We start from the raw sequence: 57,671 nt of genomic DNA, 5'->3' as shown, positions 1-57,671 counted from the left end.
CGTCGTTAAAGCATGCGGATCGCTTAAGCTCGCCAACTGAACGAAGGTACTCTCACTCGGAACGATCACACCGCCATTTTTCAACCCTAAAAATCCGATAAAAAAACCGATCCCTGCGGTCATGGCACGAATCATCGATACAGGGATGGTCTTCGATAAATACATCGCGCCTTTCGTCACCGAAGTTAAGAAAAAGACGATTCCCGCGATACATACGGCTGCTAAGGCTTGCTGCCAAGTAAGACCAAAGGCAAACACTAAGGTAAATACAAAAAACGCGTTGTCCCCCATGCCTGGTGCTAGAATTAACGGTGATTTGGCCCAGAACGCCATCAGCATACATCCGACAAGGGCAGCGAACACCGTCGCGATCGTCGCCGCTTCATACGGCATCCCCGCAATGCTTAGAATGGCTCCGTTGACGGCAATAATATAGGCTATCGTAATAAAAGAAGTCAGACCCGCCAACATTTCCGTACGGATGTTGGTTTCGTTGTCCCGAATCTGGAACAGATTCTTGATTGGTGTACTCAATTCCCTTCGTCCCCCATCCATTTATTCCCTACATATTACTTACTGCCAAAGATGTTACAATAGTTCTGATCTCACCATGAAAGGATCTGTATGCATGATAGATATAACTCAAATCCCGCTGTTCTCTGAGATTCCAACGGATGAGTTAGCCCGTATCGCACCGTTGCTCAAAGAACGCCACTATAAAAAGAACCATGTCTTCATGTTCGAGAATGACCAAAGCGATGAAATTTTCATTCTTCGTACAGGTAAGGTCAAAATATACCGTATTCAAGATGGCAAGGAAGTTGTGCTCAGCTTTCAGTTCCCTGGCGAAATTATCGGTGAAGCCGAAGCCATTACCGGTGACAATCATCGCATTGCATCCGTTGAGGCTTTGGAACCTGTTATCGCTTGGCAAATCAATAAACAAGATTTCCTGCAAATCATTGATCAATATCCATCTGTCCTGCGAAAAGCTTATGAAATTATGTTCCAACGTGTCCGTGTATTGAACCGGACGATTCGCTATATGACCTTCTGTGATGTGCGGACCAAGGTCGCGAACTTAATTATGGACCTGTATTATAATTTCGGGCAAGAAGATGGCATCGCTTACAAAATTGATATAAAGATCAATCACGCGCTGCTCGGCAATATGGTCGGGATTACGCGGGAATCCATCTCCAAAACACTCAGTGATTTTCAGAATGAAGGTTTGATTGATATTCGTCAGAAAATCATTTATGTGATGAATCTAAAACAGCTGGAACAGATGTGTCAAGAAACAGAAGAAGTGCCTGCCCTTCGTAAATGGTAATCCTAATGGTTTCTTCGTAATCGCTTCTACGTAATCGCTTGCAGTCTTACTATATCAAAAGACGCGTAAGGGAGTCAGTTAGGCCCATAACGTTTATTTTGTGAACTGGATCATAAAGTTAGGCTAACCCGTTAGCGGAGTAACGATACATGAGGAAAAGAGAGATAAACAGCAAGAGGCCAGCATGTGACGATGCTGGCTTCAGAGTGCCGATAACGTCCAGAGGACTTTTCGGCACTCTATTTTTTGGGGGTGATCTCGTTTCGTAAATGAAAAATCAATTTAAAACGATCTATAACAATGATGAAGATGAATGAAGTTTGCGATGTTGTTTAAAATCCAGTACAGGTGGGGAAAACGTGTTTGTGGTGGTGCTATATTGGATATATCCACTAACTTCGCTGTCTTCAGTACGATTTCGCACTCTATACTGGATAAATCCAATAGAATGTGCTGAAAATGCCGCTAAAATGCTGAATTTCCCCCTCTATATTGGAAATGTCCAGTATAGGTGCCCGTTTTAGTGCTGGTAGTGAAGCTTTGTTGGATAAATCCAGGATAGGTCTGCAAAAAAGGACTGGTGATGTAGATTTGTTAGAAATCCATTTTAGGTAAGCCAATTCGTGTTGGTGGCAAAGCTATATTAGAGCGCGAAAAAGGAACGCGCCGTGTGGGTCGTTGCCTCGGCAACCTCGTCGGCAGATTTATTCATGCACGTAGCGACGGTTCTTAGGATATGCGGCAAGAACATCGGTTCATTGCGGCCATCCAAGGGTTTGCGTTTGAGATCCCGCGGCGTTAGAAAAGGCGCATCCGTCTCGATCATTAACCGGTCTAATGGGATGATTCGGACCAAATCACGCAGATGCTTCCCCCGGCGCTCATCGCAGATCCAACCGGTAATGCCAATATATAATCCCATATCCAAATAGGCGTACAGTTCTTGCGCTGTTCCTGTGAAACAATGTACGACGGCTTTGTCAAAGGAATTACGATACTCTTTCAATATTCCGACAAATTCACGATGTGCATCACGCTCATGCAGGAATAACGGCATTTGCAGCTCGGCTGCCAGTTGAATCTGCGCTTCGAACCATTGACGCTGTACATCCCGGGGCGAGAAATCTCGATTGAAATCAAGACCGCATTCCCCGATAGCCACCACTTCTGTACGCTGCGCCAAGGCTCTCAGCTTCGGGATCGTATCTGCATTACAGCTCTTCGCATCATGCGGATGCACACCTGCCGTAGCATACAGCTTGGCAGGATACCGACTCGCATAATCCGCTGCCTCCTTGCTGCTTCGTAGACTGGTCCCCGTTAAAATTAATGGAGATACCCCTTCCTCTTCCGCTCTTGCAACAACTTGTTCTCGATCCAGTTGGAACGAACGATGTAATAAATTTACGCCAATATCTATCATGGTTTACTCCTTCCACACTTCCGTTAATGCAGCCCGAAACAATGCGTCAAGCTGTTCATCGAACACGCCTTCGGCGGCTTTCATTTCAGTGGCTGTCTTTTCAAAATAACCAATTTTCTCCTCTAAATAAGCGTTTATCGGATGTATCTGCGGCTCATAATCCAACTCATCCCCTGCTTTTTTGCGAGACAAAAGATCTTGAATGACGGTTCGCAATTCAGCCTCTGCCGGGATCAGTGTATCGACTAACACTTCAAACTCCATCGGAGGCATCTCGTTATATCTTTCAATCCATTCACATGTCAGAACAGGTCGCAGCACATAGAAATACTTCTTAATCTTTACTTGCTCGCTTTGCAAATATTCCCGGAAGTTTCCTTTGGCCATGTTCAGATAATGATACATGCACGATTTCGGCGAAAAGGTGAGCGGTGAGATCGCCCGGATCTGTTCCGTGATCGAATACTTCTCTTCATATAGAATAGGCGAGTACAACCATTCCAATAATGGCGGATTGGACTTGCGGAACAAGTTCAACGCCTTCTTCAAATCCCACCCGTTGATATCCAACAAATCGCTGATAGGACGCTCAATCACATCCCTCCGCTCCTTAATCGATAAATACCAATCTACAGGCCGGATATATATAAATCGTACGTCATAGTCGCTATCTTTGGACGGAAACCCCCATGCACGGCTCCCTGACTCACAGGCATACAAAATACGTACGCCTTCCTGCGCCTCGATCTTTCGAAGCTCTTCTTGAATGATCACGCGGTAATCCAACATTCTACCCCCTCCTCTACCAGCAACAAATGAATGCAAAAAGACCATGGACGTCATCGCCCATGGCCGAAATGGAATAATATCATCCTTCATACGCTAACCTGCTTATTCAGCAACTGCGTAAATCGAATTCCACCTCAAGCGAACATGTCGGAACGATGCGACCTTTATTCTTTTGGTTAAGATTCATCTGAACGTTTAGCATCAACATCGAACCTCCTTCAGTTCATTGGTTAGTGAAATCATACACGGGTATCCATTATATGTCAAACATTACATGCTCAAATCATCAGCAGCTCTCGAATATCTTCCTCGGTAAGCGACGTCGTCGCGCCTTCACCAGTCTGGATCACTTGATCGATAAGATCTTTTTTCTTCTGCTGCAGCTCATACATTTTCTCTTCAACTGTCCCTTGCGTGATTAACCGGATCACCTGCACGACATTCTTCTGTCCCATCCGATGCGCCCGATCCGCCGCTTGCTGTTCGACAGCAGGGTTCCACCACAGATCATACAAAATAACTGTATCTGCCCCCGTTAAATTTAGGCCTGTCCCGCCAGCTTTTAACGATATCAAGAAAATATCATGCTCCCCTTCATTAAATCGGGAACACATCTCTAGCCGTTCTTCCACAGGGGTATCACCAGCGAGATAGAAACACGGCAGCCCCATCCGAGCAAGCATGCTGCGAATGATCTCCAACATTCCCGTGAATTGTGAGAATATCAGCATTCGCTTGCCGCTGCTCATACACTCCTCGATAATCTCGAATAACTGCTCCATCTTACTCGACGAACCTTCGTAATCTTCGACGAAGAGGGCCGGATGACAGCATAATTGCCGCAACCGCGTTAACCCGGCGAGGATTTTCATCCGACTCTTCGGAAATCCTTCCTCCACCAGTTCCTTCGTTGCTTGCTTCCGCAATTTCTCTAGGTAAGCCGCATACAGCTTCTTCTGTTCGGGATATAATTCTGTCGTCTGAAGCGTCTCGATTTTCTCCGGAAGTTCTGTAAGGACATCCCTTTTCATTCTTCGTAAAATAAACGGACGCACCATCTTCGCAACCTGCTCCCGATGAAGCTCGTGAAATACTTTCTTGCTTGTGAACAGCTCCGGGAATATCGCATCAAAAATGGACCATAACTCCTCAAGCGAGTTTTCAATAGGCGTTCCTGTCAAGGCAAAACGTCGCTCTGCTCTGAGCTGTTTTACCGATTGCGATGTTTGCGAAGCATGATTCTTGAATGCTTGGGCCTCATCCAAGAATAAAGCTCCGAACGTCAGCTGTTCATAATGTTCAATATCTCTTCGGAGCAAGGGATAGGATGTAATCAAGACATCCGGTTTACGTCGATAGTTAGGTGAATTCGGAAATAAAGCTTCAATTCGCTCCGCACGCTCCTGCTTATCTCCTATGACGACGGATACCTTGAGTTCAGGTGCGAATTTACGGCATTCTCGCTCCCAGTTAAATACGAGCGAAGCAGGACATACGATCAATGTCGGCATCCGTTCCATTTCGTCCTTTTGCTGCTCAGATAAGATAAAGGTAATACTCTGCAGCGTCTTCCCGAGCCCCATATCATCCGCCAGAATCCCACCAAATCGGTAATGCGCGAGCGTCTTCATCCATTGGAAGCCATGCTGTTGATAGTCCCGTAAAATCGGGGCAAGCGTTGCGGGAACGTCGAATTCCAACTCCTCGGGATGCTTCAGATGCTCCATGAGCTGTCGGAACTCTTTGCCGAACTTAATCCCTTTCAAGTGCTCACCCTGATCTTCTAATTGAAGCCCTCTGAGTACCGGCACCGCGATTTGCGGACCTTTCACTTCCGATTTCTTAACGCCCAACTGTGTTAACAACATCCCGAATTCTTGAAATTCCTCTTGCTCTAAAGATACGAAAGCGCCGGTCGATAGACGGTAATACTTTTTCTTCTCCATAATCGCATGAACCAATTGTTGAATTTCTTGGCGATCCAACCCTTCCATGCTGAATCCCACTTCCAGCCATGTGCCATCCCCTTTCATATTCACCGAAGCTTTGGGGCCTGAACTTGCTTGGCTTGGCGTATACATCACTTCTTGGATGGCAGCCGTTGCATACACTTCAGCATGTCGTTCCAACTGAGGCAGCACATGATATAAGAAGTTATAGATATCTTCTTCATGTTCGAATAGATAACGATCGCGGTGGGGCCTCGATGCGATGGTATTCATCAACGCTTCGATCAATGCTTCCTTCTCGGAGTCGCGTATCAGAATCACGTCGATATCCTTCGCAGATTTCGCACCTTCCGGTGTCTGCGGGATCACGATATTACCGTACCCATACTCAACACGAACAAGTAGATGCTCCTGAAGATTGCGATCCAAATAAACCTTCGTTTTGAGTGGATGCATGGTCAGTCGGTCCTGAATTTCTTGCGTGATACGCACTTGTCCAATTTGCTGCAAGGAAGGAAGAACCCGTTCCATAAAAGGCTCCATTTGCTCTTGTGAAATCAAGAGATGAGGCACGTTATGGAAGATTCTGTTCATATCTGCGATGCGCTTCTCTTCCTTGCCTTGCAATCGGCACAATTGTCCTTCGATTACGCAATATCCATAATGATCGAGGATCATAAGATCTTCAAATCCATAGATATCGAGCTGATATCCGTCCTCACGCGCCTCTTGAAATTGAAAGATGAGCGGTATTCGCTCCTCTTCATCTCTTAGGGTCAAAGGACCGCAGTTCCGATCATTTTGAAAAAATTGCGTGTCGACCTGTACTAGCTTCTTCAGGAGTCGATCCCATTGTGCAGGCGGAATGAGAAGTTCTCGTTCATGATTAAAAGACGTATATGCTGAAGGCGATCCCCATGATTCAAGAACGATCCATTCATTTCGGTAAATATTGAGTAAGATATCGATGACTTCTTGATCCTCAGGTCGAAACCCATGCAGCTCAGGATCATAGGTGAACATCTTCGTGAATTCGTGCGGCTCACCCTCGTCCACATGCTGTAGAAATGCTTTCATTTTCTGCACCACATAAACTTTCTTCGGACCCATTCGCATTTCTAGTGTAAGAACCGATGGCCGAAGATAATCGGAAACGGCTCGGCAGATAAACTCGACTTGAAGATGTTCTTTCTGTCCCGCAATGGGCTGATATCCCGTCTGATCACGAGCCATCTCGCCTTGAAACAACGCAAGGAACGCATCCGTCTGACGATACTTCTCTTCTCTTGCCCGAGACTGAAGCATTTGCAGCTGGATTTGTCGCGCCTCCTCGATGTCTGCGTCAGCACTTCCAAGGGTTGCCTTATCAAGTACATCGGACTTTACAGGTTGTTGAGAAGTATTTGCTAGCTTCCGCTCGACATCCATAATCTCACACAATACACCCGCAATATGTTCACAATTCGTATAGTAGTTCTGGAACGAAGCGCATGTACAAGATGCCTCCACTTCACCGAACGGATCCTTTGACACCTTGACGTTATATTTCTTATTCCCCTTAACGACAGCATTATACTCCATCGTATTCGGATGATAGGTTAAGTCTTGAATACGATCTGCTTGGTAGAGTTCCTCTCCCTTTTTGTAAGCTGCAGATCCGCATAATTCCATAATATCTCGACTTGTTATAGGTTTTCGATTCAATGACATGATTATCTTTCCTCACCTAATCCACATTCTTGGCGTTTCCTTATCATGATTTTATCATATCACAAGAACGTTTGTTCCTCCAAGCAGACATCTTGTCCCAGCTATATCTTCTATATAATAGGAAAGTAATTTTTCAAGCCGATTCTTTCTGCAGCCTTTCAACAAATGGAACATCCGCAGGAGCAAAGTGAAACGCACCTAATTCTTCGCGCCTCACCCAACGGAATTCATCGTGGTCTACGAGTTGTATGGCACCGCTGATATATAACGCTTTATGCGCAATCAGGCGAATTTGAACCGCTCCATAATCAAATTCATTGGCACCATACCATGCTCCCGCTCTGACCTCAATGTTCATCTCTTCCCTTAATTCCCGCTCAATACATGATTCTACCGATTCATTCTCTTCAAGCTTTCCACCAGGAAATTCCCATAATCCTGCTTGAGATTTACCGGATCTGCGTCGAGCAATGAGGATTTCACCTGCAGTATTCTCAATAATGGCCGCTCCGACCTCGATCATCTTTTTAACCCACTTTCGCTTCATCTATATCAATTACATCATTCACTACAGGACGGTTGGATTCCTTCATATCAGAAATTTTAGCACCTGTGTGAAAAGTCACTGACAAATATTTCACCCGTTGAAAACCTATTGACGTTTTAGATCAGAAGGATTATACTATCTAAATATTTGATAGTGTGTTATTTTAGTTCTAAAAAGTATGCATTGCAAATAAGCTAAAGCATATTGGAATGGACCTCTGCATGACTCTGATCCCCAATAGGCTGTTGCTGAAGGAGGAGGAGCTGCTCATGCCAGTTATTAACCGAGATTTATTAGAAATCTCCACGATGTTCAAGACTTTATTAAAGACCATGACGCAAGAATGGAACCGAAGAAGCGTCTACAATTTAACGTATCCTCAATTCAAGATGCTGTTCAAATTGGATCACCATGGTCCCCAACGCGTATCCCAATTAGCCGAAGCGTTATGCATTACCGCGGGTGCGGTAACGGGAGCGGCAGATCGCCTGTTATCTGAAGGGTATATCGAGCGGACCCGGGATGAGGATGACCGCCGCGTCGTCTACATTCAAATCACAGATCAAGGCAAATCTATTGTAGAGAAGGTGTTAGATTCACAAAAAGAAACGATCACGATGTTCTTCGATCGCTTGCCGGATGAAGATATAAAGCACCTCAAACGCATTCTTTCAACGGTGCTTTTGGAGATAGATCACAATAATGAAAAGATAGAGGTGTAGAGAGTCATCATGGAGCATTTATCCATTAAACGTAAAATCACGATTATGATCGCGATTATGGCAGCTATGTTCTTTGCCGCAATCAATCAGACAATCGTTAGTACAGCGATGCCAAGAATTATCTCAATTCTCGATGGCATGGACTTGTACACTTGGACGATCAATATTTATCTGTTAACGTCCACCATCGCAACCGTATTGGTCGGTAAATTATCCGATATTTATGGTCGTAAACCATTTATGCTTGCCGGTATTTTATTCTTTATGGTCGGGGCCTTCTTAACAGGAACGTCATCCGACGTGTATCAGTTCATTACGTATCGCGGTATTCAAGGGATTGGTGCCGGGGTTATTATGGCTACTGCCTTTACGGCGGTCGGTGACTTGTTCCCACCTCGTGAACGTGGTAAATGGACGGGATTAATGACAGCTGTCTTTGGTTTCTCCAGTGTTATCGGGCCTACGCTCGGTGGTTACTTGGTCGATCACATGGATTGGCACTGGTTGTTCTGGATCTTCTTACCATTAGGTGTTGTAGCATTCTTTATGATCATGTTCTTGTTCCCTAAAGTGGATAAGAAACAATCCGAGTCCATTGACTATCTTGGTTCCTTGTTCCTTACGCTTTCTCTTGTTCCTTTATTGCTTGCATTCTCTTGGGCAGGAACAGAGTACAAATGGGGTTCACCGCAAATCTTAGGTTTGCTCGCAGCAACGGTCATCTGCGCCATTATTTTTATTTTCGTCGAGAAACATGCCAAAAGTCCGGTACTTCCATTGTCCTTATTTAAAAACCGGATTGTAACAGTATCGAATGTCATTGGTTTCATTATGAACTTCGGCATGATGGGTGCATTGATTTACTTATCCTTCTTCGTTCAAGGCGTATTGTCCATCTCGCCAACTTATGCAGGTTATGTAACGATGCCCATGTCCATCTTCATGGTGATCATGGCAGCCGTTACAGGTCAATTGATTTCGAAGACGGGTAAATACAAACGTTTTGCCGTCATCGGTATTCCAATCATGATTATCGGGATGATCATCATGGTATTCATGGATAACGTAACTCTCGCTGTTATAAGTATGATTGTCTTCGGTATCGGCCTTGGTCTAGGGATGCCGGTATTCTCGCTTGCAACGCAAAATGCGGTATCGCATAAAGAGCTTGGGGTTGCCACCGCATCTTCGCAATTGTTCCGTAACTTAGGAGGTACAATCGGGATTGCTGTCATGGGTTCTGTCATGTCCACCCGTTTGGCTCATAATCTCAAATCTTCCATGCAAGATGCTGCAGCTCAAGGTATCGACATGACAAAGATGGATCCGAACGTGGCCAAACAACTTGCGCCATTCGCGAATCCACAAATGCTGATGAATAAGCCTGTCATCGATTCCACCATGGCAAGCTTGCCAGCGGACGTTCAACCTATTTTCACGAAAATGTTGGATATGGTTCGCGATGCATTAGCTACAACATTATCCAGCGTATTCTTAACGGGTACGATTGTACTTGTGATTGCCTTAGTATTAGTTTTCTTCTTAAAAGAAATTCCACTTCGCACATCGAATGCTGCTCCTGCTCCAACAACGGATGCAGACGGTAATCCGATCACGGATGACAGCAACAATGCTCCTACAGCGCAGTTCGCTGGTGAAGGCGCGAAATAAGTATTACGACAACTAAAAAAAGCGGTCCAAGGGATTAACCTTGGGCCGCTTCTTTATGTTCCAGGAACAATTCCTTCACAGACTCGATATCAAGTCCATCCTCCGCAAAAGCTCGACGAATTAAATCGGGTACAATAAATTCATCGTATTTCCCCAAATAAGGTGCCTCATCCGGCGTTAGCAAGGATATGGGATCTTCGCAAGCCATCGATTCTAGGCGAATCTGCTCCATCAATGTCTCCGCATCGACCTTCCCTGCAACCACCATATAATAGGGCTCCATCGGTACGACCGAACGCAGATAGAGTCTCTCGCTTAGCTTATTCTTGATCAATAGCTCCAGCGTTCGGAATTGCTTCGAACCTACCCAGGGCAGAATGAAGAAGGAATCGCCGCCAGCGGGAATGATCATCTGCTTCAGCAACCCGCTTTCCCTTGCCAATCGGCGCGCACGTTCCAAGCGATTCACCGCATTGGCTGCTAGATAGGGATAGATCGTATATTCCTCAAGAATCTCTCGCATTTTCTTCACGACCATCGTATGCACATCGCCGCCTGAACCAAGCCATAACGTATCCACTTTGCCTAAGGCTGGCTTCACGTATACTGCCTTATGCTTCGTATCGACCTCTACCACTTTCCACAACAACCCAGCCAAGGAGAAGCAATACCCCGGCGGCGGTACCGTCGTGATCGAGCCAATTTCCTCCGAGCCGTTATACACAACATGTTCTTCATCATCCTTGAATACGGCGTAGAAACGGAAGTTATTCACGACCTTCTCTCCGGCCAACCCAATGATCAGGGACCCTTCTTCGGTTCGTTCGATATGATCCGTCTGGATGAGATAATTCAGGAACTGCTTGAACTCCTCCGGCTCCATTTGGCGGAATGGTGGTAACGTCAATACCGTACGAGCCAACTCAACCGGCTCCGCTTCCCCCATGGCCTTCAAGGTACTCATCGTCTGGTGATAGAGCACACCGATTGGCTTCTTACGCAGGCTTAACGGCTCGACCCATTTGTCTCGAACATAAAGCTCGATGATGGCTATTGCGCGGAGCAGCATCCATGGCATGCGGGCTGGCAATTGTGCTTCTTCATCCTCTTCTTCCGAACAGACGAACATCATTTCCGAAGGAGTATCGTCTCGCCGACCCGAACGCCCTAATCGTTGAACGAAGCTTGAACAGCTGTGCGGGGCACCTAGTTGAACAACCCTCTCCAGCTCACCCAAATCAATACCCAGTTCCAGCGTTACGGTAGCTGCTGTAACCGCAGGACCATGGCCGGTCCGCAGTGCAGCCTCAGCCTCTTCTCGCAGCATGGCCGAGATGCTGCCGTGATGGACGTAGAAGACGTCCCGTTCTTGACGCCGTGCGGCGACGCGCCGAAGCTCCAGTGTCGTTAGTTCCGCATCAGATCGGCTATTCGTGAATACCAACGCTTTCTTCAGTCGCGTATGATCATATACAAAATCATAATATGCTTTCTGCGCATTGGCTAAGTGTTCACTCTGTTCCTCTGTTCGTGCGCTAGGAAATGAGAAATGCTCGACATTCAGCCGCAGCTTGCGTCCGCCTTGAGGCGCCACCACTTCAACCGAGTCTAGGGATCCAGCGCCAAGATAATCGGATGCTGTAGCGTAATCGCTTAACGTTGCAGAAAGTCCGATCCGTCGCGGTCGGCAGCCTGCCATTCGCTCGATTCGAGCGATCTGGCTCAGAACCTGTAATCCGCGATCCGCCCCCATAAAGGCATGAATTTCGTCGATAATAACATATCTCAGATCTTGAAATAGCGCCGGGATCGCATTCGGTTTATTCATAAGTAAGCCTTCCAACGATTCCGGCGTGATTTGTAATACCCCCGAAGGGTTTTTCACCAGCTTCGTCTTCTCCGATTGCGGAACATCCCCATGCCAATGCCAGACCGGAATATGAGCTTCACGCAACAAATCATTCAACCGTTCAAATTGATCATTAATCAGGGCCTTTAACGGTCCAATGTACAAGATGCCGACGGATTTAGAAGGTTGATGGTGAAGTTCTGTCAGCGCTGGGAAAAAAGCAGCTTCCGTCTTCCCGGACGCCGTTCCCGATGCGATCAGCAAATGGTTGGGCGTATCGAAAAGAATCCGACATGCTTCCACCTGAGCTTCGCGAAGCTTGTCCCATTTTCTTTTATAGATAAATTCTTGAATAAACGGCGCTAGTCGATAGAACGGATGGCTCATAGCTCAAACTCCGCAAGGAAGTCACCCAGTTCGTCATCGGGATTCGACGCCGCGGGCTGAACGACGCGCTCGCCAAGAAGAGTATCAAAGTCCGTTCCCGGGTGTTGGTGCAGGGTATGCATCATATCCATGAAATCACGGATAATCTCGCGGGTCGTAAGTAGCTCGTCCGCTCCAAGCATCCCCACGGCTTTCTGCAAGAAAGCAACCAGCTGCGTATCCGTGAGCGTTGCTTCATACCCGTAATGCAATGCGTGAATTAGCCTCAATCGCTGCAAGAGGACTAGAATTTCTTCGTACGATAGCATATCCAGCTTGATAATCGGTCCATTGTAATTCCGTAAGGCTTCTACGTAATATCGTCCTGTCACCAGTCTGGATCGCAATGCTTCATAGCTGAACAAACCTCTTCGTTCATCTTCCACAAATTGCGGCGTTCCGCCCATGAAGATGCCGAGATATTCCGCTTTCCCTTGCATCGTGTCATTGAACATCGTCAACAGCTTCTCATAATTGCTCTGCCGTGAGATGCTATTTGTAATTTTATAGAGATTGACGCCTTCGTCGATGAAGAGCAATAACCCTTTGTACCCAATCTTAGCTGCGAACTCCGCCCATAACTTCATATATTCATACCAGTTATCATCATCTACGATCACGCCGACATGCAAGTCTTTCTTCGCTTCTGTCTTCGTCGGATATTCGCCTCGCAGCCAGCGTAAAGCGGACTGCTTTAATTCGTCATCCGCTAGCTTATAACCGTTCCAATACGCCGCTAGAATTTTCGCAAAATCAAACCCGTGCACCATGTTCTGCATTTCGTTCGTCACGGCGACAATCCTTTGTTCAACCTCCAGATGAAGCGCAGGATCCGTTGGGCTAAGTCCCAACTCCGTCATCGCAGCTTGTTGAAGGGCGGCAATCCAACGCTGCAGCATGGTCTCTAATGCGCCCCCATCCGGACGGGTACGGGTTGAGAGATTCATCATTAACTCCCGGTATGTTGCGAGTCCTTGTCCTTTCGTGCCGACGAGCCGCCGCTCTGGTGACAAATCACCATCGGCAACGATAAACCCGCGGTCCATCGCATAATTGCGAATCATCTGGAGCAGGAAGCTCTTCCCGCTTCCGTAACGGCCTGCAATAATTTTAAAAGCAGCCCCGCCTTCCGCAATGTTATCCAAATCGGATAATATCGCTTCAATTTCTTGCTTCCGGCCAACGGCAACATGCTCAAGTCCAATACGCGGCACGACACCTGCCGTTAACGAGTTCACCAATGCGGTGGTAATGCGTTTGGGGATTTTCAACTCAGTCATAGGGAATCACCTCAACATCTGTTCTATAAGGGGGATATATTCTTCAACAATCGTCTCGCCATCAATCAGCAAATCACCGATGACTTCCATCGCAACATCATTAATATGGTCGAGGAGCAGCTCTGGCATCGTCCCCTGCGCATTCGCCAAGGCCATCACTTCCGAATAACCTGATCCTTCGACTAACGCGGCTAAGGCCTTAAGGTGCAAGGATTCTAGCTGTGCAGCCAGCTGTGCCCACTCTCCTTGCGGCTCCTCGTTATTCACGGCCACAGGTTCGTCATCTGCGACTTGCTCGACTTGCTCCACCACTGCATCATGAGGCATTAGTTCCTCTTCGAGAAGCAAAGCTTCCTCCACGGTTAATAGCTCACGGACGATATCGGAGTCTTGTTGCAGCTGTGTCAGTCGATCTGGATCGATCACGACCGCTTCACGTGCACGCTGCATAGCAGCCGTCTTATGGTATTCCCGTTCAATAAACCGCTGTATTAAAGACTCCATCTCCGCTTCCACCTGGATCGATCTTAATTTGCCTTTGAAGCCATGCAATCCGCGGAGGATGTTCTCGCTTAGACGAATCAGCTGAGTCATTAATTCCCTCAACGGCTTATATTCGCTGACTCGGACAGCACTAACCGATATCGTCCTGCCATAAAGCGATGTATCGTATACGCTGCTGCCGAACAAATATCGTTCCCGCCGCTCCGCTTCTCCGGGATGGAACATCTCGATGAGTCGCTTGCCATGTTTCTTGGAGACATAGCCATCCACGAGAGAGACGACTCTCGGAACATAGAGCGGAAGCAACTCCTTCCCGCCTGCCTCATAGAACTTACTTTGCTGCACATTGTAATTCGACAGTTTCTCTAGCATGTCCCAGGTCAATTCAACAGGCATGGCTGTGAAGCCCCGCATCAGCTCAAGATCCAATAATTCTCCGACGAGCCCATGCGGTGATACTTCCATAATTTCTTGAAAGGAAATATCAAGCTGATGGACCAAGACGAAATCCGACACCCAGTCCACCATATAGAAATTGAGTTTTGCATACGTATTTTGATACGCTGTCCACAAATCCATAAGATAACGGTAACCTTGCATGGGCTCTTGCCATCCGACGCCTTGAAGCAATTCATAGGTATGCAAGAAGATATACGACAAATCCGTCTCGGGATATCGTCCACTCCGAACTTCCGTGCGCCAGTAGAAATACCAGAATTCCTGCTGGGCATTCATGTTGCTGTATGTTGGCCAATACGTCATGAACGGTACAAAAGACGCATAGGTCTCTGTACGGTGCTCCAACTCCCGGGCCTGCATCAAGAAGCGCTGCTCTGCCGTGCTAACTTTCGTGATCAGCTTCATCTCTACCGTAGGAATCGATTTCTCATGTGCCTGCACATCATCACGAGAAGGGATCACCATCCCTTGCTCTTCCCCACGATCTAGTTCAACTTCCGTAAATTTAACCTCTTTATGATTAGTCATCGAATAACCTCTTCGAAAAAAATACGAACTATAGTTCTATTATAACATTACAATACCTATTTAAAGCGACAATTTGGTGGAAATCAACCAAAATGAAGAAGAACGACATCCTATGCTCGTACATCTTACATATCCTGATACCCTCAAGTATTTCTTTTCGAAGAAATGTAATCTTCCCTCTCTTCGCCGTCACATCTCTTAGGCGATTCAACATATACTAAATTATATGAACAAGAGGAGCTGAAATCATGCGGAGCAATGCGAGGAAAGTAGCGATTGTCGGAGTCGGTTCAGTCGGTTCAAGCTGTGCGTATTCGTTGATGAATCAATCGGTCTGCGATGAAATCATGCTCATCGGCCGGACACCTGACCGGGCTTACGCGCAAGCATTAGATCTTTCGCATGGGATGGATTTTGTACATGCACGTACGAAGGTGTATACGGGAACCTACGAGCAATGCAGCGATATGGATATCATTATTTTATGTGCGGGAGCTTATCCGAAGGAGAGTCATAATCGATTGGACGAATTAAGCTCTGCGGTAAGCATCTATGAGGAAATGATCGGTAAAATCATGAAAAGCGGCTTTCGCGGTGTATTCCTGACCGCATCCAATCCCGTCGATGTCGTCACCTACATGGTATGGCAAATCTCAGGTCTGCCAAGACATCAAGTGATTGGTACCGGGACTTCCATAGATTCTGCCCGGCTCAAAACATTGCTGTCCGAATATATCCCTGTAGATCCCCGAAGTATTCAAGGCTATGTCCTCGGCGAACATGGTGAATCTCAGTTCCCGGCTTGGTCGCATGTGACGGTCGGCGGCAAGCCCCTCCTCGATATTTTGACGCAGCATCCGGAGCGGTTCCAACATTTGAACCTGGATCGTGTGGCGCAGCAAACGAAAAATGCAGGATGGGAAATCTTCCAGCGAAAAGGTTCGACACACTATGGCATCGGTAACGCCTTAGCCTATATTACCCGTTCGATTCTGAACGATGATCATCGTATTATTGCCGTCTCCGCCATTCTAGATCAGGAATATGGGCAGCAGAGGATGTGTGCAGGAGTCCCCGCCATCATCACGAGACAAGGCATTCAAGAAATTGTCGAATTGAAACTCACGGCACAAGAGCAGGAGCAATTCGATTATTCTTGTTCGGTCATCGGGACAGCCATTCGTCAGCTTGCCTAGCTCGTGATTCCTTCCATGCTTTTACGTCATAGATTCGACAACTGCTCCCCTTTTCACGCGAATCAAGTGTGTTATAATAAACGGGATCTACAACATAGAAGACCATGCTAATGGCATGGGAGAGGTTCGCGAACTCCCTCTATAAAAAACTAATGGCGCCCGGCGTCTCTTGCGCAAGGGCTTGTTTTTTGCGGTGAAAGTTCAAGAAACTCTCCATCTTCGATAAATCTTAGAAGATTGAGAGGTTTTTTTATGCTTAAAAATGAAAAAGCAGTCGTCGTGTTCAGTGGAGGTCAAGACAGTACGACCTGTCTATTCTGGGCATTACAGCAATTCCGCGAGGTGGAAGCCGTCACCTTCGACTATGGACAACGGCATCGGCTGGAAATTGACTGTGCCAAAGACATTGCCGCCGAACTAAAAGTCCAACTTACTGTCCTGGACATGAGCTTGCTTGGTCAATTAACCCAAAATGCGCTGACGCGCAGCGATATTCCGATTGTTCATGAAGAAGGAGAACTTCCAAGCACATTCGTGGAAGGGCGCAATCACTTGTTCTTAAGCTTCGCGGCCGTTCTGGCCAAAGGTGTCTCCGCTCGACATCTTGTCACTGGCGTGTGTGAGACAGACTTCAGCGGTTATCCCGATTGCCGAGATTCCTTCGTGAAATCACTGAACGTCACCTTGAATCTAGCCATGGACTACAATTTCGTCATCCATACACCGCTCATGTGGATCGACAAAGCAGAAACATGGAAATTAGCCGATGAACTAGGCGCTTTCGAGTTTGTACGGGAACGCACACTGACCTGCTATAACGGCGTGATTGGCGACGGATGTGGCGAATGTCCAGCCTGCAAGCTTCGAAGAGCTGGGATGGAGAGCTATCTTCAGTCGCGTCAGGAGGCGCTGCAGCCATGAATCGAACGCCAGGTCCTTTCCGCATCGTAGAACACCTTCAGAAATTCGGGGACGATATCACCAAGGAACAGTTGAGATATCATAACCGTCGTGTGCTCGTTAGCAAAGAATTCACGTTCGACGCGGCGCATCATTTGCATGCCTATGAAGGGAAATGCAAAAATCTGCACGGTCACACGTATAAAGTTGTCTTCGGAATTAGCGGATTGCCTGATCAGATCGGAATCACCGTTGATTTTGGTACGATTAAAGAAATTTGGAAGCATGAAATTGAAATCTTCCTTGACCATCGTTATTTAAATGAGACGCTGCCTCCGATGAATACGACGGCCGAAAATATGGTCGTATGGCTCTTCGAAAAGATGGAGCTCGCGCTTCAGTCGGCGCCTTATCAATCGACCTTGATTGAAGCACGGACAGAATTTGTACGACTTTATGAGACAGGAACCAGCTACGCTGAAGTTCGACGGGAGTGGATGTATGATGCGTGATGCATCTCAGCGGGAGATTCCCGTCCTCGAAATCTTCGGTCCGACCGTCCAGGGCGAAGGCATGGTCATCGGTCAGAAGACCATGTTCGTTCGTACCGCAGGGTGCGATTACCACTGCGACTGGTGCGACTCGGCCTTTACCTGGGATGGCAGCGGCAAAGATGCCATCCGCCACATGCATGCAGATGAGATCTGGAATGAGCTGCACGATATCGGAGGGAACCGATTCTCGCATGTCACGCTATCCGGAGGCAACCCAGCTCTCCTCCCTTCCCTAGGCCAGCTTGTTGACCTGCTCCATCGCCAAGGAATGACCCTTGCGGTTGAAACCCAAGGCTCGCGTTGGCAAGATTGGCTTGCGCGGGTCGAACAGGTCACGCTCTCACCCAAGCCTCCTAGCTCTGGGATGTCAACGGATTGGAGCAGGCTGGACGACATCGTAGAGAAACTATCGAAACGACCTGTAGAATATGCGATGAGCCTAAAGGTCGTTATTTTTGATCTGACAGACTTAAATTATGCGAAGGAAGTGCATAGCCGCTACCCCCGCATTCCACTATACCTTCAGGTTGGCAATCCCGATGTTCAGCGGATGGATATCGCGAATCATGCCAGCGACTTACTCTTACGTTACGAACAACTCATTGAGCTGGTGATGGCGTCATCCGAATTAAAGGACGTACGCGTCCTCCCCCAGCTTCACAGTCTGGTATGGGGCAACAAACGAGGGGTATAGACCCCTCTCAGCGTGTCAATAAAGTCCAGAGGACTTTTCGGTACCATATTTTTGGGTTAGATCTCGTTTCGTAGAAGAAAAATCAATTTAAAACGATCTATAACAATGATGAAGGTGAATGAAATTAGCTATGTTGTTTAAAATCCTCCAGTACAGGTGGGGAAAAAGTGTTTGTGGTGGTGCTATATTGGATAAATCCACTAACTTCGCCGTTTTCAGTACGATTTCGCACTCTATACTGGATAAATCCAATAGAATGTGCTGAAAATGCCTCTAAAATGCTGATTTCCCCCCTCTATATTGGAAACGTCCAGTATAGGTGTGCGTTTTAGTGCTGGTAGTGAAACTATGTTGGATAAATCCAGGATAGGTCCGCGAAAAAGGACTGATGGTGTAGCTTTGTTGGAAAATCCATTTTATGTACGCGAATTCGTGTTGGTGGCAAAGCTATATTAGATTATCCTATAACTTTAACGGATTGGCATATATTTAAGCGTCGATATTTCCGATAAAAAAGGATGAAAACCGCAATGGTTCACAATTCGTGGCTCTCATAGGATATGTCCTGTACCGCCACCGAATATTCTTTTTCGAATACAAAAACAAAGAAGCCTCCTCACGAGTTCATCGTGGGAGGCTTCGATTTCGTCAAGCTATTCAAGCGAAACGACCCTTATGGGTTCTTAGGTATTCGAGAGAAACAACCCTTATGGTTTCTTATGTATGGGAAAACCTTACCGCATATAACGAACCTCATATTCACAATGTTCATCCCCGCTTACATTGCACTTCACTTCTCGTACAGCTACCTTATCTTTGGATATTTTATGAAGAGCCCCTTCTAATATGGCCCCTTCCAAATCGCAGACCATCTTCCCTTCCATCACGGGAAGCCCCTTGCAGAAACACTCCTCAACAACGATCCGAAGCTTATGCTCATCCTGATATACAATTTTCGGAATCCCAATCTGCAGCTCTTCGAACAGTGCCAAGATATCCTCTAATGTGGATACGGGCAGCGACTCTCCGATTTTGCGGCCGATGGTGACGGTCGTTCCCTTACCGCCCATAGGCAGTGCTTGATGCAAGCCGATCAACCGAATGGTTCGGAACAGCTCCAATGGCACCTGGTTCCCCAGCTTCTCCCGACCGATTAACTTCATGTCCTCGTAAGTAAATGCTTCTTTCATGCCCACTGCGCCTCTTTTCGTTACTATATTGGATAATGGCTACAGTCTAACATATCACGATAACAAGAGAGTGATCTTGCACACATTTTATGAATAACAGTGATTGCAATCACTATGTCCTTATCATTCCTAGGGTATGCTTTCATATAAAATTGGAGGTGTAGCCCATTGACAGGTGCAGAATTACTCATTGAACTATTACTTGAACACGATGTTGATACGATTTTTGGTTATCCTGGCGGTGCTGTGCTTCCCATTTATGACGCACTGTACGATAGCCCGTCGATCCGGCATGTCCTTGTCAGACATGAACAAGCTGCCGTTCACGCTGCAGACGGATATGCACGCGTATCAGGTAAACCGGGAGTTTCGCTTGTTACCAGCGGGCCAGGTGCGACGAATGCCATAACAGGGATCGCCAATGCCTATATGGATTCCGTGCCTATGGTTGTTCTAACAGGCCAAGTGCCAACACAAATGATCGGCCTGGACAGCTTTCAGGAGGTCGATATCTTCGGCATGACCATGTCGATTACCAAGCATAATTTCATGGTTCTGAATATCGATGACTTACCGCGAATTATCAGCAGTGCCTTCCATATCGCCATGACTGGACGTCCGGGGCCTGTTCTCGTTGATCTCCCGAAGGACGTCATGACTGCTCAAACGGGGTATACATATGCCCCAACGAGATCACTCCTCACTCCTCAACTGTTGAAAAAATATTCCTGCCACACAGATATTCCCGTAGAACAATTGAAGCTGATATCTGACAAATTGACGATGGCGAAGCGCCCGGTCGTTGTGATCGGTGGTGGATGCATGGCAGGTGAAACTCCGAAATTATTGCTGCAGCTTATGAACAGAGCCCAACTGCCTGTCGTATCAACACTTATGGGACTTGGCGCATTCCCGTCACAACATCCACTTCATCTAGGCATGCTGGGGATGCATGGTACCGTCGCCGCTAACCGGGCCGTTCAACAGGCAGACGTGCTGCTATGCCTCGGGGTCCGCTTTAGCGACAGAGTAGCCGGAAACCGGCAGGCTTTCTCCTCCCGCTCTTATAAGATTCAAGTGGACATCGAAGAAGCGGAATTGAATAAAAACATCGATATTGACCTTGCGGTGCATGGAACGACAGAAGCTGTACTCAAAGGGCTTTTAGAACACAATTTGTCAGGATCATGGAAGGATTGGAATAACGAGATCTCCCACTTGTCCAAACGGGTTCCTGCCCTGCCGGCAGTAGAGAACAGCAGGCTCCAGCCGCAAGATGTGATTCGATTCATCCATAAGCAATGCGCGGAGAACGCCATTATCGCCACAGATGTGGGCCAACATCAAATCTGGACCGCGCATAACTATCCTTTCTCACAACCACGTACCTTTGTTACTTCAGGCGGTCTGGGTACAATGGGCTTCGGTCTACCGGCTGCGATCGGAGCTGCGATTGCTTGTCCCGGCCGTGAAGTTGTATGTATTAGCGGGGATGGAAGTATACAAATGAATATTCAAGAATTGATGACCGCAGTTGATCAGAATCTGAACATTAAAATCGTCATATTAACCAATGGATATTTAGGGATGGTTAGGCAATGGCAGCAGTTATTCCACAACAAGCGATATTCGTCTGTTAAAATTTCATCGCCTGCGTTCCCGGAATTGGCGAGGACCTTTGGAGCTTCCGGCTACCACGCGGATAACCTGTCGGAAGCGGAACAAGTGATTGCTCAAGCATGGAAAAAGGAGGGTGTTGTCGTCATGGAGTTTGATATTGCGGAAGAGATGAATGTGTATCCGATCATTCCGCCTGGGGCAAGCCCGTCTGAGGTCATTGAGGACTAAATTGCTATAGGTTTTATTTTCATTTTTCAGGAGGATTTGTGTAATGGAAAAGACTAAAGTTAACTATGAAAAAATGTATTATGGCTTCCCAGTCATTCTTATTAGCTTCTATGACAGAAACGGAGTACCCCATGTAACTACGATATCATCTTCATATACGCTAAAAAATATGGTTGTTCTCGGCTTCAACACCAAAGGGTTTGCAGTTAATGAAATCAAGCATGTAAAAGATTTTGTGATTAATATACCCGATCGTTCCCTTGTACAGGAAATCGATTTCTGCGGATCCAAATCCGGTTATGAATGCAGCAAGTTTGAGGGGGTTAAGCTGACACCGGTGAAATCGTTGCTGGTCAATGCCCCCGTCATTCAGGAATGCCCGATAACTATTGAATGTACGCTGACGGATGTGATAGAGCGAGATTTATATCAGGGGATTACCAATGTATTAGCTGCTGTCCAAGGAAGATATGTTGCCAACGAATATTTGGATCAAGAAGGCAGATTGCAACCTTCCATGCTCAATAACATTCTGTATATAGGAGATGGCGTGAAACGCGGATATAGATATATGGAAGAGTGTTAAGCATACATACTTGATACAAGAAAAACCTGGCCGATGGCCAGGTCCTTGCTTATACCCATACGTTTCCCGCATGGGGGAGGGATGGGTATGGGGTTCCAACCGCTGTTGAAATCGTGTTGTTTGAATTTATTTATGCGGTAATAACACGATTTCAAAGGCGGACGCTTTCGCTTTTCCACCCCATACCCATTCCCTTTTCTGTTCTACTTTGTACGGTCTTCTACTTCTTTTTTTCCTAACCGATCGCTGAGCAATGTGCACAAAAAAGGACTGCCCCTAACCTTCGTAAGGTTAAAGGACAGCCCATGTTCGGTTAGCGGGAAATCAACCACCGATACAACACGTTAGCATGATTATGAACAGAATCTTTGGCGGCGTAAACCAGCGTAACCGCCCTATCAAGCGATAGTTCACATATTTGATCGGCGAGCGTACTCTTGTTGGAGTCTTCCTCTAGTTCACGAATATAGCATTCGCTAAAAGTCTCGAACCGGTCCGGCTGGTGGCAGAACCACTTGCGCAGCTCGGGGCTTGGAGCGATCTCTTTCATCCACTCGTCGATGGCGGCTTGCTGTTTAGATACCCCACGCGGCCACAATCTGTCGATCAGAATGCGGTAACCGTCTTCGGGTGTAGGCGGTTCATAAATACGCATCAATCGAATATTGGAACGGGACATGTTATACCGTCTTCAAAAACTCGACAATCGTCAATAAACCTTTATCAAAGTTCTCCAAATTAAAGTGCTCATCCGGTGCATGCAGGTTCTCGTCCGGTAGACCGAAGCCCATCATGACGACGGGTGCGCCAAGTACACGCGAGAAGGTTTCCACGATCGGAATCGAACCGCCGTCTTTCGTGAACAGGGCACGTGTTCCATACACGCTTGCATACGCGTCAGCTGCCACTTGAAGCACACGATCCGTTGGATCGATATTGAATGCACGGGCCTTTTCGCCATCCGTGATTTTCAAGGTTGCTCCGGTTGGTACATGGCTGTTCAAATGTACTTTAATTTTATCCAAAATGTCTTGCGGATCTTGATCGCCAACCAATCGGCAAGTAATCTTCGCAAGCGCTTCCTTCGGAATGACCGTCTTCGTGCCTTCGCCTTGGAATCCGCCGTATACCCCGTTCAATTCAAGCGTTGGGCGAGCTCCTGTACGTTCCACGAACGAATAACCTTCTTCACCGTATAAAGTCTCAAGACCCAGCTTATTCGTCAAAGCTTGCTCATCCATGTTCTGCTTCGCAAATTCCTCACGCATCATCGATGACAGCTCAGGTACGCCTTGGTAGAAGCCTTCTACAGCCACACGTCCTTGCTTGTCATGAAGCGTAGCCAACAATTCGACGATTGCATGCAGTGCATTCGGTACACCGCCGCCGAACGTTCCGGAATGTAGATCCGTATTGGCCGTATTGATCTCAATTTCAAGCGAGCATAGACCGCGAAGACCTGTACTGATTGCCGGTTTCCCTGGCTCTAATAATGAGGTATCCGAGATGATGATCGCATCTGTCGCCAGCTTATCCTTATTCGCATCCAAGAATGGCGGAAGGCTTGCACTGGAAATTTCCTCTTCCCCTTCGATACAGAATTTAATGTTCACGGGAAGCTCTTTCTCTTCTCTAAGAATCGCTTCGACGGCTTTGACATGTAGGAACAATTGTCCTTTATCGTCTGTCGCGCCGCGGGCATAAAGTTTACCCTCCCGAATGTCCGGCTCGAACGGCGGTGTGGTCCATAGGTTCAACGGGTCGACCGGCTGTACGTCATAATGCCCATAGACCAGAATCGTCGGTTTCCCTGGCGCATGCAAATAATCTGCCGTAATAATCGGATGCCCGTTCGTCTGATGAACTTCCACATGCTCAAGCCCTGCGCTTTTCAGCTTCTCTTCCAACCAAGACGCTGCTTTATTCACATCTGCTTTGTGCGCGGACAAGGCAGAAATACTAGGAATGGATAACCATTCTTTCAATTCGTTCAAATGCTGTTCTCTGTTATTTTGGAAAAAAGTCTCATAACTCATCGGTGGTAAATGCCTCCTCTATATATGTATAACGCTATTGTACACTTTTTTTGAGGAATTACGAAAAAATACAACAAACACCCCGTCAGTAACCAAAGGATCGTATATCCTTCTTGCTGGCAACTGACAGGGTGCGCATGCTTATATCCAATTTGTATATTTGTGACGATTAATTCGCAACGGCCTTCACGTACGTGCCGGCATCCTCTTGAATGGCAATCGCCTCACTTGTATCGATGTCTAGAATTTTATATAACTTCGTTCCCGCCGGATAAGACGTCGAGAAGTTGTCTGGCGTCTCTCGTTCTTCATTCATCGATTGATATTCGATTTCGCCGATTTCAAGTTCAATATCCGTTACATTTTCAGTCGTTATTCGATAGATGTGATGATTCCATTTGATGAGCGGGAACGGGATCGAATGAGCTGTTTTTTGTTCAGATATGAGTGGTGTCGCTGTTGTTGAATCGCTTTTCGTATTCGAACAAGCGCAACATATCACGACTAGAATTAGAATCATCAGCTTTCGCATGAAACATCACCTCTATTTTCCAAACGTAATTCATGTTCGCAATGTTTCAAGGTTCGAGCGATATCTTACGATTCATCTCTATTATGGAAGAAGAGATTCGTTCAACGCCTGCTGACTTGAAATATTATGAAAGCTTCCTCCCGTGCTTACGTATACACCATCGTCACCATTGATCGGACGGTAGGTATTCTCATCCACTTGGCGCAAAAATAATAATACAACCTGCTCATTCTGGAGCAGCGTAGAACTGTCTGAAATTGCCTTCATATTCCCGAAAGTTCCTCCCATTTGGGATACAACAATCCGATCACCCGGCTGTGTCAAATCGCCTTTCACGACATCGAGAATGTCTACATTCGTCTCGGTCACATACGTGCTAATATCATTAATTTGAAAAGGCGTCATGTTGCGATCGGACACTTTCGCATAGACAACAAGATCAGCCGCTTCTCTCAATTCTTGTTCATTGGCGTAATAGACAGCCCATGACGGATGCATATACACAATGTTTGGGTCCGTCGTCAACTCCGACTCGCTCGGATCGGTCTGCTCATTCTTGAGCAAGGCTGGATAGAGACCATTTACGACGGAAATATCCGATGAAGATGGGGATAGAGACCTTGCCAACGTACCGTTACTATTGAACGTATACGGGTGCATAATAGAACTCGTTTCGACTACGGATGTATGATTCAGTCCCAATGAATGTCCTACTTCATGACCGGTGACCCCGGCTTTGATGCTGCTCGTATATTTGCTCTGCGCGGTATAATATGTATTCAGATTTAAGGTTGCTTGCGTGATTTTACCGTTCAGTACATTATATGTCGTCAGACCATCCCAATCGACCTTCGAATTATTCACATCGACCGTATAATAGGTAGAATTCACCCCGATGGCAGTCGAAATATTGTAATTCGTAGCATTCTTCCATTTGGATGCCCCGCTTTGCCAAGCCGAGATATCTGCACCCGTGGAAATATACATCGTCTGCGTACGGCTAGACCATTTACCGAACGACGTTGTCGCCGCAAATACCGGCGTACTGGTCACGAATAGCGATATACTAGTAACCACAACCACAGCGGCAATCCCGAAGAAATTCTTATTCTTCCAATCCATTTCATCATCCTCCTACGTTTTGAAGTACAATCTATCATTCTACAATTTCTTCCATAAATCCTCTTTTGTTGTAAAAATATTACTATATTTGATAGGCATGGCTTATTCTTATTTAGGCGCGACAAAAAAGCTGACACGCCTGTGGTTGATACCACGGTGCCAGCCTTTTCATTATTTTCCATTCTACCTATTCAACGCATCCAACAACTTATTCATCATCACCGCAGCTTCTGCTCTAGTCGCATGGCTATTAGCGCGGAAGCTCTGATCCTCGTAACCTTGGATAATTCCCGATTGGACGAGGGAATTCACCGATGCATGCGTCCAGCTTGGAATTTGCGATACGTCTTTGAATTGGCTTGTCGCATCGCCAGCCGACTGCGAATCTAAATGCAATGCTTGGTTCAGCATCACCGCGATCTCCGCTCTTGTAATCACTTGATCCGGCTTAAAGCTGACTTGCCCATTCTCCTTGTACCCGCTAATCCACCCTGCTTCCACAAGGGCAGCGATATCTGACTTCGCCCAGGTTGGAATTTCGTCCGTATCGTTAAATACTAGAGCATTTCCACTGGCTTGAAGCCCAAGGGCTTTTGCAAAAATGCTTGCAAACTGCGCTCTCGTCACTTGGTCGTTCGGATGGAACAAATGATCTTCGTAACCACGGATCGCTTGCATTCCCGTGAGACGATCGATAGACGTTTTCGCCCAATGTCCATTCATATCCGCGAATACAATCGGTTCATAACCGAATACGGCAAAGGTCTCTAGCTTCTTCCGATCCACAGTAATCGTACCATCCGCGTTCAGGGATCCTCCGACATATATCCAGCTATGAATCGCTGCATTGTAATAATACACAGCCGGTTTCTGTCCCGTTGCAAGCTTATCCGCATCATAATGTAGCGTTAATGTCATTGGTTTAGATAAGGTTGGGTTCGACGTGCTTGTCAACGCAATTATTGGGCTCAAGACGGTTTGTGCTCCTGTCGATGGCGCTTGTTCTTCATTCAGAACAGCAATATTCATCTTGCCGTCTGCTGTAACCGCTCCTTGTGGAATCACCCACTGTACGACATTCGGGATACTGCCTTTTGCACCTACGGCAGCAGATACATCCACTTGCGCAGATGGCAATGGCTGCGTTACTTCCGGTGTCGGCGCTGTTGGGATCGTGCCTCCAGTGCTTGAACCATCACCTGTCGGCGGTTTCGTGCCGCCTGTTTGGGATACAACATGAATCGTACGTTGCACCTCTACAGCCTGATTTCCAGCGGCATCCGCTGCATGATAATGCAAAACATAAGTGCCGGCTACAGACGTATTCACATCGCCCGTTACCGTGACTTCTCCAGGAACGCCTACCGCATCCGTCACCTTAGCACCTGGCTCGCGATACGTGTCCCCTACCGTAAGCGTCATGGAAGGAGATCCTACGAGGCTAATGACGGGCAATGTTTTATCTATTTTCACCACAAGCGGCAATACCGTCTGATTACCCAAATCGTCCGTTGCCCGGAATAGAAGCGAATGCTCCCCTTCTTGTGCAAACTCGAGTGCTTCATGACTTGCATACGGCTGATAATTTTCTCCGCCGTCCAAAGACAGCTCAATCACAGCAGATGTACTTGGAGCATACACGTCTGCGTACACGCTTGCTGTCACGGTTTGATTCGTCCATGAACTGTTCGGATATGGCAATCCGTCAGCGGTCATCATGGCATTACGTAACTGCACCGTTGAAGGATCAACCCCTTGTACCAATGCAAAAAAAGTCTTGGTTCGTTTCGCCTCTCCGCGCATGATCGTAGCTGTAAGAGTCACCAAGCTATTATTCGCAGGCTGCGCAACCCATTTTCCGTCGTTCGTGATGATTGTTGGTTCTGAACTTGTCCAGTCAATACGCGTTCCACGCTCACCGATGATCGGCAATGAGATGTCGGCAGTCACGTTGCTTAAATCGCCTAAATCCAGAGCTTGAAGCGTATCTTGAACAGCTTGCTCATCGTCAGGGGCTACCGTAACAAATACTGGATTTGAATAGAACCACAAATCATGATAGTTGCGATCGTTAATGGCATTAAAACGCGTGTTATCATCCGCTTGATTCGTGATCGGGTCAAGCAGCGGATTGCCGTCTTGCGTCTCCCCTTCCACGTTCATGCCTAAGTTCGTGCCGCGCAAGCGGAAATACTGATTTTTATCAACGGATTTGAGATCATATTGAATGACGTTATAGCCTTCGCTATCTACCGTCCAATCCTTGCTTGTAAAGGTTGCAATCACCTTGGTGGAATCGTTCGTATCTTTATTGTACGCCTCGGTTCCAGGCTCCGCCTTTTCCGAAACATCCCCTGCAATCAAATCCACGTGATCGACCTGAGGCGCTGCGTTCGCAGAAGTGCCGCTGTCCACGGGGGACTCATAGTTGTTCTTCGCTGGACTCTTGAAGCGAATGGTAAGCTGAAGATCATCCCCTTCGGTTACTTTCAAATCGCCGCCCATGTCTTCCTTCACACCGTTACTCGCTACGTTGAAATCCAAGGCATTAATCAAATCGCCATAGACGGAGAACGATTTACCGGAACGCATGCCATTCAAGATGGATTGCATATCTCGGCCTTCGGTCCACGTATAGTTCTTGGAATATTCACCTGGCCAGTATCCGCTTGAATATGGACCTCTTATTTTGAAGTGAAAATCTGAATTCGCAAAGTTCCAGAACCGACGGCCATCGCCTAACAAGGCATCCCATACACCGCCAACTTTGGCAACCATGTAGTCTGTCCCACCATAGGATCTGTTTTTGTAATTCGTGTTCTCTGTAGGGTTGGCAGTGTTATATGCGGTATTATAGCCGCCGCGATCAGGTTCCATCTGTCCGCCGATCATGCCTTCCATCCCGAATACGATGTCTGGCGCTGCATTATTTAAGTCGCGGATGTCCGCAATCGTGTATTTGCCTACGATCCGCGAAGGATGATTCAGTATCATATAACTTGTCTCGGCATATCTGTCTTTGAGCCATTGCACCGCAGTCAATGCGTCCGCATGCGTTGTATAAGCACGCTTTCCCTGTTGATCCCACACCGCAACGTCTGCCGGATCGAACCAAGTTTTGTCCCGATTCGTGAACAAATATTCGAATTGATTCGCTGCTTTTAGCGTTGCTTCTGAGTTCGGTTCATTACCCAAGATACCAACGGACACGTGTTCATGTGAAGGCATGTCCCATTCAAAGCCGGAGAAAATCGTCTTTCCCGCATATTTCCCTTGGGCTTGTAATTGTTTAATTTTCGGAACTTCATATTCCATGGCGCCCTTGGAGAAAGGAATCGGTCCTCCTGGAATGTCTGCTCCCGTATCGTCTCGCTTGGAAGATCTCAAGTGGTTCGCCGTTGCGATCCAATCAAATCCGTATGTATCAAACGCATGGTCCAATGCATCCTCTAATGAAATTTGCGCATCATCCGATTCAAAGGTATGGACATGAAATTCTCCGGACATCCATTGTCCTGTTGCATTCGACCGAGGTGATTGGGTCGGAACTTCTGTTGCTTTCGCACTAACGGAAGCCATAGGAATCGCTGATCCGAAGAAACTCATCGATAAAGGAATCGTCAATAATAGTCGTGCCCATTTGTTCTTTAACACGTGTGTCTGCACCGCCTTGTATGAAGTATGTTGGATCTACAGTGGATAGATATTTCTGACTACACCGTAACTATATTAAAGTTGCATAAGCCATGTATATAGATTTACAAACTCTCAATATTATCGATACAAAACCTTTACAATCGAAATAAATTTGCCTATAAATATATTTTCCGCTTGCTAATTTTATCCATAATAAGGTATATTCGCTATGCATTTCTAATTCTTACGAACCCAAAGGAGTTTTTCCATGAAAAAAATTCTAGCTATGGCGATGAGTATCCTTATCGCTGGAAGTATGCTCTTCCTCTCGCCTACTACGCCTGCGCAGGCAGGTGCTAAACCGGCAGCCACCGACCAATTGCAAGGCTCGAAGCTAACCTTCGGGTATGTCGACTCGTCCGGCCAACAGCTTCTCGGGTTCGACACCAAGAATCCCAAGCGTTATATCAAGGCTATTTATGCGCCCGGTTTACGTACGCTCATTCATTATGAGAAACATCAGAAGGGCTCGGAATCATCGACCGGTAGACAAACCGCCTACAATTTCGATCAAGACAATGGAGAACGGTATCGACTTCCCGCGGGCAAAATGCCGAGCAACGCAAGTATCGTGCTGGCGGAGAAGGATACCTTCACAGGTCATCAATTTCTAACGTACACAGCGCTGACGAAAGGCGCCTTCTCTTCCTCCACCGTCCGTTCGATCGAGAAGATAAAACAGCGCAAAATAGCCAAGCAATCGCTGATCGGCCAGGTTTCTTCCGACATCCAAATCGGACTCGTGCAATTCACGCAGACGGGGAAGCAGTTGCCGTTGGCTAGTCTTGTACTGACCACCCCAACAGGTCTCGTCATACATGACTTCGTCGGCCACAAGGATAAGAGCTCCACATGGCGTGTGGATGATGGCGGAGAAATCGACGCTTCGATGTTCAACGTGCTATTCGTCACAAAATCCAAAAGCGGTTATTCCCTCGGATTGGAATGGATCGGATATGAGGGGTATGCACTGAAAATATTGCAGCAGGAGAAAAATCATTTCCGGATGGTACTGGAAGGAAGCCGGTATACCGCGCCATTATAAGGTTTTGTTGGATAAAAAAAAGCCGTTAAACCTCTTTGGGTTTAACGGCTTTTGCCAGTTTAGATGAAATGGAGTCCTCCCGCATACGGCAACGGGATGGGGAATAACGCACGGTATTCGGAGTGTTCAAGAATCTCTTCGGAAAGCTTCGGCTCCGCATTGAACAAGAGCGAAATCAACGCCTGCGAATCAAGACGAAGGAGCTTCCCGTTCATTAGCACGTCAGCTGCCCCTGCTTGCCCGTCAACATTCCGAATATGTACTTGCCGGGCTGCAGCATCATCCTTCGCTAGTAGATACGGGGTGAGCTGTTCCCACAGGCGCGCTGGATTGACGATTTTAATCGTCCCTTCATTCTGACTCTCGGTAGATGGAACTTCCCGCAAGACCTCAAACAAATCGGTCTCATGCCAAGATACATGCATGCGAAGCGTCGATAACTTATGGCGATGGAAAGCGATTGCCAATCCTTGAACCATCGCGTTCACCGTTCCCCCATACTCGATAACAAATGGATTCTCCTTGGAACCAAGCTCCGATGGCACACCCAAGATAAAGTAGGCAACGGGTTGACGCTCCGATTCGACGATATAAACCTTCTGCTCCAGCAAGCTTAGGCTTGCTAACGCTGATGCGCGAACCAGAACCGATGTCTCGTACAAACTGCGCTGATATCGCACCTCGTTGCTGTCGGACCATGCCTGCAATCGGAACCGATCGCTCTCCGCCGCCTCACGAATCGTGATCCGGGCATCCTCACACGTCAGAGATTGCATCACTTCCGGCGTAAACGCATAGCTGCGGAACGAACCGAAATGCGCACATCCATTGCGTATGTACAAGCTCCGATCGCCAGATACATACAGGAGCGATCCCCCGGAAGCTTCGATATGTTCGAACACGCGTTGCAACAGTGCGCCTGCATATCCCTTGCCTTGGTGATCCGGATGCGTGCAGACCGACCCAATAGAGAAGAGCGGCAAGGTTGCACTCCCTACCTGGATAAGACTTGGTACGACGCCTATGAACGACACCAGCTTACCCTCTGCATAATAACCGACAGAACATTCATAATGACCTGAGAAAATGGCAGGAAACTCTTCGGCCATGGAAGGCTGTCCCTCTTTACGGAAGATAGAATCGGCAAGCACGGCAGCTTCCTCGATATGTTCACGGTCCACAAAACGAATTTCTCCCAATCAAATTCCACCTTTCTATTCCGATTTGCACTTCCTTATATAACCAAAAAAACTCTCCATACTAATGTATCATAGTAGGAGAGTTTTTTATTTAGTATTTAATTAAATCCGCCCGAAGCGGTGTAAAACAATCCAGCAGCGCGGATGGCTCCAAAGCCCTTGCCCCATGCTTCGCACCCATCGGGATGACGATATGCTCCCCTGCGGCAATGATGCTCTTGTGCCCGTTGATCGTAAACTCGATTTGACCTTTCAAGCAATATGACATTTGCTCATGAGGATGCGCATGCTCATACCCTTCCGCACCTTCTTCGAAATGTACTTCCATCATCATTAGCGACGCACCTGGCGTCATAATCTTGCGGGTTACGCCCGGCTCCGCAGGTTCCCAGACTCCGATATTGCTCATGCGATCAATTCCTCCTCTAAAAAGCCTTGGCAATTTCAATTTTCTGTGTCTGTCCGTTATCCGTAAAATATAAATTATAGCTAAACCCTTGATCATCCATAAAATAAGATACGTATTTCCCGCGCTCTGTATGTCGTTTTGGAAGAAGCAGCGTTGCGATCCGATGGGAAGAAGCGACGGGAGCCGTTGCTGTCAAATGCCAATGCTTATCCAGTCCCCGAATCTCATCCGGGTCTACGCCTTCGAATTCATTCGTCTGCATCAGCGCCAGATCGCCTGATGAACTGAAGATAAAACGTCCCTCCATCCCTGCATGCTCGCCGTTTACATGGAAGGATTGCCCCTTCAATTCCATCTCATGCAGCGTATGGAACAGCCACTGCACTTGGCCTGGCTGCTCTAAATCAACCGCATCAACGATGACGAAATACGAATTCTGTACAAAATAAATCTCGCGTGTATAACGCTTCAAATACGGTACGAATTCGCGATATGCCGGCGTCGGATTCATACGCACATACGAATATTGACGGTGCTGCTGAACCTCCTCGACTTCGCCCTTCGCTGCGATGTTCAGCACCTTGTTCATCTCTGCGAACTGTCCTTTGCCATCGATCAGGATCGCATTCTTGGACTTGGTCTGTCTGCGCCAGTTCACGTGCATCGTACTATTGAACGCAATGTAATAGCCGCTCTCGATCGCCAGCGGCTCCCCGAATGCATGGAGCATGAACGCTCCTTGATCCCCGTGGCTATGACTGACAGATCCGTACTTGCTGCACTTCGTTAGCAGCGAAATCTGTTCCTGCGGATCATACATGCGGTGGTGCATCGCCACCCAACCGATATCCCGGAACCATTTGACAGGTGAGATTCCCGTAGGCTCTACTGCTGTCACTAGCGGATAATTATGGCGATAAAGCAGCTCATCAAAGGTGAAATCCCACCATCCGTAATTGTAGAACATGCTGTCGGCTTCCGGATGCTTATCCTTCAATTGCTCGTAGTACCACTGATACCAGCCGTTACCTGTTACACCCGCGAATTGCCGAATGTTATACCCCACCTTCTTGATGATCTCGTCCCCAAGGGAAGAATTATCCCCAAACGTGGTTCGGGTCGAGGTGGTTGGACTGTAGCAGTAGAGCGGGAAGTCTCCCGTATGTTGGAAGAAGGGTCGCACGAACACATTCAAATGAGCGAACTTGTTCAATAAATCCAACGCTTCCGTCAAATAAGCCATTCCAGTCGTCCAGTAGTGAGGACCTTCAGCCCAACCTCCGTCTTCCCCGCCCCAAGGCGAAAACAGGGTGTAATAATACTCCACGGTATAATCCAGCCAAGCTCTAGCTCTTGGCTCTTCATCAAATAACGCGATGCAGCAAGGCACAAGCACCGAAGACAAGGAGCGAACGGCATGGCTATCGAAAGGAACATGATGAATTTTCGAGCGTTCCATCACATGCATAGCTACCTGCTCTGTTCTTCGAAACAGCTTCCTGCGTACGTCAGCTCGTTCATCGGCCGTCAGCTCGTCATGGAGCCAATCATACCCCCAAGCGAGCGCACTAGCGATTCGGAACGCGGCTTCATCGTTATAATCCCGGCTTGTTGTTCCTTCCGTATCCCATGAAGCCGCATGCATCAACCATTCCTTCGCTCTCGCAAGCAAAGCAGGATCCTGCAGTACGGTCCCGGCAATACTCAAATGTCGAATGGCGTAGAACACTTCCTGACAATGAATGTAGCTCTCGCGCCATAAGGAAGCCTTGCGCTGATTATTGGGATAAGGTGCAGGCTCAGGGATGAGTTCACGTGTTACCCATGGGATGACAGAGCGTTCATAGAAAGCTCCCCATCCGGTTGCTTCAGGGTCCGCTTGAATCTTCCCGCGGAATGCTGCAAGTTCATCCGGCTGCAACCAGATGCGCGGATGTCCATCCTGCACCTTCTCATATCGTTCTGCCCTCGTTGCAAGCGGGGTTCGCGGCAGTCCTTCCGGAACATGGAACTCGCGGATATGGCTCCATTCCGATTGCTTCATGTCTGCCCGCTCTCCATCCACCAAGGCATATCGCCAGTAGTACGTGCCCGTAGCTAGCGGTTGATCCGGAGTAAAGAAGTTATAAGGAATGGGACCGAACCGATGCGTCTCCTCTGCTCGAAACTCCTTCGTTATAGATACTTCCAGCATGTACCTGTCTTCCTCCAACCGTGCAGGAATCCAGGTGAACCGCGGAGGATTCTCGATCCATTTCGTAGACTCACAGGGCTCATACTGAACGGTTAAATCGCCGCTTAAAGGTTGATACAATGCGTTCAATGTATTCATGTGCCGTCTCCTCCATCTTCTTCATCCTTCTTTTTCATCCAACTTATCGCATGAATAATCCGCCGTTCACTTCAATGGTCTCTCCAGTCACATAATTAGATAGAGAGGATGCCAAATATAATGCCGTATCCGCGACATCCTGCGGCGTTCCTTCTCTCCCCAACGGAATTCTTGCGACTGTTGCTGTACGCCCCTCATTTGACGTAAAGGTGTCATGAAATGCGGTCTGTCCGATAAAGCCGGGCGATATACAATTTACATTTACGTGATCGGGCGCAAGTTCCTTCGCTAATCCCTTGGAATACGAGATAACAGCAGCTTTGCTGGCCGCATAGATCGATGCCCCGGGCCCGCCTCCGTCATGTGCCGCCACGGACGTCAACTGAATGATTTTACCCGAACCTTGACGCCTCATGCCTGGAATAACTAATTTGCTGAGAAAGACGCATGACTTCAAATTCACGTCCATGACTTGGTTGTAGTGCTCTTCGCTCATGTCCTCGTTCTGTACCCGCTTCACCAAGTTCCCCGCATTGTTCACCAGAATCCCGATGCTCCCCCCGAAGGTTGCTTCAATCGACTCCACCATCGCCGCCATCTCATCCACATGCGTGACATCGGCATAGAAAGCCGCAGCCTTTCCCCCTGCATCCGTAATTTCCTGAACCACCGCTTCCGCTTGTTCTCTCTTACTCCGAAAATGAACAGCTACCTGCGCACCGGCAGATGCAAGAGTCTTTGCAATATCTCGGCCAATGCCTGAGCTCGAACCGGTTACAAGCGCGATTTTGCCATGAAGATCTATCGTCATCCTACTCTCTCCTCATAAGTGCATATAATAGTGCCGTCCAACGGCAAAGACATCGTAATCCTCGTACCTTGTTCAGCTATACTCTCAATGGCGAGTCCATAGACCTCGCCGTAGACCATTTGAATCCGACGGTGCACATTCATGAGTCCAAGCCCACCTTTATGATAGATGGTGTGGGAATCCGCCTCGGCTAATTGATTCAACTGCAGCTTCTCACGCACGGATTGCAGCTGCGCTTCCGTCATTCCTGCGCCGTTATCTTCAACCATAATCCGAAACCCTTCCCCTTGAACCGATGCAACAATACGAATCCGATGATGCGCTTGAATGCCGTCGGGAAACGCATGCTGGAACATGTTCTCAATTAAAGGCTGCAACGTTAATCGCACCATCTTATGAAGCAGCAGGGCCGGCGGGATATCCACGTCCAATTCGAAATCCCGCTGCGTCCGATGCTTCAGTATGGTCATATAATTCAAGACATGCTTCAGCTCATTCACGACGGTGATTTCGCGCAGATTCGTCTGGATCGCATACCGCAGCATCGCTGCCATCGCTTCGACCATATCCATAATTTCTTCAGAATCCTGCACAACGGCGTAGCATTTAATCGTCTCCAGCGTGTTATAGAGAAAATGCGGGTTAATCTGCAGCTGAAGCGCTTGAAACTCTGCTTTATGCTGCTCTAATGCAATCTTCTGCAAATTCAGCTCCGTCTTCTGCGACTTGAGTTCTGCTTCATAGACCCGCTCAATCATTTCCGTTAACCGGGTCAACATAATATTGTAATTTCGAATCAGGAATCCGAACTCATCCTGTCGTTCATCATCGTCGATGGTCTGCCATTCGCCTTTCTCCATCATGCGCATGTGGCGAACAAGCTTCTTCAGCGGTTGAACGAGAGATTTGCCGAATCTGCCGGCAATCCATAGGGCTATCAGTAATGTAACTGCTCCAGCGATTACCGTTGTATATCGGATGTTCAGAATGGGCTCGCGCAGCTCCTTGATTGGCACGGAGATCACCATATGCCAGTCGGCTGCATGCAGAGACTGGGAGACGTACATCCGTTTCTCGCCACCTACTTTAGCCGTAAAGGTATCTTGCGTCCCCGAGAGCAGCTTCGCTTTAATCTCCTCATTCATATAATCATCCGTCTTAATTTCACTAGGCTTATCTACGAAATTCCCCTTGCTGTCCACAATGAATGAATAGCCCTTCTCTCCGAGGTCCATTTGGCCCCAGAGTTTCGAGATTTCCTTGGTGTTCAGCTTCATGCCTAGAATCCCTCTGGGATGATGCGAGATAATCCCGCGTACCCGGCGTATAAAGGTAATATACTGATCATCGCCAGGAGCTACCGTAGCCGAATTAATGATCGCGCCGGACCCGTCTTTGGGCAAATTTTTCTCGACCAAATGATAATAAGAGGTATAGTCCTTGACCTCCTCTTGGAAGATATCTTTGGTTGTGATCGCTTTTCCGTCTTGATTAATGACATAAATTAAATCGATCTGCGGATAGATAATAAAAGCCGAATCGAATACTTTGCTCTGTATCCGCTGCGACAATTCATAATATTGATAGCTGTCATTTGGATCCATCTCGACGAATTTGAGCACGTCGCGATCGGACAAGATGGTTTTGCTGGCATTATCGAAGGTCTGTAAATACAGATCCGTATGATAGGCAGCATGCGTAATCATTTGCGACAAATACCGTTCTAACTGCCGATCCAGCAGCTTCGAAGATTGCACGTACGTAATGGTGCCGACCACCGATAGCGAAATAATAATTAATATCATGAAATATCCAAAAATACGGTGTGATATGCTGCGCCGGAACATTAGATCCCGAGCTTCTGACGGTATTCCGAAGGCGATATGCCCTCGTATTTCTTGAACGTCTTCGTAAAGTTGGAATGGTCGGCATACCCTACGGCATAAGAAATGTCTGTAATTCGATGCTGTTCCTCGCTGAGCATGCGCTTGGCATACTCCATACGGCGTTTCGTACGGTACTGCACGAACGTCTCACCGGTCATTTGCTTGAACATAACGCTGAAATAATTCGGATGAAGCCCCAGCAGATCCGCTACTTCCTCGAGGGATACTTCACTTGCCAAGTTTTTCTCGATATAAAATTTCGCCTCTTCGATCGGATCCTTCGGCTTCCCTTTTCGCTTCTTATACAGGCAGTCGAGCTTCTGATGAATACTGCTTGCAAAAACACGATAAGCAGCCGCGAACGTCAACGTATCTTCGAGATGCAGCCGGGTCTCCAACGCAATGTTCACATCCCGCGCCTTCAGCTTCTTCATGAGTAAACCATGGAACTCCTCCAGCATTTCATTCTTCTGGCGATCCTGCATGCGATAGGCAGTGATTTCCTGCTCCCAAACCTGAATCAACTCCAATGTCTGAACATGGTCCATATAATAAATCGCCTGCTCGAACCGCACTAACCACTCATCCATCTTCGCCACCGATAAATACGCCGCGACCGGCTGGATTCGCTCAGCCCGCTGGACAAGCTTATGGAGCGTCTCATGCAGCTGACGTTTGCCTACCGGCTTCAACAAATACTCCTTAACCCCATAACTCATGGATGCCTGCGCATATGTAAAATCGTCATATCCCGAGATGACCACCGTCTGAATCGATGAATCCAGCTCGGCAATTTTTTCGCATAAGGCAAGACCGTCCATAACGGGCATGCGAATATCCGTGAATACGAAATCGGGGAGCTCTTCCTCCATGGCTGTCAAGGCCTCTTGACCGTTCGACGCCAAGCGGATCGATGAGATGCTCAGGCCGTATTGCTGAATGAATATCCTTAAACCTTTAAGAATCATGGGCTCGTCGTCAACGATTAGAATCCGATACATCCGTGGAACAGCTCCTCTCGATTTCATATTTCAACAGGGGATGTGCTTAACTTAACGTTCAAATTTATCTGCGAGGCAGGAATACGCCCTCTTTCTTCTGGAACTTCTCATTTGCTTCTTTCAAAACATCGTTGCCGCCCTTAGACTTCCACTCTTCAATTACCTTCGGCCAATTTTCGATCGGTTCTTGGCCATAGACCATCTTCACCATATGTGAAATCAATACGGACGGAGGCGTATCGGACAACGGTGTGATATCCGGGTTCTTTTTAAGCGCTTCCAATCTAGGTTCGAATTCAATCCCGTCACGGCCTTCATTCGCGAGAATGTTATCGAACACGCTCATCAAATTCTTGCCTTCTTCCGTTAAGCTTAGTGAGCCTTTATTGTACGTCGTATCTTGGATAAGCCATAAGAAAGCTTGACGGTAACGCTCCTCGTCCACGGCCTGTGAATCCGTCGGCTGCTTGTAATCCATCTGGTCGCCGTTCATCGTGAACGTCTCCCCTTCGACGCCGAAGGTGAAGAACTTCTCTGCTTCATCCGACAGCATCCAATCGAAGAATCGGATAATTTTCTCCGGCTGCTTATATTTCGCGTTAATGAAGTAGGCCCGCGCTACATCGCCATACATATAATAACCGCCCTTCCCATCAGGCCCTGTCGGAGACGGGATAATCTCAAGCTTCGCATCCGGTACCGTCTGCTTCAGCTGTGTCTCCCATTGAATCAGTTCGTTCGCATTCATGGACCACATGCCCGCTTTGCCCGCCAGAATCGTATTCTTGAAGGTCGTCGGGTTGATCGTCGCGAATTCTTTATGAATCAAACCTTCGTTATACATCGTCTTATAGGTTGTCAGGGCCTGCATCATATGCTCGGCATCCAGGAATTTCGGCTGCACTTGGCCATCGACTTCCTCGAATTGGTTCAAGTACGGGAACACATCATAGGCCCCGAAGAACGTATCTGCATATTTGAAATCTTGACGACCCATATACGGATTCTCTACCCCTAATTTCTTGAATGCACGCAACACATCCATATACTCGTCGACGGTCTTCGGTACAGGCAATCCCACTTTATCTAATAAATCTTTACGAATCCAAGTTGCCCGTCGGGATGGGTTCCCGAGCCACTCGGGTATACCATAAATTTTACCCTGATATGTCATCCGATTCCAAGCATCTTTTGGGATTTTTTTCAATAGATTCGGGCCGTATTGCTGCAGCAAATCATCCAGCGGCATGAACACGCCAGCTTCCACGGAACCAGCCATCTCCTTACCTGTGACGCCCCCCTGCCCCTGAACCACATCAGGAATCTCATTGGTGGCGAACATTTGAGCCATCTTCTGCTCGTATTCCTTGTGCGGTACCAGACGAATATCCAAATCCGCATTTGTGAGTTCTTCGAGCTTCTTCACCCACTTATCTGCATTGATATCCGGCGATTTCTCGACATGCCCGAAGTTCAATGTCCGCAGGGAAATGGAGAACTTCGTTACCTCATTCGCAGTCTCCGTCTTTCCCTCCGCCGGTGTATTACCCTTGTCTTCCCCCTTAACGGATTCATCTTTACCCGTACATGCTGCAAGAAAACCAACAGCCAAGACACAAGTCAGCACCAAGCTTACCCATTTTTTCACACAATCCCTCTTTTCTAAAAAAATGAAGTTCGTCGATCATGCTGTCATTTGCAAGATGATTGTATCGCTAAAATTTGAAAGACCGTGAGGTTGCAACTTCATGTCTACCTGTCATTTTTTAAGATTTCACGGCACCGAGCGTAAGCCCTTTCACGAAATGCTTCTGCAAAAACGGATAAATCATAATAATCGGCAGCGTCGCAATGATAATCGTGGCCATCTTAATGCCTTCCGGCGACGTATGCGCCAAATCGCTGAATTGTGAAGCACCCGGATCAATGCTGATATCGTCCGTCTCGAACATCTTCTTCAGCTTCACCTGCAGCGGCCACCATTTCGGTTGATCAATATAATACAGTGCGCTCATATAGGCATTCCAGTGTCCCACCGCATAAAAAATACCTAGAGACGCCATCACCGGCTTCGATAACGGAGCCACCATGCTGCTCATCATTCGCAATTCCCCGCAACCGTCTATTCTTGCTGAATCGATCACTTCGAGCGGTAGTTGCTTGAAAAATGAATGCATTACGAAAAAATTAAACGCACTGATCGCGCCCGGAAGAATCATCGCCCATGGCGTGTTCATCAAGTGCAAGTTCTTCATCAGCAGGAAATTCGGAATGAGCGGCGCACTGAAAATCATCGTAACGAGGACAAGCAAGACAATCATACGCCTGCCGATATATTCCTGTCGAGATACGGGATAGGCAAGCGTTGCCGTCGCGATCAAATTGATCAGGGTCCCCACCACCGTTATGAATACGGAGACGCCAAAGGCACGCCAGATGGAGACATCGCTAAATACATAGCTATAATTAATCCACGTAAAATCTACAGGCCAGAAGCTTACCTTCCCCGAAGTAATAGCTTCCGACGAGCTGAAGGATTGCGCAATGACATTCAGGAACGGTAAGAACATGATCAGTCCAAGGAGAGACAAGAAGAACAAGTTAAGTATATTAAAGACCTGATATCCTTTTGACATTCTGCGGTTCATTCAACATCCCTCCTTAATATAGACCCTCGCCTGTCGACTTTTTGCTCAAATAATTCCCTACCATGACAAGCACCAGTCCTACAAGAGATTTGAAGATTCCCACCGCTGTCGTATAACTGTATTGCTGCGATAATAAACCGGCTCGATAAATATACGTATCCAAAATTTCACCATTTTCCGTATTCAGCGCATTCAAGAATACCCACACGCGTTCGAACCCAAAATCCAAAAATTTGCCCATATGCAGTAAAAAGAGAATCATGATGGTCGGAATGAGCGCCGGTAGCGTAATTCGAAGGGTCTGCTTCCACCGGTTCGCCCCATCCATTTGCGCTGCTTCATATAATTCAGGGTTAATGCCCGCAAGCGCAGCGAGGTATAGAATCGTGCCGTACCCTGCATCCCTCCACATGCCTGAACCCACGAGTACGCTGCGAATATATGAATTATCCCCCAGAAAATACAGCGGTTCGATCCCGAAGAATCCTAAAAATTGATTCAACACCCCTGTCGTCGGTGAAAGAATGGCCACGGACATTCCTGCGATGACAACCCAGGATAGGAAATGCGGCATGTAGACCACGGTCTGCAGAATTCGCTTAAACACGATCAGGCGTAATTCATTCAATAGGATGGCCAAGACGATTGGCGCGGGAAAAGCGATCACCAGATCATAAATGCCGATCAACACCGTATTTTTCAAAATCCGCAAGAAATCATAATGCTCGAACATGGCAGCGAAGTGCGCAAAACCTACCCATTCACTCCCCGTAAACCCTTTAAAAATATTGTAATCCTGAAAGGCAATGACCGAGCCGCCGAGCGGAATATATTTAAAGATCAAAAAATACAGAATTCCCGGGATGGAAATCAGGTACAGGGCCTTATATTTCCACATCTGCCGGAATGTTCGGCTCCCCTCCTTCCTCCCCCGATGCATCCCTCCCGGCATGCGACCTGCCGTCTCTGGTTTCGTAGCCATCGCGATCCTCCTTTGCTTGTACATGCGATTTTTCCACTTCTTACCTCCATAGTACTGATCTAGGGCCCAATGCTCCATGGCTTGATTTGTTGTCGGCTGGTGATTTTTTAAGGTATCGACAGGATGCTATACTAGTTGGTAACAGATCAGATCTCATCGAAACGAATCCGGAGGTGATGGGTATGAACGCAAACGTTAAACAAGCATTAGACCACGCGTTATCGCATTGGAAATCGATGGCTGCATCCGAACAAGAGGAATCCGAATCGACGGCAGAACAATTCGAGGCTTCTTTCTATGCCTTGATCGATGCGATCCGGGCATGGTATGACGAACTTGAAGAACAGCCGGGGGCACTCGATCAGTTCCTGGATCTGCCGATGATCCAAGACATTATGAATCAGCTGCCATCGCCATTGGTGTTGAATTTTGAGACCGAGGCGGAATTCATCGTGGATCATATCGTTCGTATGGATGAAGATAAGTATGATTAAGTGCATGAATACGCACGCACCAAAAAGGCTGTCCAGCGAAGCATACGATGCCACGCTGACAGCCTTTGTCCTGCATTTCTATTACAAGGTTAACACGACCTCATGGACCCGATGATCATCCCGCAGTTGAACATAGGATCCTTCCACACCGGAACGCTCACGCAAATCTATATCCTGCCCGTCTACCGATAGCGCAGTAAGCCCGCCGGACTTATGCGATGGATTATTAACGGTAATACGGTATTCGGTATTCCCATAGCGATAGGTCGCCGTGAATCCCGGCCAATCCGTCGGTATGCAAGGCTGGATATACAATCGGTCACCGCGGCGCCGCAGTCCGATAATCCATTCTATCCCTGCCTGATACATCCAGCCAGATGCTCCGGTGTACCACGTCCATCCGGCATGACCCGGATGGGGTTGCTCGGAATAGACATCCGCGGCCATGACATAAGGTTCGCCGACGTATTGCTGAACTTCCGTGGAGGTTCTGGTATGCATGATCGGGTTGAACATGTGGAACAACTCAAAGGCTTTGTTCCCTTCGCCAAGCCGGCTCCAAGCCACAATGCTCCAGATGACGCCATGCGTATATTGCCCGCCATTCTCCCGAATGCCGGGAGGGTAGCCCTGAATATAACCCGGACTGGGGTCTGTCTTATCGAACGGCGGCGTCAGAATATGGGCGAGAGACAAGCTGCGGTTCACCAGCTCGCGGTCGAACGACCGCATGGCTTGCTTCGCTCGTTCATCCTGACCCATACCGGAAATGACAGACCACGACTGCGCAATCGAATCGATCCGGCATTCTTCATTATGAATGGAGCCGAGCCATTGCCCGCCATCCGTGAATGCCCGTCGATACCACTGACCGTCCCACCCTGATTCATTCAGCGAATCCTTTAACTTCGCATGTGCTTCAAGGTAACGCTGCGCTCGGGAGGTGTCGCCGCGGCGTTCACATAGATCAGCAATCCCTTGCAAGACATAGCCCTGGAACCAGCCGAGCCATACGCTTTCCCCACGTCCTTTCGGACCGATTAGACTCATCCCATCGTTCCAGTCGCCGATCCCCATTAACGGCAAGCCATGTTCACCGAATCGCATGCTTCGATCTAAAGCGCGCAGGCAATGTTCGAGAACGGTCCCTTCCTCCCCAGATAAGACCGTTTCTTCATAACGTTCATGCTCATCTTCACCAAGTGGATCACTATGAAGGAACGGAACACTCTCACTTAGAATGCTCTCGTCCTCCGTATGTTCGAGATACCGCAGCACGGCGTAAGGCAACCAGAGTAAATCATCGGAGAACCGCGTACGAATTCCTCGATGCGTCTCTTCATGCCACCAGTGCTGCACGTCCCCCTCATCATATTGGTGAGAGGCATGAAGCAGAATTTGAGCCCTCGTCAGATCTGGCCGACTATGCAGCATCGCAAGCGAATCCTGGAGCTGATCGCGGAAGCCGAAGGCGCCCCCCGCTTGATAGAAGGCAGTGCGTGCCCACATCCGGCAGGATAGATTCTGGTAGAGCAGCCAGTTATTCAGCAAGACATCCATCTCAGGCGATGGCGTGGATACCGTAATGGTATCCAGAATCCCATCCCAGAATTTCCGCACCTCCTCCAAGGCTTGTTCGCATGCATGAGGTTCCCGATATTTGCGTACAAGATCCCCAGCAGACGCTGCCGAATCCTCGCATCCTAGCAAGAAGTACATGATACGTTCCTGCCCTGGCTCTATTACGATCTTCGTCTGAACCGCGCCGCAAGCGTCATAGGTTGGCCCGGTGTCTCCCGAGAGATGAACCCGGTTCATGGCGTCAGGATGTTCCAGCGTTCCATTTCGACCGATAAAGGCTTGGCGGTCCACTGTCCATGAAGTTATCGGAGGTGTATCCAAGCTGTCCTCTGTCTGCGAATGAACGGCTAGGAATGCCGTTGCATCCCGGAACGTCTCTTGATAGGCATTACGTGCAAGAAGCATCGCTTCCGATTCGTCCCAATCGGTCACCAAATATGCGGTATTCCCTTCCCTGTGTACCCCGAGCACCCATTCGGCGTAATACGTCATGGACAAATGCCGCTGTTCTTCCGTCGTGTTACGCAAGCGTAATTGAATGACTTTGACCGGATCATCGACCGGAACGAATACGGTCATTTCCTGCTGGAGACCATGGCTTTCATGTTCATATCGCGTATACCCTCTGCCATAGGACACCAAGTAAGTCAACGGATCATCCCCTCGGGACGGTACCATCTGCCAGAACTCACCGCTGTTTTCGTCCCGCAGATAGCATATTTCGCCAGGCGGATCTAATGCCGGATCGTTCGACCAAGGCGTAAGCTTACACTCCCGGCTATTGCGCCACCACGTATAACCCGTGTACAATTCCGACGTTAGACACCCAAATCTCGGATTAGCCATCACATTAATCCAAGGAGCTGGCAAATGGTGCCCCTTCTTCAGCACAATATGATACTCTCTGCCGTCAGGTGTGAAGCCTCCCGAACCGTTGTAGAACAACAGATCCTTCGGTTCGCTCGTGATGCTCGACGGGAATCGATTCGCAGGAAACTTCGCCGTCAGCAACGGCGGTTCATGCGAGCGGCGAGGCCGAGGTACTTGGAGCTGAGCCCGTAGACTCGGTCCATCTGCCCGAAGAATAACGCGTGATACCGCGAATAATAAGGAGGTATCTTCTTCGGACAGCGAGGAAGCTGGCACGATGTAGATCCCCGCCTGTCCTCCCATCAGCTGTTCTCCCATCCGGACCAGACCATCGCGCAAGTCCTGCTGATATCCTTCTGCCGATTCATTCAGAACGACGAGATCGAACGCGAGCCCTTTCCCACGCAAGTATGCATACCCGCTGAGAAGCTTGTTCATGAAGCTTATATTCGCGATGTCTCCGATCCGGACCATGACGATGGGGCGGTCACCGGAAACACCATGGGCCCATAACCCTTGTTGACCCTTCACATTCGCTGCAATACCTTCCGCTTGTTCTGGGCGAAGCGGCGCCGTATACAACGCTCGCCCGGCTAGGACTTGATAGACGGCTAAATCCGCCAAGGAAATGTGCAAATGCTGCAATTCAATTTGGTTACGGGTCCAAGCAAGCTGGAAGGTTCTCTCGGCTTGTTCGGCTTGCGATAAATTCGTTGCCATCGCAATGGCATCGTCCCTGGATTCAGCCACACCCGTTACTGCATTCAAATGCACGTGTTCCCCAGGTTCGAGGCGTAACCGCCGTCGCATCACAAAGGCAGGATCAGCTACGGAACCCACCGTACCGGCTAAGCGGGATTCAATGCCCTTCGGCTTCGCTAAGGTATGCCCTCTGCCGATAAAACCTGCTCGATCCGATTCGAATTCCATCGGACCAAGCGTGCTGCCGTCCGTTGTCAGCGTATGGAACGCCCAGATCGATTTCTCTCCTTCGTTGCGGGGGCGCTTACGCGCTAACAAACATGCATCAGCCTGATCAAATTCCGTCTGAACGAATAACTTCGTAAAAGCCGGATGCGCCTTATCCGCGTCCGGAGCTGCAAGTGCAATCTCGACGAACGTCGTCACTTCTAGAATTCGGGCCTCGCTCCCTTTATTCGTTAATGTGAGCTTCCGAATTTCTGCATTCGATTCGGGAGATACCGTAATTTCCAACAGCGTTGCAATCCCATCGTTTTCTCGTTCAAAAGCCGTGCGATCCTGCAGGAACTTCACGCGCTGTTTCTCTGCCCGCACGCGGCAAGGTTGGAACGTCGGGGACCATAACTTATCCAGCGTAACATCTCGAATGTACATATAGCTGCCCCAGGGATCCAGCACCGCATCTTCTCGCCAACGGGTTACGGACATCCCTTGATAACGGATAAACCCGCTGCCGCTATTGCTTACGACCGTCGTGAATGATCCATTCGAATGCACGTTTACTTCCGGTACCGGTGTATCCGCCGAGCTAAATTCACGGATGGGTCCCACATGGGCAGGTGCCGGTTGTGCTTTGCGTGCTTTAGCCGATAATTCCCGATCCAAGACGGATTCGCGAGGAGGAATACGTTCAATTAAGAGCAGTTCAGCGGCCTTCACGCGTTTGTCTTGATGAAAATAGTCGTACATTTTGGTTGGCAGCAGCAGATTGGCAAGCGTAAGCAGACTCATGCCTTGGTGGTGCGCCATAAAGCTGCGAATCACTTTGCATGATTCACCCTTCGGCATTCTCCCCGAGGTGAAGTCAATGGCCTCATAATAACCGTATTTCCCTCGGGCTCCAAGCTCCTCCATCTGTCGCAGATTCTCCATGCCTGCATGCAATGCAAAAGGAAGCGCCATGACCGTCGCATAAGGAGCAACGACCAAATCCTCCTCCAGACCGCGTTTGAACCCGAGACCCGGCACGCCAAAGGCACGGTATTGATAATTCATCTGATAGTCGAACGCATAATAGCCGGATTCCGAAATGCCAAAGGGAACTCCTCGCTCGCGCGCATAGTCGATTTGGCGCTTCACAGCCCCGCGATAGGTACTCTCCCAGATCGTATTTCGATAGGTGCGCATCGTAAGCCATGGCATCATGTATTCGAACATCGTGCCGGACCAGGATACCAGCGTCGGATGTTGCCCTTGTCGCTTAACGGTCCGCCCGAGGGCCATCCAATGGGAGACCGAAATCTGGCCTAACGCAATCGCAACGAAGCTTGTCTGTCTAGCTTCCGAGGCGAGAAGATCGTAGAGAATGTTATCCCGTTGACCCGATGCAGCGTGAAAACCTAACACGAACAACTTCGCCTTATGGTCATAGAGCGAGTGGAAATCCGTCGACGTGATCAGCATCTCCAGCCGGTCTAATAATGCGTACCCTTGCGTCTCCCATGCCATAGGCATTACGGGTGCAGACGGTGAAGATTCCGTAGGATCAACATCGGAACGGCCCGCATCTTTCAGTTCTTCCACGCGATTTCGTGCGATCTCATCTGGCATCGTCTTATCAAGCTCAACAGCGAATTCCGCATGCATGCCTGCATAAAATCCGGTATCTCTCCGTCGTTGCTGTGAGACATCTTCCCTCAACCAACGAGTTAATCCTTGCTTGACTGTCATCAAGCTGGCGACGAAATTACCGGAGTCCACCGTAGATACATAAGCTGGCGGCAAAGTCTTAAGTGACAAGGTATCGTACCAGTTATATAGATGACCCTGCCACTTATCCAATCGTTCAATCGTCTGCACGGTGCGTTCCAACCGCTCAACAAGTTCATGCGTTGTAATAAATCCGAAATCCCGAGCAGCGAGAGCAGCCGTGAGCAAGAACCCAATATTCGTCGGCGAGGTTCGATGGGCTACGCCATTCGGCGGATCGTATTGAACATTATCCGGCGGCAAGTAATGGTCTTCCTCCCCCGCATAATCCTCGTAGAACGTCCAGATTTGCTCTGCCAAAGCCCGCAATTGTTCCTGCTCTGCCGGGGCGATCGATTCATCCTGTTGTTCCACCGGCTGATCCAACCAGCGAATGGCGAGTGGAGCGAAAGCCCAGAACAGACTAAGCGCAAGTCCTGTCCATCTTAGCGATGATAACGGCTGCATGAACGCCGCGATCGCAAACAGCACGATGAGGACATAACCGCCGCGGGCATGCAGGATCGCCGCTTGACGATTTTTGCTTCGCTCCACATGAAAAGAAGATGTCCATTCCAACATCCGCTTCTTGCTGATCATTAGGCGATACAGCGTCTTACCCACAGCATCAAGCAGGACAACCGTTTGAAACGGCAAGGTCCATATATCGATCAACACATGGGTAAAAGTTGATAGAAATCTTCTTGGATGCGTAAGATTGTTTCGCAATATGAAGATCTGTCGAATCACAGGAATGAGCAGCGTAAGCATCACCAGGGTCACCCATCGCCAAGGGGAACCCGGCAGTACCGAGACTGCAAGTGCCAATAGGAAGAAATAAGCGATCGGAAGCAGACTCCGTCGCAAATTATCGATGATTTGCCATCGGGTGAGAAAAGATAAATCAATAGGTTTCAGCGTTCCTCGCCGGTCACATACTTTTGTGTATAACCAGCATAGCAGCTGCCAATCCCCCCGCACCCAACGATGCATGCGCTTTTGATAGGCCATGAACGTGGACGGATGATCGTCAATAAGCTCCATGTCCGACAGTAACCCGGCCCGCAGGAAGCCACCCTCCAGCAAATCGTGACTAAGAACGGCATTCTCCGGAATCCGCTCACACAGCAGCTCGGCAAATACGTCCACATCAAAAATCCCCTTGCCCGTGAAAATTCCTTGGGCGAATAAATCCTGATAGGGATCCGAAGCTGCAAATGCATACGGGTCCATTCCCGGTTCTGACCAGAAATAAGCTAATTTCGACCGCATGGCAGACTCATGGCTGACGCTAATCCGCGGTTGCAGTACGCCGTAACCTTCAATGACCCGTGTTCGCGCTGGATTCAGCCGGGGACGATTGAACGGAAGATGCATCGTTCCAATCATTCGCTGCGCGCTCCCCATCGGAAGCTGTGTGTCCGCATCCAGCGTTATAATATAGCGAATCGTCCGCAGAACACTAGCATCGCCTGACATCACGTCGTAGCTGGTTTCTTGGTTGCCTTGCAACAGTTCGACGAATTCGACCAATTTGCCACGCTTGCGCTCCCAACCCATGAACACACCTTCTCGCGCATTCCATTGCCTGCGGCGTTGGAACAAGTGAAAGGTCGTCCCTCCATCCCCGCCATACATCCGGTTCAGCGCGCTAATCTGCTCCTTGGCAAAAGCGATGACCACCTCGTCCTGTGCCAATTTCTCTTCTGCGGCATCGGTAAAATCACCTAATAGCGCATAATGAATGTTCGCATCCCGATTCGCCAAATAATGAATTTCCAATCGGTCAGCCAGCTCCCTCACTTCTTCGATCGAAGACCAGATGGTCGGGATGACAACCATCGTGCTCGCGTCATGCGGCACGCCATTCGAAAAGTCATACCGGAGCAAAGGTCTTGGCTGGCAGGTGCGTTCAATTGCGAAATGAAGCCCCGTCATGACCCATTCGCTCACAGGTAACGCCACCCCAAGCACGATCGCGATCCATCCAAGCGGCGAGATGCCCTGTCCGCTGCCAATCCAGATCGAAACGATCAAGAGAAGAATCACGAATATCGCGAGATATGAAGCAAAATACGTCTTGCCTGCTTGCTGTTTCATCCCCACGCTGGGCATGCGTCGAGGATGACTGCATTGCCGAAGCGATTGAACAAGCTTACGTGTCCCCGCCGGCTCAAATACATAATAGGCAGCAAACGTCGGTCGAGGGAGTAGCGAATTAGGCTCTTCCTGCGGCAGGTTAGGTGCCTGCTCGTGAACTCCATGTACGCCTTCGTGCGCTTCCTTCGCCAGTGCTACGGCTTGACTTGCGATCAAGCTTTCCGGCACACGCATCCGGTGCGCCAAATGCGCTACGCGGTTAAGGACGGCATGGCGGCTGGAAGCATCCATTTGAGGATAGACGCCTGTACCGTCTTCACGAAGTGTACGGTCGAGCAAGCTAATTCTTTCGAAGAACTCCTCCCAATCCCGACGCTCATTATGACGCAGGCTCGTAATCAGATTCCCGGCAGTTACTTGGTAGGTCGCCTGAAGCTGATGTTCGTAGGTAACGATTCGGTCCAAGTCATCGGAGCCATTCTCATATTTACATGCCAGCCACTCCCGGACCAATGCGGTGTCCCCTGCCCATTCCCGCAGGTGGCTAATCAAGTGGACAACCCACGGACCTGATAACGGAGCCGTCTGCCCTGCCGCATCCAACACTTCATTGACGGTATCCTTATTTAGCTTGGAAGGCTCTATTCGCGACAGGAATTGATCCACTTCCAGACAGACTTCCCGACGTTCTCGAACAAGGAGCATCGTCTCGGCAATTCTATGGACTAAGGCCACACGCAGCATGAGCGGGATCGATCGAGTCTCTGCAAGGGTTAAGGCGGATATTTCCTGATAGGCATTTAGGTAAGATATGAAGGAATCCTCATGCAGAATACCGTCGGCAAGTTCCAGATAATGTTCACAGAGCGCTTGAATTCGCAAGATGCCTTGTTTGTGAAGCTGCGGCATGTATCGTAGAGATCCATGAAGTATTTGCTCTCTAACATCCAATCCCTGTTCTTCGATAAACTCCGCATTATCCAGCAGCCACTCTTCCGCACGCTGCGTGCAACCTGCGTGAACGTCTTGCAATGAAATCACGAAACTTCGCAAGCCCGCAAGGTCTGATTCAAATTGATTGCGTATGTATTTGGGCTCGGATCGAGCAAGGGTAGGGGTATGCTGTAAAGCGAGTTCCCGTGCTTTTTGATTCAATTTTTCTATCGTATACGTCATGTTTTCCTCCGGAAAATTAGTTATTCAAGATGTACCGTTCGTCCGGTGCGACCAAAGATTCCGGGACAATCAAATTATTACCAAATTTGCGGGGCATTATGAGTCGAATCCATTTTTCCGTGCCAGACGCGGAGTTTAGACTCATTTTTTATCAAGCGGCATCGTGAATATTGGACATAAGAAAAACCTGGCCGATAGCCAGGTCCTTGCTTAAACCTATACGTTTCCCGCATGGGGGTGGGATGGATATGGGGTTCCAACCGCTGTTGAAGCTTGCCTTTGAGACACGGAAGTGGGCTCGACTTGCTATGTTGGATTTATACAATATACCAGACGTGTTGGACCTTTATTGTTCGCCTATATTGGATCTTTACAGTATAGCCTCCGCGAAATGGGAGCTATAGACGATTTATGCTTATCTATAGTGGATTCATCCAATATAACTCATGAAATCGAGCCAAAAACTCTAAAGTTAGTGGATTTATCCATTATAGCGAGTTGGGCTCGTACTGGTATAACGCCAAGCATGTACAACATTTGAATGATGTAGATCCCAAGGTCAATGCTCATCAAAGAAAATTCGTTTCAGCACGTTTGTCTCCAGTTAAAAAAAGCCAACGTCTGAATCATTCAGACGTTGGCTCTTCTACACCTTATTTACTTGCACGCCACGCATCAACCTGCTTCTGTGCTTCCTCGATGATTTTGTCGATCCCTTGCGCTTTTAACTTCTCAATCGCTTTCGGCAAAATCTTATCTGGATCTACGGAGCCCGTATTCAACGAAGGACCGAATTCATCCACTGCGTTTTTCACATTGGCAATCTCCGTCATCACGTTCGTTGGGTCAAATTGGAACCCAAGAAGCGGTGCGTTTTTCGCTGAATCATTGAACTTCTTGTACTGCTCCCATTTGTCTGCCGGGTCGTTCTTCAATTTATCAAGCAAAAACATGTTGCCTAGCGTAAAGGCTGGCATGCTGTAACCCGAATCAGGAATAGGCTCGTAAATCCCTTCGGATAACTTCTTGTAGTGTACGCCCTCTATCCCGTTGTTCACCAAGTTACGCAAGAATTTATCGGTATTCAATAAGTTCAAGAACTCCATCGCTTGCTTCGGATGCTTCGTCTTCGCTGAGATCGCCTGCATAGAGCCTGTAACGGACCAGTTAAATACAAGCGGTTCATGGATTGGCGTCGAGATAATCGGATATTGCATGCTTTCGGACCATGAAACATCAGCAAATGGTACGGTATGCTGTTTGTCTACAAGCCATTTCCCCGTCTTCTCGAATTCATTCCCTTGCTTCGTCGCTACATCCGGCGGCAAATAACCCGCTTGGTAGTATTTACGCATCGTGCTGAACACTTGCTTCGCTTCTGGAGAATCCCAAATATTCACCATTTTGAGATCTGTCGAATTTAGAGCCACGCCGACCGGAATCCCTTCCAACGCGAAGTCAAAAGGTAAAAACGGGCCAATGTTCGAAGGAATCGGATAGACATCCGGCTCGTTCTCTTTTACCGTCTTCAGCATCGGTTCCAAGCTCTCAAGCGTCGTCGCCTTCGTAATATCTAACTTATATTTGTCGACGAGATTTTTATTAAAGCGCCAGACCGCTTGCGCCGGCAGCTCCTTGTTCGTCGGAATGGCATAGTTGTGCCCATTCACTTTGGAGCCTTCCAAGAAGGCCGGATTCAATTCCTCTTTGATCCCTTTTCCGGACTCCTCTAGCAATTGATCCAACTCATAGAAATACCCTTTTCTCGCGCTCTCTACGTAATTGAATGCCCAGGATGAAGTGAATGCGATATCGAACGGCTCGCCAGATGCGGCAATCACCTGCATTTTTTGGGAGTAATCGCCCCAATCAATGACTTTCAGATCGATTTTGGTGTTAATTTTGTCGACGAGATATTTGTTCACTTCCGTCATGACTTTGTCTTGGTCTTTCTGAGGACCGCCAATCGTATACCAGATTAGGGTTACAGGATCTTCTTTTTTCTCTTGCTGTACCTGCGTCTCGGTTCCTTTGCCCGTATCGGCTGTCCCTTCACTGGACTTACTGTCCTTGCTGCTTGAACAACCTGCTAATGTAAACGCAGCAAGCATGACGAAGGATAATACCAGAAGCAAACTTTTTTTCATCTCTGTTGTTCCTCCCTTTTGATATTCCATCTATCATTCGTAGTTACTCTTTCACAGCGCCAATCGTGAGGCCTTGCACGAAATAACGCTGGAAGAATGGATACGCGAAAATAATCGGCACGGTAGCAAGCACAACCATGGCCATCCGTGTCGTCTCCGCTGGCAGCGATCTAGCAATAGCGGACCTTTCCGTTCCGCCGGATACCGCGGAATTCTGCAGAATGAACTGAATGTTCGTCTCGATCTTGATCAATAAAGATTGCAGCGGAAGCAATTTGGCATCATCAATATAGAGCAATGCGTTAAACCAATCATTCCAGTACCCCAGTGCGCTGAACAGACCGATCGTCGCTAATCCGGGCAAGGAGATCGGGAGAACCAGATAGAAGAATACTCGAAACTCCCCGGCCCCGTCTATTTTTCCGGATTCGATGATCGCATCGGGAACCATCGTCTTGAAGAACGTCCTCATAATGAGAATCGAGAACGCACTCACGCACATGGGGAGAATCAAGGCCCAAATGGTGTCTTTCAAATGCAAAACCTGCGAGACGACGATATAAGAAGGTACGAGACCGCCCCCGAATAACATCGTGAAAAAAGCAATAAACGAGAAGAAACCGCGGAAGTGAAAATAACTTCGTGAGATGGCATAAGCATACAACGAAACAATAGCAAGTGAGAGCAGCGTTCCTACGACCGTAATAAAGAGGGTTACACCATAGGAGCGCAGCAATTGATCGCTCGTTTTGAAGATGTACGTGTACGCGTCCAAGGACCACTGCTTCGGAAAAAAACTATATCCGTCTCTAGCAAGTGCCTTCTCATCTGTGAATGATATGATGACGACGAACAGGAATGGATAGACGCAGGCCAAGGAGAACAGCCCGATCGCCAAGTGAGACATCATGTTCCAGAATGGTGTCAGATGGTGAATATCCCGCATCTTTTTCCTCTTCATGTTCGGTTTGCCTGTGTGTTGTTCAACGACAACGCCGTTATCCAAGCGGAAGCCCCCCTTTCTATGAATACGTGTGCAATTCGTTCCGTATGGAGCTTTAGTGGTTAAAAGAGCGCTTGTTCCTTGTTAATTTTCCGCACGATGAAATTCGTGACGATAACAAGCACAAACCCTACGACTGCTTGGTATAAGCCGGCTGCTGTACTCATCCCAATATTCCCTGTCACTTTCAAACCTCGGTATACAAAGGTATCAATAACATTCGTGACCGGATACAGTGCGCCGGTATCGCGAGGAACCTGATAGAAGAGTCCGAAGTCCGCCCGGAAGATTCCGCCCACCGCAAGAATGAACATAATGACAATGATCGGCGTAATCATCGGAATCGTAATTTTGCGAATTTGCTGCCACTTGCTAGCCCCATCAATCATCGCCGCTTCAAAATAGGATTTGTCGATCCCGACGATCGCCGCCAAGTAAATGACGCTGCCGTATCCTACGCCTTTCCACAGGTTGACGAAGACCAGAATGTACGGCCAATATTCTTTTTCCGAATACCAGAAGACCGGGTCGACCCCAATGAACGTAAGGAATTGATTGAGTACCCCCTTGTCAACGCTTAGGAAGCTGAATACGAAGTAACTCACGATAACCCAAGAGAGAAAATGCGGCAAGAACATGCCGGTTTGATAGATTTTGGCCATCTTCTTATTGGCAATTTGACTGATAATGATCGCCACGATCACGGAGAGCGTCGTCCCAAGAACAATGAACACCGCATTATAGAGCAGCGTGTTCCTCACGATGATCCAAGAATCCTCCGTCTTGAACAGGTATTCGAAGTTCTTAAGCCCAATCCAATCGCTCTCGATAATGCTGGCCAAGAAACCATCAGTACTGAACTTATAATCCTTAAAGGCAATGATTGCACCCGGCATGGGCAAATAGCAAAATAGAAGAAACCATACGGCACCCGGCAGCACCATGAGTAATAATGCTTTATTGCGGCCTACCATTTTCAGCCAGCGCATCAGACCTTCCATACTGTCCCTCCTTCTGCTCGATTTGTTTTGTATAGGGTTAATTTACCGCAATGAAAGCGTTCTCTAAAGGGAAGAAATCAAATAAACTGATGTATAAAACAAAGAATTGTTTTCCTCTTTTTCCAAAACTCTCTTGATTTATGATAGTCTTAGAAAGGATTATTGATATGAACAACACGATTATTGAAAGCGCATTCAGAACGTGGAAAGACATCAAAAAAGGGTGCATATGGAACATGAAGAAACTCATCGATTTCTATAACAAGCATTTCAGGCAAAAACTGTTCAATAAAATATTAATGATCTATTCCATCATTACGATCGTGTCGCTAGCAACCCTCTCCGTCTTCGTCTATACCTATCTGATCAACGGGCAAGTGCAAAAAGAATTGGATGCGAACAATCGCATTCTATCCAATATTGGCAATTATTTTGATTCGAGGCATATGGCTTCCGAGCAAATCATGCAGCAGATTTACCAGGAAGGTTCCTCTATGCTGCTTGACGATATTCAATCCTTATTGAAAAATGACTTCTCGCAATATTTGGATGACCGCTTGATGCGATATAGTGATACAGGCATCCGGCGACGGGATATCTTAGCCTTTCTCCGTCTGCAAATGAACAACTATCCCGATATACGCAAGATAGCCCTGTACAGCACGAACAAGAAATTCGCCTTTCTCATGGCGAAGGATACGCAGGACTACTATCCCATTGACACTGGCGGTCTGCAGACTGTACTAAACAAATATATACTCACGGACAAAAGCTTCACGACGATCAGCAACATCACGAACTTGACCACGCTGGAGACAAGCGGGAACCTCGTCATCGATTACAATTCGGACGGCATTTATCGGGCATTCCAGAACAATTGGGACGAAATGAAAGGATATGTCGTGGTCTTATCGCCTAGTGGCAATGTGATATTCGATTCGTCGAACCGCTATTACGGAGCCAAATACCCTTATGCATCACAGCTTAAAACGGCATTCTCCATGCAGCAGTTCGAGGATGAGTCCTATGTCAACCTGCAGACGACGAATCGGTTCGGCTATTGGATCGCCGGCGTCATTCCCAAATCCGAAATCACCGAGAGCTTGACTGGGCTTCGGAACACACTGCTCCTCGTCACCAGCATTTGTATCGTTGCGGCCATGGCGATGACCTACTTCACGATCGTCAACTTCTCACGAAGAACGAAAGTGATCGTACGGGCGATGGGCAAACTGCGGGATGGGGACTTATCGGTTCGCATTCCTACGGAGAAAAACGATGAATTATTCCATATTGCCGATCGATTCAATCAAATGTGCGAGGACTTAACCGGATATATCGATCGTGTCTATGTATCGGAGATCCGGCAGAAGCAAGCTGAACTTGTCGCATTCCAAGCACAGATCAAGCCGCATTTCCTGTACAATACACTTGAAGCCATTCGTATGCGGGCGCTGCATCACAAAGCCGATGATGTCGGGGAGATGATCTATATTCTCTCCACGTTGTTCCGATACTCCGTGAAGACCGATACGATCGTGCCGCTCTCGGACGAGATCGAATACTGCAGTCTCTATCTGGACTTGTTCCGAATTCGTTACGCCCGTAACTTCGCATATGAGATCGACATCGAGCCCGAATTGATGAGCATTCCTACGCTGAAGCTCTCCATTCAGCCCATTATCGAGAACTACATCGTCCATGGCTTGATTATGTCGCGAACCGATAATCGAATTACGATTCATGCGGCGGTCGTCGATAGTCGTCTGCAGATCACGATCCGTGACAATGGCTGTGGCATCGACTCGGCAAAGCTCGAACAAATTAGAAGAAGGCTGGAAGAACCAGCTGAACACCCTACTCAATCCATTGGCTTGCTCAACACCCATGAACGGATTCGCATATGCTTCGGCAGCGATTATGGACTGCAAATCGATAGCTTGCCCCATCTGGGAACGGTCATCACGATGCAAATACCTGTGAGTCAAGGAGGACAGCTGTATGCGTAAAGTATTTATAGTTGATGATGAACCATTCATTCTGGAAGGCCTTACTTCTGTCATTGCCTGGGAGGATTTCGGCATCACGCTTTCCGGCAAAGCATACGACGGTTCAGAGGCTTTCGAAGCCTTGCAGTACACTGGGGCAGATATTCTTATTACCGACATCATGATGCGCCAAATGGGCGGTCTTGAACTCATCGAACGACTCAAACCTCTCTACCCCAAGATGAAGTTTATCGTCCTGAGCGGCTATAATGAATTTGGCTATGTAAAGGAAGGCATGCGGCTCGGGATCGAGAACTATTTGTTGAAGCCTGTGAATATGAAAGAGCTGACAGAGACCGTGGTGAACACCGTGCAGAAGCTGGACGATGCGGAACGCCAATCCTATATCAACCAGAATCAATTGGATATTTTGCGGGACAATGTGTTGAACCGTTGGGCAACGGGACACATGGATCCGACGGAGCTCCGGCACCGACTGCAGTTCTTGGAAATCCCGATCGACCATACCTTTTATCTGGTTGCGGCGATCAAGACCGTCTTCGATGGCGCGACCTCGGATGCTGATGGCGACGCGGCCATCCAGGAGCATAAAAGAAAAAATGATGTGTATCTCCAATCCAAGTCGATGATGGAAACGTCGAACGGCTGCTTTTGTTTCTGTGATACAGATAGCGATACGATGCTCATTTTTACCGGGGCAAAAGCGGAAATTGTTCAGAAGGAAGCGCTAGACCTCCTTGGTAAGATACGGAAAGATATCAAA

At 48.0% G+C, this 57,671-nt stretch carries 40 protein-coding genes and 1 riboswitch (2 of these 41 running past the window's edge); of the genes, 13 read left to right on the top strand and 27 right to left on the bottom strand.

Features of this window, described 5'->3' with window-relative positions; translation table 11 throughout:
- On the bottom strand, positions 1-555 hold the beginning of the coding sequence (locus BVG16_RS24550; RefSeq protein WP_078501841.1) for an NCS2 family permease. The gene continues 753 nt to the left of window position 1, outside the view; the window shows 555 of its 1,308 coding nt (coding positions 1-555); its start codon is at positions 553-555; its stop codon lies off the left edge, out of view.
- 73 nt (positions 556-628) lie between these two features.
- On the opposite strand from BVG16_RS24550, the gene BVG16_RS24545 reads away from it, so the two are divergent.
- On the top strand, positions 629-1,333 hold the full coding sequence (locus BVG16_RS24545; protein ID WP_078501840.1) for a Crp/Fnr family transcriptional regulator: 705 nt from the start codon (positions 629-631) through the stop codon (positions 1,331-1,333).
- Positions 1,334-1,976: 643 nt separating this feature from the next.
- Here BVG16_RS24545 and BVG16_RS24540 read toward each other — a convergent pair.
- The 4 genes from BVG16_RS24540 to BVG16_RS24525 all read right to left on the bottom strand — a co-directional run bounded on the left by BVG16_RS24540 (position 1,977) and on the right by BVG16_RS24525 (position 7,727).
- A complete protein-coding gene (locus BVG16_RS24540; RefSeq protein WP_078501839.1) occupies positions 1,977-2,756 on the bottom strand; it encodes a TatD family hydrolase in 780 nt (259 codons plus the stop codon).
- A 3-nt stretch (positions 2,757-2,759) separates the two neighbouring features.
- Positions 2,760-3,545, bottom strand: a complete 786-nt coding sequence (locus tag BVG16_RS24535) for a nucleotidyltransferase domain-containing protein (protein WP_078501838.1) — start codon at positions 3,543-3,545, stop codon at positions 2,760-2,762.
- Between the two features lie 278 nt (positions 3,546-3,823).
- Positions 3,824-7,204 carry a DEAD/DEAH box helicase gene (locus BVG16_RS24530; protein ID WP_078501837.1) on the bottom strand — a complete coding sequence of 1,127 codons (3,381 nt, stop codon included), beginning with the start codon at positions 7,202-7,204 and terminating at the stop codon, positions 3,824-3,826.
- 133 nt (positions 7,205-7,337) lie between these two features.
- Entirely contained in the window at positions 7,338-7,727 is a 390-nt protein-coding gene (locus BVG16_RS24525; protein ID WP_078501836.1) for a (deoxy)nucleoside triphosphate pyrophosphohydrolase, read from the bottom strand.
- Positions 7,728-8,020: 293 nt separating this feature from the next.
- Between BVG16_RS24525 and BVG16_RS24520 the strand changes: the two genes are divergently transcribed.
- Entirely contained in the window at positions 8,021-8,473 is a 453-nt protein-coding gene (locus BVG16_RS24520) for a MarR family winged helix-turn-helix transcriptional regulator (protein ID WP_078501835.1), read from the top strand.
- Positions 8,474-8,482: 9 nt separating this feature from the next.
- Entirely contained in the window at positions 8,483-10,144 is a 1,662-nt protein-coding gene (locus BVG16_RS24515) for an MDR family MFS transporter (protein ID WP_078501834.1), read from the top strand.
- A gap of 34 nt (positions 10,145-10,178) precedes the next feature.
- Here the strand turns inward: BVG16_RS24515 and BVG16_RS24510 are convergent, their stop codons facing one another.
- From BVG16_RS24510 to BVG16_RS24500, 3 genes are read right to left on the bottom strand one after another with little or no spacing between them, the layout of a single operon-like run.
- Positions 10,179-12,380, bottom strand: a complete 2,202-nt coding sequence (locus tag BVG16_RS24510; RefSeq protein ID WP_078501833.1) for a DEAD/DEAH box helicase — start codon at positions 12,378-12,380, stop codon at positions 10,179-10,181.
- Positions 12,377-13,699: an ATP-binding protein gene (locus BVG16_RS24505; protein ID WP_078501832.1), complete on the bottom strand. Its 1,323-nt coding sequence runs from the start codon at positions 13,697-13,699 to the stop codon at positions 12,377-12,379. Before BVG16_RS24505 ends, BVG16_RS24510 begins: the two co-directional genes overlap by 4 nt.
- A gap of 6 nt (positions 13,700-13,705) precedes the next feature.
- Positions 13,706-15,190: a TerB N-terminal domain-containing protein gene (locus BVG16_RS24500; RefSeq protein WP_078501831.1), complete on the bottom strand. Its 1,485-nt coding sequence runs from the start codon at positions 15,188-15,190 to the stop codon at positions 13,706-13,708.
- A gap of 248 nt (positions 15,191-15,438) precedes the next feature.
- Here BVG16_RS24500 and BVG16_RS24495 point away from each other — a divergent pair, with 248 nt between their 5' ends.
- The 4 genes from BVG16_RS24495 (at position 15,439) to queE (ending at position 18,534) form a co-directional block, all read left to right on the top strand.
- Complete coding sequence (locus BVG16_RS24495; RefSeq protein ID WP_078501830.1) at positions 15,439-16,386, top strand: L-lactate dehydrogenase; 948 nt, start codon at positions 15,439-15,441, stop codon at positions 16,384-16,386.
- Positions 16,387-16,501: 115 nt separating this feature from the next.
- Positions 16,502-16,545, top strand: a riboswitch (PreQ1 riboswitch).
- Between the two features lie 93 nt (positions 16,546-16,638).
- Positions 16,639-17,307, top strand: a complete 669-nt coding sequence (queC, locus tag BVG16_RS24490; protein ID WP_078501829.1) for a 7-cyano-7-deazaguanine synthase QueC — start codon at positions 16,639-16,641, stop codon at positions 17,305-17,307.
- Positions 17,304-17,798, top strand: coding sequence for a 6-carboxytetrahydropterin synthase QueD (queD, locus tag BVG16_RS24485; RefSeq protein WP_078501828.1), 495 nt, complete (start codon positions 17,304-17,306; stop codon positions 17,796-17,798). Before queC ends, queD begins: the two co-directional genes overlap by 4 nt.
- Positions 17,788-18,534 (top strand): 7-carboxy-7-deazaguanine synthase QueE, encoded by a 747-nt coding sequence (gene queE, locus BVG16_RS24480; protein WP_078501827.1) that lies wholly within the window; start codon positions 17,788-17,790, stop codon positions 18,532-18,534. The genes queD and queE overlap by 11 nt, the downstream gene beginning before the upstream one ends.
- A 734-nt stretch (positions 18,535-19,268) precedes the next feature.
- Here the strand turns inward: queE and BVG16_RS24475 are convergent.
- The gene (locus BVG16_RS24475) at positions 19,269-19,724 is read right to left on the bottom strand and encodes a V4R domain-containing protein (protein WP_078501826.1); all 456 of its coding nucleotides are present in this window, start codon (positions 19,722-19,724) and stop codon (positions 19,269-19,271) included.
- 168 nt (positions 19,725-19,892) lie between these two features.
- On the opposite strand from BVG16_RS24475, the gene ilvB reads away from it, so the two are divergent.
- Entirely contained in the window at positions 19,893-21,572 is a 1,680-nt protein-coding gene (gene ilvB / locus BVG16_RS24470; protein WP_078501825.1) for a biosynthetic-type acetolactate synthase large subunit, read from the top strand.
- A gap of 43 nt (positions 21,573-21,615) precedes the next feature.
- Positions 21,616-22,158: a flavin reductase family protein gene (locus BVG16_RS24465; protein ID WP_078501824.1), complete on the top strand. Its 543-nt coding sequence runs from the start codon at positions 21,616-21,618 to the stop codon at positions 22,156-22,158.
- A gap of 313 nt (positions 22,159-22,471) precedes the next feature.
- On the opposite strand, the gene BVG16_RS24460 is transcribed toward BVG16_RS24465, so the two are convergent.
- The 5 genes from BVG16_RS24460 to BVG16_RS24440 form a co-directional block, all read right to left on the bottom strand.
- On the bottom strand, positions 22,472-22,837 hold the full coding sequence (locus BVG16_RS24460) for a DUF488 domain-containing protein (protein WP_078501823.1): 366 nt from the start codon (positions 22,835-22,837) through the stop codon (positions 22,472-22,474).
- 1 nt (position 22,838) lies between these two features.
- Positions 22,839-24,194: a dipeptidase gene (locus BVG16_RS24455; RefSeq protein ID WP_078501822.1), complete on the bottom strand. Its 1,356-nt coding sequence runs from the start codon at positions 24,192-24,194 to the stop codon at positions 22,839-22,841.
- Between the two features lie 169 nt (positions 24,195-24,363).
- Entirely contained in the window at positions 24,364-24,726 is a 363-nt protein-coding gene (locus BVG16_RS24450) for a hypothetical protein (protein ID WP_078501821.1), read from the bottom strand.
- 81 nt (positions 24,727-24,807) lie between these two features.
- The gene (locus tag BVG16_RS24445) at positions 24,808-25,848 is read right to left on the bottom strand and encodes a matrixin family metalloprotease (RefSeq protein WP_078501820.1); all 1,041 of its coding nucleotides are present in this window, start codon (positions 25,846-25,848) and stop codon (positions 24,808-24,810) included.
- Positions 25,849-26,031: 183 nt separating this feature from the next.
- Positions 26,032-29,502 carry an S-layer homology domain-containing protein gene (locus BVG16_RS24440; RefSeq protein WP_144027480.1) on the bottom strand — a complete coding sequence of 1,157 codons (3,471 nt, stop codon included), beginning with the start codon at positions 29,500-29,502 and terminating at the stop codon, positions 26,032-26,034.
- A gap of 250 nt (positions 29,503-29,752) precedes the next feature.
- On the opposite strand from BVG16_RS24440, the gene BVG16_RS24435 reads away from it, so the two are divergent.
- The gene (locus tag BVG16_RS24435; protein WP_078501819.1) at positions 29,753-30,589 is read left to right on the top strand and encodes a hypothetical protein; all 837 of its coding nucleotides are present in this window, start codon (positions 29,753-29,755) and stop codon (positions 30,587-30,589) included.
- Positions 30,590-30,648: 59 nt separating this feature from the next.
- Here the strand turns inward: BVG16_RS24435 and BVG16_RS24430 are convergent, their stop codons facing one another.
- The 9 genes from BVG16_RS24430 to BVG16_RS24390 form a co-directional block, all read right to left on the bottom strand.
- Positions 30,649-31,788 carry a GNAT family N-acetyltransferase gene (locus BVG16_RS24430; RefSeq protein WP_078501818.1) on the bottom strand — a complete coding sequence of 380 codons (1,140 nt, stop codon included), beginning with the start codon at positions 31,786-31,788 and terminating at the stop codon, positions 30,649-30,651.
- Between the two features lie 91 nt (positions 31,789-31,879).
- Positions 31,880-32,197, bottom strand: a complete 318-nt coding sequence (locus BVG16_RS24425; RefSeq protein WP_078501817.1) for a cupin domain-containing protein — start codon at positions 32,195-32,197, stop codon at positions 31,880-31,882.
- 16 nt (positions 32,198-32,213) lie between these two features.
- Positions 32,214-34,529, bottom strand: a complete 2,316-nt coding sequence (locus BVG16_RS24420; protein ID WP_078501816.1) for a DUF4962 domain-containing protein — start codon at positions 34,527-34,529, stop codon at positions 32,214-32,216.
- Positions 34,530-34,572: 43 nt separating this feature from the next.
- Entirely contained in the window at positions 34,573-35,340 is a 768-nt protein-coding gene (locus BVG16_RS24415; protein ID WP_078501815.1) for an SDR family NAD(P)-dependent oxidoreductase, read from the bottom strand.
- Positions 35,337-37,145 carry a cache domain-containing sensor histidine kinase gene (locus BVG16_RS24410; RefSeq protein WP_158081779.1) on the bottom strand — a complete coding sequence of 603 codons (1,809 nt, stop codon included), beginning with the start codon at positions 37,143-37,145 and terminating at the stop codon, positions 35,337-35,339. The genes BVG16_RS24415 and BVG16_RS24410 overlap by 4 nt, the downstream gene beginning before the upstream one ends.
- A 41-nt stretch (positions 37,146-37,186) precedes the next feature.
- Positions 37,187-38,227 carry a response regulator gene (locus BVG16_RS24405; protein ID WP_078501813.1) on the bottom strand — a complete coding sequence of 347 codons (1,041 nt, stop codon included), beginning with the start codon at positions 38,225-38,227 and terminating at the stop codon, positions 37,187-37,189.
- 64 nt (positions 38,228-38,291) lie between these two features.
- On the bottom strand, positions 38,292-39,875 hold the full coding sequence (locus BVG16_RS24400) for an extracellular solute-binding protein (protein ID WP_078501812.1): 1,584 nt from the start codon (positions 39,873-39,875) through the stop codon (positions 38,292-38,294).
- Between the two features lie 118 nt (positions 39,876-39,993).
- Positions 39,994-40,875: a carbohydrate ABC transporter permease gene (locus BVG16_RS24395; protein WP_078501811.1), complete on the bottom strand. Its 882-nt coding sequence runs from the start codon at positions 40,873-40,875 to the stop codon at positions 39,994-39,996.
- A 13-nt stretch (positions 40,876-40,888) separates the two neighbouring features.
- On the bottom strand, positions 40,889-41,815 hold the full coding sequence (locus BVG16_RS24390) for an ABC transporter permease (protein ID WP_408635381.1): 927 nt from the start codon (positions 41,813-41,815) through the stop codon (positions 40,889-40,891).
- A gap of 224 nt (positions 41,816-42,039) precedes the next feature.
- Between BVG16_RS24390 and BVG16_RS24385 the strand changes: the two genes are divergently transcribed.
- Complete coding sequence (locus BVG16_RS24385) at positions 42,040-42,351, top strand: hypothetical protein (protein ID WP_078501809.1); 312 nt, start codon at positions 42,040-42,042, stop codon at positions 42,349-42,351.
- An 81-nt stretch (positions 42,352-42,432) separates the two neighbouring features.
- Here the strand turns inward: BVG16_RS24385 and BVG16_RS24380 are convergent, their stop codons facing one another.
- The 4 genes from BVG16_RS24380 to BVG16_RS24365 form a co-directional block, all read right to left on the bottom strand.
- Positions 42,433-50,748, bottom strand: a complete 8,316-nt coding sequence (locus BVG16_RS24380; RefSeq protein WP_078501808.1) for a GH36-type glycosyl hydrolase domain-containing protein — start codon at positions 50,746-50,748, stop codon at positions 42,433-42,435.
- A 653-nt stretch (positions 50,749-51,401) separates the two neighbouring features.
- Positions 51,402-52,895, bottom strand: coding sequence for an ABC transporter substrate-binding protein (locus BVG16_RS24375; protein ID WP_078501807.1), 1,494 nt, complete (start codon positions 52,893-52,895; stop codon positions 51,402-51,404).
- Positions 52,896-52,938: 43 nt separating this feature from the next.
- Entirely contained in the window at positions 52,939-53,856 is a 918-nt protein-coding gene (locus BVG16_RS24370; protein WP_078501913.1) for a carbohydrate ABC transporter permease, read from the bottom strand.
- Positions 53,857-53,960: 104 nt separating this feature from the next.
- Entirely contained in the window at positions 53,961-54,899 is a 939-nt protein-coding gene (locus BVG16_RS24365; protein ID WP_078501806.1) for an ABC transporter permease, read from the bottom strand.
- Positions 54,900-55,135: 236 nt separating this feature from the next.
- On the opposite strand from BVG16_RS24365, the gene BVG16_RS24360 reads away from it, so the two are divergent.
- On the top strand, positions 55,136-56,908 hold the full coding sequence (locus tag BVG16_RS24360; RefSeq protein WP_158081778.1) for a sensor histidine kinase: 1,773 nt from the start codon (positions 55,136-55,138) through the stop codon (positions 56,906-56,908).
- Positions 56,901-57,671 carry the 5' portion of a response regulator transcription factor gene (locus BVG16_RS24355; protein ID WP_078501804.1) on the top strand. Its footprint extends 819 nt past the window's final position, so only the first 771 of its 1,590 coding nucleotides appear in the window; it begins with the start codon at positions 56,901-56,903; its stop codon lies beyond the right edge, outside the window. The genes BVG16_RS24360 and BVG16_RS24355 overlap by 8 nt, the downstream gene beginning before the upstream one ends.

It is taken from the genome of Paenibacillus selenitireducens, from assembly GCF_002021565.1.
GTDB lineage: Bacteria > Bacillota > Bacilli > Paenibacillales > Paenibacillaceae > Paenibacillus_K > Paenibacillus_K selenitireducens.
Note: the sequence above shows the minus strand (reverse complement) of the source record. Positions and strands in the feature narration are given on the sequence as shown.

What these genes read in the sequence shown, in the direction of transcription:
- BVG16_RS24360 (WP_158081778.1), top strand. Translation starts at nt 55,136, where the DNA reads ATGAAGAAACTCATCGATTTCTATAACAAGCATTTCAGGCAAAAACTG.
- BVG16_RS24450 (WP_078501821.1), bottom strand. Translation starts at nt 24,726, where the DNA reads ATGCGAAAGCTGATGATTCTAATTCTAGTCGTGATATGTTGCGCTTGT.
- BVG16_RS24475 (WP_078501826.1), bottom strand. Translation starts at nt 19,724, where the DNA reads ATGAAAGAAGCATTTACTTACGAGGACATGAAGTTAATCGGTCGGGAG.
- BVG16_RS24380 (WP_078501808.1), bottom strand. Translation starts at nt 50,748, where the DNA reads ATGACGTATACGATAGAAAAATTGAATCAAAAAGCACGGGAACTCGCT.
- BVG16_RS24420 (WP_078501816.1), bottom strand. Translation starts at nt 34,529, where the DNA reads ATGAATACATTGAACGCATTGTATCAACCTTTAAGCGGCGATTTAACC.
- BVG16_RS24530 (WP_078501837.1), bottom strand. Translation starts at nt 7,204, where the DNA reads ATGTCATTGAATCGAAAACCTATAACAAGTCGAGATATTATGGAATTA.
- BVG16_RS24525 (WP_078501836.1), bottom strand. Translation starts at nt 7,727, where the DNA reads ATGATCGAGGTCGGAGCGGCCATTATTGAGAATACTGCAGGTGAAATC.
- BVG16_RS24460 (WP_078501823.1), bottom strand. Translation starts at nt 22,837, where the DNA reads ATGTCCCGTTCCAATATTCGATTGATGCGTATTTATGAACCGCCTACA.
- BVG16_RS24455 (WP_078501822.1), bottom strand. Translation starts at nt 24,194, where the DNA reads ATGAGTTATGAGACTTTTTTCCAAAATAACAGAGAACAGCATTTGAAC.
- BVG16_RS24410 (WP_158081779.1), bottom strand. Translation starts at nt 37,145, where the DNA reads ATGATATTAATTATTATTTCGCTATCGGTGGTCGGCACCATTACGTAC.
- BVG16_RS24390 (WP_408635381.1), bottom strand. Translation starts at nt 41,815, where the DNA reads ATGCATCGGGGGAGGAAGGAGGGGAGCCGAACATTCCGGCAGATGTGG.
- BVG16_RS24445 (WP_078501820.1), bottom strand. Translation starts at nt 25,848, where the DNA reads ATGGATTGGAAGAATAAGAATTTCTTCGGGATTGCCGCTGTGGTTGTG.
- BVG16_RS24415 (WP_078501815.1), bottom strand. Translation starts at nt 35,340, where the DNA reads ATGACGATAGATCTTCATGGCAAAATCGCGCTTGTAACCGGTTCGAGC.
- BVG16_RS24365 (WP_078501806.1), bottom strand. Translation starts at nt 54,899, where the DNA reads ATGGAAGGTCTGATGCGCTGGCTGAAAATGGTAGGCCGCAATAAAGCA.
- BVG16_RS24465 (WP_078501824.1), top strand. Translation starts at nt 21,616, where the DNA reads ATGGAAAAGACTAAAGTTAACTATGAAAAAATGTATTATGGCTTCCCA.
- BVG16_RS24500 (WP_078501831.1), bottom strand. Translation starts at nt 15,190, where the DNA reads ATGACTAATCATAAAGAGGTTAAATTTACGGAAGTTGAACTAGATCGT.
- queD (WP_078501828.1), top strand. Translation starts at nt 17,304, where the DNA reads ATGAATCGAACGCCAGGTCCTTTCCGCATCGTAGAACACCTTCAGAAA.
- BVG16_RS24545 (WP_078501840.1), top strand. Translation starts at nt 629, where the DNA reads ATGATAGATATAACTCAAATCCCGCTGTTCTCTGAGATTCCAACGGAT.
- queE (WP_078501827.1), top strand. Translation starts at nt 17,788, where the DNA reads ATGATGCGTGATGCATCTCAGCGGGAGATTCCCGTCCTCGAAATCTTC.
- BVG16_RS24515 (WP_078501834.1), top strand. Translation starts at nt 8,483, where the DNA reads ATGGAGCATTTATCCATTAAACGTAAAATCACGATTATGATCGCGATT.
- BVG16_RS24395 (WP_078501811.1), bottom strand. Translation starts at nt 40,875, where the DNA reads ATGAACCGCAGAATGTCAAAAGGATATCAGGTCTTTAATATACTTAAC.
- BVG16_RS24435 (WP_078501819.1), top strand. Translation starts at nt 29,753, where the DNA reads ATGAAAAAAATTCTAGCTATGGCGATGAGTATCCTTATCGCTGGAAGT.
- BVG16_RS24405 (WP_078501813.1), bottom strand. Translation starts at nt 38,227, where the DNA reads ATGTATCGGATTCTAATCGTTGACGACGAGCCCATGATTCTTAAAGGT.
- BVG16_RS24425 (WP_078501817.1), bottom strand. Translation starts at nt 32,197, where the DNA reads ATGAGCAATATCGGAGTCTGGGAACCTGCGGAGCCGGGCGTAACCCGC.
- BVG16_RS24495 (WP_078501830.1), top strand. Translation starts at nt 15,439, where the DNA reads ATGCGGAGCAATGCGAGGAAAGTAGCGATTGTCGGAGTCGGTTCAGTC.
- BVG16_RS24540 (WP_078501839.1), bottom strand. Translation starts at nt 2,756, where the DNA reads ATGATAGATATTGGCGTAAATTTATTACATCGTTCGTTCCAACTGGAT.
- BVG16_RS24510 (WP_078501833.1), bottom strand. Translation starts at nt 12,380, where the DNA reads ATGAGCCATCCGTTCTATCGACTAGCGCCGTTTATTCAAGAATTTATC.
- BVG16_RS24375 (WP_078501807.1), bottom strand. Translation starts at nt 52,895, where the DNA reads ATGAAAAAAAGTTTGCTTCTGGTATTATCCTTCGTCATGCTTGCTGCG.
- BVG16_RS24385 (WP_078501809.1), top strand. Translation starts at nt 42,040, where the DNA reads ATGAACGCAAACGTTAAACAAGCATTAGACCACGCGTTATCGCATTGG.
- BVG16_RS24505 (WP_078501832.1), bottom strand. Translation starts at nt 13,699, where the DNA reads ATGACTGAGTTGAAAATCCCCAAACGCATTACCACCGCATTGGTGAAC.
- BVG16_RS24370 (WP_078501913.1), bottom strand. Translation starts at nt 53,856, where the DNA reads ATGAAGAGGAAAAAGATGCGGGATATTCACCATCTGACACCATTCTGG.
- BVG16_RS24520 (WP_078501835.1), top strand. Translation starts at nt 8,021, where the DNA reads ATGCCAGTTATTAACCGAGATTTATTAGAAATCTCCACGATGTTCAAG.
- queC (WP_078501829.1), top strand. Translation starts at nt 16,639, where the DNA reads ATGCTTAAAAATGAAAAAGCAGTCGTCGTGTTCAGTGGAGGTCAAGAC.
- BVG16_RS24535 (WP_078501838.1), bottom strand. Translation starts at nt 3,545, where the DNA reads ATGTTGGATTACCGCGTGATCATTCAAGAAGAGCTTCGAAAGATCGAG.